Genomic DNA, 57671 nt, shown 5'->3' with positions numbered 1-57671 from the left:
CAAGCGATTCGATATGCCCCTCTATCACGTCAGCAGCGTGGTGATAGGGCGAACGACCGAAGCCTGGGAGATCGACCAGGCAGACGGAAGACTCAGGGAATTGCTCGGCCAGCGGGAGCAAGCAATCAGCTCCGCTTAGAGTGCCGTGAACGAACAAGATCGGAGGCTTCCCTTTGTCTGATCCCACCCGTTCCAGTGTGGCCAAAGGCCCTCTTTTACCCCGTATATAGCCATCTGCCTGAGGGTGGGAATGAACGAGACGAAAGTCAAGATCCGAGATGGTATAGGGCATAATCGAGGAGTTTACCACGTGCTCCAATCCGTACTTTCGCTGCATGTCTTGTGCGGCAGTTAGGGGATAGGCCTGATTGACATCCACGATGAAATCGAGGGATTCCTTAGGAATTCCGATTTTTTGTCCAAGTGGACTCCCCAGAACCTTCGACAACAATTTAGGCGAGATCGCTCCCAATGGTTTACTAACACGAAGTTCCTTGGCTATGCCCGACACGAGCTCCATGATCGAGGGACTTTGCTTCTTTTCATTAAGTAAGTAATAGGTTTGACTAACTGGATTCGATTCCTTTGCCAGAGCGCTAATGAACTCAGCGGCGTGATTGATGTGAAATAGGGGCAACCAATGGGAGTTACCGCCGGGTGTGATACTCATCAACCTACGCGCGGTGGCCTGTACGAGAATACCGAGTCCGCCGGTTTGTGGGGTATCCCCGTGCTCTGAGTTGCCAATCAGAACGCTTGGATGGACGACAGATAGTGGAAAACTTAGCTGCATCGCTCCTTGGCGAATGCGCAAATCAGCTAGGAATTTCATGCGCTCATAAGGAGATTCCTGCTCTAAACTAGCGATAATAGGTGCTGGATTGTGGAAATTATCATCGGTAAAGGGGCTTTTGAAGCCGACAATATGGATGAAATGCTGCAAACCTTTGCTCGTTTGAATTTGCGAAGCCAAATTTAGCAATTCCTCGGCGGCTTGCAGGAAAACCGCACGGGCTTCGGACTCCCCGATCCGAATATCCATCGGTCCACCCGCGTGAATGATGACATCTGCCGTCAGCACTGACGCCATGTCTGTTTTGCTTAATCCAAAGCCCGGCAAGCTTAAATCTCCTATAACCGGGGAAAATCGCTCAATTCCCACGCTAGTTTCCCTCTGACTATCACCGCTGAGCCAACCTAATTGCTTGCGGATCTGCTCCCATCGAGCTTTGGAACGAACGAGCACCGAAACGGTATGATCCTCACGGGATAGCTGCTCTAATGTTTGTGTTCCTATGAACCCTGTACCGCCTGTGATGAAAATATGTGTCATCTAGATTACCTGCCCTTCATTATTTTTTAGTACTTAACAGTACTAATGGTGGTTAAAAAAATTACTTTAGCAACAAGGCTAAAGTAGAAAGTGTTTGACCCAACATGGCTGGATCTTGGTTTGCATGCTGCAGGAACAGCCCACCTTCAATCGTCGAAACGATCAATTGTGCCGTGGCTTTTGTCGGCAGGGTGGATGAAAACTCCTTGTTATGAACACCCTCGATGAGCAGGGCTTCCACTGTGAGTATTTGATCCCGGAAAAAAACGCTCACTTTATCCCGCAGTACATCTGCATCAAGCGGCATCTGTGTGTAGAGCGTGAGAAACGGGCATCCGCCTAAGGAAGTCCATTCAAGTCCTGTCAGCACTTGTAGGAGAGCAGAGAAGCGCTCCTGCACACTTAATTCCGTACGTGAGACGGTCTGCTGGATCATCTCGTTATAGGTGTGTATAAGTTGTTCGAGAATTGCGGCCAGCAGGTCTTCTTTACGTTTGAAATAATAATAAATATTCGTTTTGGACACTTTGCTCACTGCAACGATTTCGTCCATGCTGGTTGCTAAGTAGCCTTTTGTCAGGAATAAGTCCGTTGCCACTTGTAGCACAAGATCACGGTTGGTTAATTTCTTTTGCTTTTTCATAAATAGTACTATACGGTACTAAAAATCAATTGTCAAATCCGAAATGTATATCTTACATTCGAAAGAAGATAATAGCATTATTGGAAACTGATTCATAAGGATGCTGCACATGAGAACCAGGCCACGCCGTCAAATTGCTTTTGTCAGTGTATTAGGCATTACTCAATTACATTTACGCAATCCATTCATTATTGTATGGTGGGCCGCGGCCTTTCCGGGCTTTGGTCATTTACTGCTTTCCAAGTACTTTCGCGGCTTTATCCTCATTGGATGGGAAATGTTGATTAATACCCAGATGCATTTGAACGAAGCGATCGTATACACCTTCACTGGTCAATTCGAGCAAGCCAATCAAGTGCTTAATATTCGGTGGATGTCACTTTATGCGCCTGTTTATTTATTTGCGATCTACGACAGCTATCGAACTTCCGTGGATTTGAATCATCAATTTATTTTAGCTAAAAGGGAGAATGCCCCGATTGATTCTTTTAAAATGTCCAGTATGGAAATTAACTATTTAGATAAGCGCTCGCCATGGCTAGCGATGGTCTGGTCCTTGTTAATGCCGGGAATGGGACAGCTTTACTCCCATCGGACTATCAATGCTTTTTTTATACTTGTGACCTGGATTTCACTTTCCTATTTGTCTCATTTTCTCGAAGGAATTCACTATTTACTCATGTGGGACTTAACACAGTCGGCTCGTATAGTGGAAATGCACTGGCTTATATTTTTACCTTCTATTTATGGTTTTTCCGTCTACGATGCTTATGTAAATACAGTAGAATATAACAAGCTGTTTGATCACGAGCAGGTTTGCATGCTCCAAGAGGACTATCAGCATCCCCAATTTCCATTTCCTAAATCTTTGCTTCGAAAATGAGGTTACACCATGCATGTAATAGCATCATTTGAACATTCGATCTATTTGGAGCTGGCGATTACTGCTCTTGAAGAGGCGGGTATTCCCAAGGAACATATCTATGCTGTTTCTTTGCAGGCGAGACCCAACAAACCGAAGTTGTTCGACACGATCCATCGCTCCGATGGCGTTAGTCTATTTGATGCTGGGACAGCCCTGGCAACAGCGCTCACGGTGGTTGGCTCTACCTATGGCTTTATTTTAAAAGGAGGGGCCATTCTTTGGGGCCTTATTGGCGCAGCTGTGGGTTTCACCATTGGAGTCTTAATTGATATTGCTCATAAAAAAAAGAAGAAAGCCAATCTCCCATCTCGAGACAAAATAACGGAAGTTATTGTGCTTGTCGCCTGCGTCAAAGAGGAAACCAAGCAAATTCAGGCTATCTTCTGGGAGCATCATGCCTTTGGTGTAGCCATATGTGATTGATTTTTTGCTGCGCAAAAACCACGATAGACCGGTGGTTAACGCCTTCTCAACGCGCGCGATATAGCATTGCCGCATGGCGGTGGTCAACCCCGAACGGGTTATTATTGAAATGGTTGGGTCAGAGGGGAGGCGATGGCTTACCTCTATTTAGCATGTTTAGTTATGCATTTTGCTGAGTTGAGTGGGATTGTGGATACGTGCGTAATCAATAAGTAAGTAGCTATACGTTCTGGGGTGTTAGTAGTGTGTTTGGTTGTCTTGTCTCGTTTGTTTATTTTTTCTGGTTTGATTGGTTTCTCCTCTTGTTTGTTTGGTTTTTCTTGTTTATTGTTTGTGTTTGTTAAATGGAATGTGGGATTTAAGAAGGTGAGTTGCACAACGTACAACAATTTCCCTGATTTCTTCTGTAAAAGCTAAAGATGTTGTATGTTGTACAACAATTTTGCCGATTTACAGGCATTTGAGCTGCTTTTAGCTAAAATTGTTGTATTTTCTGCAATATTAGCGTGGAAAACGTGAATTAACTTGCAAAATGTTGTATGGCGTACAACATTACCCCTACGTAACAAATGAATACTTAAGCAAATAGACCTTAGTCGGCATAATGTGTTTAACATCAACCTTTGCAGCACTCGCTTTCTCAACGCGCGAGAATCCTGGGCGCCGTTGTAGCACCGCCGCATTAGTAGGCTAAAGCATTTGGGTACTATTGGTAAATAGTACTATCTGGGAGGGGAGTTATCTCCTATACTAAGAACAAGAGCAAGATACTAAAGCGTTGCGGTAGCAACCACAGGGGGCTTTCTGAGATGATGGATAATCGGAGACGGAATACGACAGCATTTACTTTTATGGCATGGGCATCTTTCATTGGGGCGTTCCTAGCGATGTTCATCGGGATTTATACATTGGAAGAATCACTGAGTGTCAAAGGTTACTTCGCCGTATGCGCGTTATTCCTCACGATGTCGGCTTTTGTCTTACAGAAGGTCATTCGTGATAATTTGGAAGATGGCTACGGTTCACGCAAACGTAATACAGCGGCTTTCACCTTCTTGGCATGGAGCTCTTTCGCTCTAGCGCTTCTGGGTATGTTTATCGGCATTATTAATCTGGAGCAGCTGCTTTCTGTCAAAGGCTATTACGCTGTTACGGCCTTGTTCCTGACGATGTCTTCCTTTGTTCTCCAAAAAACGGTACGTGACAACAACGATGATGAGCTCCTACAACCGGTTGAAAATAAATTCGAAAATAAATTCGAAGAGCTGTAGCACATAGCACTTTGCCAAGAAGTTTAGTTCATGATCGATGAACTAAGCTTTTTTCAATTTCTTCCTATATGTCAAAAAGGATAGCAGGAATACGAATGATGTTGCTATAATGTCGTCAAGGGATTGGTCAATATTAAGATATAGGGGTAAATGAGATGAGATCATGGAGTCGTCTTTTACTAAGCATTAACCGCAGCTTCAGGGTAAAACTGATTCTCAGCCTATCCGTCATCATTTTGCTGGCCTTTGGTGTAACGGGCTATTTAACTTATCGCTATAACTTGTCACTGTTTGAAGAAGAAATTAGTAAGCAGTTTTCGAGTACGAACGAAGAGGCACTTGCGAAGATGGACCTGAAAGTGCAGGAGGTTGTACGGATCTCACAAACGGTCGTATTTAATCCTGAAATCGAAAAGGTCATAACATGGATTAATTCGAGCGAAGATTCCGATCCATTTAATCTGTATTACAATAAAAAGCAAATCGAAGAACAGATTTTCCAGATAAAATCGGATGCGCCCTACATTACGGGGATGTACTTATATGACCTCAAAGGGAATCCTTCTTATTTCAGCTATACCACCTCTTCCATAAATATGCTGAATGAGAGCGTATTCAGCGCAATTCGTTCCAAAATTAACGACTCCTATGGGGATCTCGTATGGATTAACATGCCATTGTCATCCTCCGTGGAACCAAGCGGGTACAGAAACACAATCATTGTGGCCCGATGGATGAAAAATAGCGCTTTGAACACATATGGCGTGCTCGTGATGGCTTTTGACGAATCGTTCTTCTCAGGTTCTCTCAAGGAACTGACGAAGAATGGAGAAGGCGAAGTCTATTTGTTCAACAAGAATAATGAGCTGTTATTTAGCAATTCGCCGGAGAGCTCGATCGATAAACGGGAACGCCTGAAAAATTTGAATCAAACTCAGGTTATGGATCAGCATTTGTTCGTTCAAGGACAGTCGAAAGTGACTTCCTTCAAGCTGGTCAGCGGAACTTCGCTTACGGCTATTCAAAGCAAGAATCGAGATTTATTTCAGAAAATCGTATACTCTGGCCTGATCAGCATTCTTCTCACCAGTGTGTTGATTGTACTCTCCACGGGCAATCTGCTGCGGCCGCTCAAGGATTTGCTGCAGGGTCTGCGCAAAGTAAGATCTGGCGATTTCGATACGCGCATTGAGATTCGAACCAAAGATGAGCTGGCTTATATCGGAGAGAGCTTCAACGCAATGGCCGAACAAGTTGGAAGGCTGATCAAGGAAGTGTATCTGACGCAGTTAAGTGAGAAGGAAGCAGAGCTTAAAGCGCTGCAGGCCCAACTGAATCCACATTTTCTGCATAATATGTTTAACGAAATTTATTGGAAGCTTTATCTGCAAGACGAGATCGAAACGGCGGCCTTGATCGCGGCCATATCGGAGATGCTCAAGTATTCGTTGATGCCTGTACGGACCCTAACCACTGTGAGGGAAGAACTTCAGCAGATCCGTAACTATTTGAAGGTACAGAAGGAGCTCTTTGAAACGGATTTGGAGACGATTATTCAAGCGGATGATGACGTCCTGGACGGTCAGGTTATGCGTTCTCTTCTCCAGCCATTAGTAGAAAATGTGTTTATGCACGCCTTTCGCAACAAAGTGTCGCATAAAGTGCTGTTGATTAAAGCGAGCAGTCGCGATGAATTTCTTGAGATTGAAGTTACGGATAATGGCTGCGGTATGGACGAAGTGGCCATTTTGCAAATACTGGGCTACCAAGGCTCCTCTTTGCCGCAGCGTTCAGATGGGCGAGAAAGTCTCGGGGTTCGCAGTGTTGTTAGGAGAATCGAGCTGGTGTATGGCTCGCCTTATCGTTTGGAAATCAATAGCGTGATCGAAAGTGGTACCACCATGCGTCTTGTTTTGCCTTTTGTAAACAACGTCGAGACAGGAGGTTCAGTAGCATGAGAATCGGGAGAGTATTAATTGTGGAAGATCAGCCGAATTTTCGAAAAGGGCTGATGAAGATGTTAGAAGGCAGAGAATTAGGCTGGGAAGTGGTTGGCGAAGCTGGCAACGGGCAGGATGCATTAGTGATGCTGGATGAGCTTAAGCCTGACTTGGTGTTGACCGATATCCGAATGCCCATCATGGACGGGATCGAATTCGTGGGGCATTTGCGGCAGAACCATCCCGACATGCTTGTCATCATTTTGACGGGCTACAAAAATTTTGAGTATGCACAAGCGGCCGTTCGACATGGTGCGTTGGATTTTCTGACCAAACCATGCACGGAGCAGGATGTTCGTCAAGTGATGAATAAGGCATCCGAGCGGTTCTATGTTACATATGCGCAGCAGCAGAAGCAGCAAGTGCAGCTGCGGCTCCAGCAAGATCAGGAACTTCGAGCGGCTTTACTGGACTTGCCTTATGAGAAGAGCATAGCAGCAAGGCTAACCGATGGTCTGGCTGGCAAGGAGCTGTGGCTTCTGCAAATGAACAGTGAGGATTTGGCAAATAAAGCATATGGGAAAAGCGACATGAGTCTGGTGCAATTTGCGTTCTCTAATATCGCCCTTGAGCTGCTGAATGGAGCGGGGGTGGAGGCGCAGCTTCTATTGGTTGAGCATGACAGCTTTATACTGGTTTCGGCACAACAGGGTGTCGAGGAGAGCTTGCAAGAAGCCATTCAAAATGCTTCCTTCGAGTATTTGAAAATTCGCTTGCATATGATTTCCATGGGGATCGGCCCTTCTGCTAATGAGTTAGCGGATTTGTATAACTTGACCAAAGGGATTGTCTACGTACCTGTTAACAGCCTTCCTGAGAGTGGTGGAGAGACAGGATCCGGGATCATGTTGTCGCTGAACCAAGCGAGGGTTAGAGAGATGGAAGTTCAACTGATGTCTGCCATTCTAGTTGGTCAGGAGGACAGCCTTCAGCTTCTTTTGGATCGGGTGCTGGCCGAGCTGCCTCTTTCATCACCAGAGGAAATGCGGATAGGGGCGTTATCACTCTCCATTGCTTTGCTTGGAACGATACAGAAGCAATTTGATCCCGACGACAACAATGCGCTAGCCAGGATTCCTAACGAAATGCCGCAAACGCACTGGACCTCTGAAGAAGTCCTTCATTGGGCAGCCGAGCAAGTGAAGAACTTCCTGCAGCAATTTAACAACTGGCAGGCGGCCAAAAGTGACAATTTGATTGAGAGAGCCGTTAAGTACATTGAGGAGCACTACAATGAAGAATGCCGCTTGACCGATGTGGCATCGCATATTCATTTAAACCCAAGCTATTTCAGCGTCGTATTTAAGAAAGCTACAGGGGAAAGCTTTACACGCTTCGTTACTCGATTCCGTATGGATAAAGCGGCTTTGCTGCTCCGAAATACGGATATGAAAATATTCGAGATCGCTTCTGCCATCGGGTTTGATGAGCCGAATTATTTTACGAATGTCTTTAAACAGCAGTTCCAAATGTCACCCAAGGAATACAGGAATGGCAGAGCGACATCATAAGGTTATGAGCTATAGGATGACACTTTGCCATTGCCATTTCTTCGTCTTTGAGTTTTTTTTGTAAAAGGCATTGCGGTCGAAATAAATATGTTGTACTATCGGATTAAGCGCTTAACCTCGACAGATTAAGCGCTTAACCTTTATCATGAAAGGAAGATGGTCATGAGTACGATTCGACTAACGATGGCACAAGCGCTGCTTCGTTTTCTGGACCAACAGTACGTGTCAGTGGATGGACAAGAGACCAAGTTTGTACGTGGTGTCATGGGGATTTTCGGTCATGGCAATGTGACAGGACTTGGAGAAGCCTTGGAACGGAGCGCAGGAGACCTTACTTATATACAAGGCAAGAATGAACAAGGGATGGTACATGCCGCTGCGGCTTATGCCAAGCAGCAAAACCGTCGGCAAATCTATGCCTGCACCACATCGATTGGACCAGGTGCTCTGAATATGGTGACCGCCGCGGCAACGGCGACAGTCAACCGGATTCCGGTGCTGCTGCTGCCAGGAGACAATTTTGCCTCGAGACAGCCGGATCCAGTGCTCCAGCAGCTAGAGGTTGTGGGTGATTATACCGTGTCGGCAACTGATCCTTTCAAATCAGTCAGTAAATATTGGGACCGGATTGTTCGCCCAGAGCAGTTGATAAGCGCGGCAATTCAGGCGATGCGAGTCTTGACAGACCCAGCAGAAACGGGAGCGGTTACTCTCGCTTTACCCCAAGATGTGCAAGCTGAGGCGTACGATTATCCGGAAGCCTTTTTCGATAAGAAAGTCCATTATCTAGATAGACGTCCACCAGCAAGAGAAGCGGTGAATCGCGCTGTGGCCAGCATGGTTGGCAAACAGCGTCCGTTGATTATTGCAGGCGGCGGAGTCCTTTATGCAGATGCGACGAAGGAATTAATGGAATTTGCAGCTGCCTTTGGGATTCCTGTAGCAGAAACACAAGCAGGTAAAAGCTCGTTGCCATGGAACCATCCGCTGAATGTTGGCGCTATTGGTGTTACGGGCGCGCTCGCAGCGAATGTGCTGGCGAAGCAAGCGGACCTGATTATCGGCGTAGGTACGCGGTATTCCGACTTTACAACGGCATCTAAATCGGCTTTTGCGAATCCGAAGGTGCAGTTTATTAATATAAATGTCAGTGGATTTGATTCTTCGAAAATGAGCGGGATCAGCATTACTGCTGATGCGAAGGAAGCGTTAAGTGCACTGAAAGATGCTTTGACGGCACAGCACTATGTTAGCGGTTACGAGACCGGTTACATAGGTTCTTTGAAGGCGGAGTGGGATGGCGAGGTTGACCGTTTGTACAATGCGGAATGTGAAGAGGGTTTTGCCCAAACTCGCGCGCTTGGGGTTATTAATCAAACGATTGATCCTTCAGCTGTCATTGTGTGTGCAGCGGGGAGCCTGCCGGGGGATTTACACCGCTTATGGCGATCAACGGAGCCTAAAACCTATCATATGGAATACGGCTTCTCCTGCATGGGCTATGAAGTTAGCGGTGCTTTCGGGGCAGCGTTGGCTGAGCCAAATCGCGAGGTCTATGCCGTGGTCGGTGATGGAAGCTACCTGATGCTGCACTCCGAGATGGTTACAAGCCTACAAGAGGGCCGGAAATTCACTGTGCTGCTGTTCGATAATCATGGCTTTCAATGCATCCATAATCTGCAAAGAGGTCACGGCAGCGACGGGTTTGGCAATGAGTTTCGATATCGTGAAGCCGCCACAGGCAAGTTGACAGGCGAATATATGCCTATCGATTTCGCAGCGCATGCACGCAGTTTAGGCGTGAAGGCGTACAAAGCAAACACACCTGAAGAACTAAAGGAAGCGCTGCTGAAAGCGAAGGAAGAAACAGTCACGACGCTGATCGAGATTCCTGTTGTTCCGGGAACGAACACACAGGGTTATGAATCCTGGTGGCAGGTAGGTGTTCCTGAAGTTTCCGAGAGCGAGAAAGTGATTGCAGCGCATGAAGAAATGAAGAAAAACATACAAATGGCGAAGCCCATTTAACGATAAAGGGGAGGGAACATATCCATGAAAGACCTGCCATTTAAGCTAGGTGTTCATCCAATTAATTGGGTGGGAGAAGACGTCAAAGAACATGGCGCGGATACCACATATGAACAAATTTTAGATGATATTCAGGCTTTGGGGCTGAAAGGTACCGAGATGGGCCGCAAATATCCGACGGATATTGAGGTGCTGAAGCAGGAGCTGGATAAGCGAGGGATAAGCCTCGTGTCACAATGGAAATCCGTGCTATTCTCTGATCCAGATTACAGGGACGAGGAGCTGAAAGCCTACAGGAAGCATGTCCAGTTTCTCAAGGAAATGGGAAGTACGGTCATCAGCACAGCGGAAGTTGGGGGCTCACTCCACTTCGACCCGCGTCGCTCCCCGAACGAGAAAGAAGTACTGCGTCTAGACGAAGCCGGCTGGCAAAGCTTGGCTGAAGGACTGAACCTTGCGGGAGCAATCGCGCAGGAGTACGGTCTGAAGCTGACGTATCATCACCATGGTGGAACGGTTGTTGAAAGTCCTGAGGAAATCGATAAGCTGATGGAGCTTACGGATCCTTCGCTCGTATACCTGCTCTTCGATACTGGTCATGCCTATTATGGCGGGGCGGACCCTCTCACTGTGCTGCGCAAGCACGAGAAGCGGATTGCTTATATCCACTTGAAGGATATTCGGCAAGCTGTGTTAGATGAAGCGCGCGCCGAGAAGGTCGACTTCGTAACTTGTATCCGTAAAGGGGTGTTCACCGTTCCTGGTGACGGCTGTATCGACTTCGCTCCTATATTTGAGGAGCTGTTATCTCAAGGATATGCGGGATGGGCGATGCTGGAAGGCGAGCAGGATCCGGCTGCACACAACCCTTATGAATACGCTAAGCAAGCACTTCAACATATAGAATCCCTCATTCCACAAGAAAGAAGGTAATGATCCTATGACCTATGTTTCCTTTCCACAGTCGAAGCCGCTGGATTTTGTAGCCATTGGCAGACTATGTATAGATTTGAATGCGAATGAAATTAATCGTCCCATGGAAGAGACCATGACCTTTACCAAATATGTAGGGGGTTCACCCGCTAACATTACGATTGGCATGGCAAGATTGGGTATGAAAACAGCCTTTATTGGCAAAATCGCCAACGATCAAATGGGACGTTTCATCGCTGATTATTTAGAGCGGAACAACATCGAAACAACGAATGTTGTGACAGATCATACCGGCGCAGTTACGGGACTAGCCTTTACAGAAATTAAAAGTCCAACGGAATGCAGCATTCTTATGTACCGTGACAATGTGGCTGACCTGCTGCTGACACCAGCCGAAGTACAAGAATCATTGATTGCTGAAGCGAAGGTATTGCTTATCTCTGGTACAGCACTTGCACAAAGCCCGTCCCGCGAAGCCGTCTTTCAGGCATTGGATTACGCGAAGAAGCATGGGGTTGTCATCATTTTTGATCTAGATTACCGTCCATACACATGGAAAACATCAGAAGAGACAGCCGTTTACTACAATCTGGCGGCCGAGAAATGTGACATTATTCTGGGTACCCGTGAAGAATTCGATATGATGGAACGCTTTGAGAACAATCCTGAGAAAAATGATCAGATCACAGCTGCTAAATGGTTCGACTATTCGGCGAAGATTGTCATTATCAAGCATGGCAAGGAAGGTTCTATCGCTTATACCCCAGATGGTATTGGTCATCGTGCCAAGAGCTTCCCAGCGAAGGTGGTCAAGACGTTTGGTGCCGGGGATTCCTATGCAGCTGGCTTTATTTACGGCATTATGCAAGGTTGGACGATTGAGAAAAGTATGGAATATGGCAGTGCCGCAGCATGTATCGTAATCTCCAGTCACAGCTGCTCTGATGCGATGCCGACAACCGATCAAGTAAATGACTATATCGAGCGCTGCAACCGCGGTGAAATTACAGCATCTTAACATATTCGAACCATTAAAGGAGAGTCCACATATGACAACAACTTTGAAAAACTGGATCGGCGGCGAATGGGTCGCTTCAACATCCACACAAACAGAACCGGTGTATAACCCTGCAACAGAAGAAGTTCTAGCTAATATTCCAATTTCGACGAAGGCAGATGTGGATCACGCTGTTCGTACGGCTCAAGAAGCATTCCAGACCTGGAGCCGCACACCTGTACCACGTAGAGCACGTGTATTATTCAAATACCAACAGCTTCTGGTGGAGCATTGGGAAGAGCTAGCTCGGATCGTTACGCAAGAAAACGGCAAAAGCTACAATGAAGCTTACGGAGAAGTACTTCGGGGCATTGAGTGTGTAGAATTCGCAGCTGGAGCGCCATCGCTCATGATGGGCAAACAGCTTCCAGACATCGCATCCAATCTTGAATCCGGTATGTACCGTTATCCAATCGGTGTTATCGGTGGTATCACACCATTCAACTTCCCAATGATGGTGCCTTGCTGGATGTTCCCGCTTGCGATTGCTTGCGGAAATACCTTCGTCCTGAAGCCGTCTGAACGCACACCTCATCTTGCAAACCGTTTGGCTGAGCTGTTCCATGAAGCGGGCTTACCAGCTGGCGTTCTCAATATCGTTCATGGCGCGCATGACGTGGTCAATGGCCTTCTTGAACATAAGGAAGTTAAAGCCATTTCGTTCGTTGGCTCCCAACCAGTTGCTGAATATATTTACAAAACAGCTTCTGCCAATGGGAAACGCGTTCAAGCGCTTGCAGGCGCTAAAAACCACTCGATCGTTATGCCGGATGCCGATTTGGACATTGCCGTGAAGGAAATCGTCAATGCAGCTTTTGGTTCTGCTGGCGAGCGCTGTATGGCTTGTTCTGTCGTGGTGGCGGTTGGAGAAGTGGGCGATACGCTTGTGGGCAAGCTGCTTGAAGCCGCTGATCGGATTACGATTGGTAATGGATTGGAAGAGGGCATTTTCTTAGGGCCTGTTATCCGTGGTCAGCATAAAGAAAGAACGCTTAAATATATTGAAATCGGCGAAACTGAAGGAGCGCTTCTGGTCCGTGACGGCCGTAAGGACGCTGCTTCTGAGGGGCAAGGTTATTTCGTGGGACCTACGATCTTTGACCAAGTTGAGTGCGGTATGAAAATTTGGGAGGACGAGATTTTTGCACCTGTTCTCTCTATCGTGAGAGTGGCTACTCTTGAGGAAGCGATCGAGCTCTCCAATCGCTCCGATTTTGCCAATGGCGCATGCCTCTTTACTAAGGATGGCAGTAATGTACGTCAATTCCGTGAGAATATCGATGCTGGTATGCTTGGTGTTAACCTAGGCGTTCCCGCACCGATGGCTTTCTTCCCTTTCTCTGGCTGGAAAAAATCGTTCTACGGCGATTTGCATGCGAACGGGACGGACGGCGTGGAGTTCTATACGCGTAAGAAAATGGTCACAGCTCGCTGGTAACAGCGGGTTAGACCTTATCGACAGGAGAGGTGAACTTCATGACGCTCGTTTCAATGAAAGAGATGCTGCAGCAGGCTTTGGAAGAAAAATATGCTGTCGGGCAGTTTAATTTGAATAACTTAGAGTTTACACAAGCGATCTTACAAGCTGCTCAACAGGAACAAGCGCCTGTTATTCTAGGCGTTAGTGAAGCTTATATCCCTTATATGGGCGGACTGCCCTGTATTGTAGGAATGGTGAAATCGTTGATTGAGCACTATGGGGTAACCGTCCCAGTAGCTCTTCATCTAGACCACGGTACCAGCTATGACCTATGTATCCGTGCCATCCATGCCGGTTTTACTTCTGTCATGATCGATGCTTCTCATCATTCGCTGGAGCATAATATCGAGGTTACGCGTCAGGTGACACAAGCCGCGCATGTGCTGGGTGTTTCGGTAGAGTCGGAGCTGGGCCGGATAACTGGACGCGAGGATGACTTAGTCGTAGACGAAGCCGAAGGCATGTACGCTGTTGCCGAGGACTGCGTTCGTTTAGTGAGGGAAACGGGAATCGATTGTTTAGCTCCTGCTCTTGGATCGGTTCACGGCCCTTATCGGGGACAGCCAAAGCTCGGTTTCGATCGAATGGCGGAAATTAGAACGCTGACTGGATTGCCGCTTGTACTTCATGGCGGAAGCGGTCTGCCAGATGAAGAGATCCGTCAAGCGATCGCTTGCGGAACGGCCAAAATCAATGTGAATACAGATAATCAAATTGCTTGTACAGCCGCTATTCGTTCGTTCTTGAATGAGCATCCGGAAGCATACGATCCAAGGAACTATTTAGTGCCTGCACGGGAAGCGATTATCGCCTCCGTTAGAGCAAAAATTCAATTGTTCGGTTCTACAGGTAAAGCGGGAGGGAACGCATGATGAATAAAATTAAAATCGGTATTATTGGTGCTGGCAGAATTGGTAAAATCCACGCAGACAATTTGCTTCGAATACCGGGGGTTGAAATCATTGCTGTGAGTGATTTATTTGCAGGTCCTGAGTTAGAAGCATGGGCTGCTTCACGTCAAATTCAGACGGTTACTAAAGACAGCCATGAGCTTATTGATAACCCGGATATCGATGCCATCTTTATTTGCTCATCCACGGATACGCATGTCCCGCTCATTCAACTGGCTGCACTGGCTGGTAAACATATTTTCTGCGAGAAGCCAATCAGCATGGATATCACTCAAACCGAAGCGGCTATTGCTACGGTTAATCAAGCTGGTGTGAAGCTGCAAATCGGCTTCAACCGCAGATTTGACCACAACTTCAAGCGCGTTCGCGAGGTTGTTCAAGGAGGAACAATTGGCGATCCGCATATCGTGAAAATCACCTCCCGTGATCCGAATCCACCTCACGCTGATTACATCAAGGTGTCGGGCGGCATTTTCATGGATATGATGATCCATGACTTCGACATGGCTCGCTATGTAGCGGGAAGCGAGGTTGAGGAAGTATATGCGCAGGGCAATGTGCTCATTAACCCGGTTTTCGCAGAGCACGGCGATGTCGATACCGCAATTGTAACGCTGAAGTTCCAGAACGGTGCTCTCGGTGTCATCGATAACAGCCGTCAAGCGGTATACGGCTATGACCAACGGGTTGAAGTGTTTGGCTCCAAAGGCAGTGTAGCGGTAGCCAACGATCACCCTAATACAGCCGTAGTTAGTACGGCGGATGCTATTATTAGCGAAAAGCCGCTGCATTTCTTCCTAGAACGCTATCAAGCTGCCTATATGGAAGAAACGCAAATTTTCATCGATTGTCTATTGAATGATAAACCTGTACCTGTGAGTGGCTATGACGGTATGCAGGCGGAGCGGATCGCTTTAGCTGCTAAGCTGTCATCCCGTTTGGGCCGGCCGGTGAAAGTAAGTGAGGCGTTAGATTTGCTTAAACAGACCTCGGTATCTCAATAAGGGAGGGAGACGTTAACATGAACAGGTCCAAACTGATCGTAACGCCTGCCTCCTCCCCGAACGAGGAAGGCAGCCTTTTAACAGTGACTCCGGAATCAGCAGGATGGAAGTATGTTGGTTTCGAAGTTGTACAGCTTGCGGAGGGGCAATCTTTGAGCCGCGAGACAGCTGGGCTGGAGGTTTGTCTTGTCCTGCTCACTGGTAAAGCCGATGTGGTTACTAAGCAAGCGGAGTGGAAAAATATTGGGCAGCGGATGAGCGTATTTGAGAAAATACCGCCATATTCCGTCTATGTGCCTAACGATGATCGCTACGAGGTTATTGCACTGACAGCGGTTGAGCTTGCTATTTGCTCCGCTCCTGGTGCTGGCAACCATAAGGCACGTCTGATTGCATCTGATCAGGTAGGGGTAGAAACGCGTGGTTATGGTAATATAGAGCGCCAAATTCATAACATTTTGCCAGAGCAGGAGCCAGCGGATAGCTTGCTTGTGGTTGAAGTCTTCACACCGAATGGGCACTGGTCGAGCTACCCGCCTCATAAGCATGATCGCGATGCGCTTCCAGACGAATCGTTTCTGGAAGAAACGTATTATTATCGCGTCGATCCGGGGCATGGCTTTGCGGTCCAACGTGTGTACACGGACGACCGGTCGCTTGATGAGACGCTGATTGTTAAGAATGGAGAAACCGTGCTCGTTCCGCGTGGCTATCACCCTGTTTCGGCGCCTCCAGGCTATGATGTGTACTACCTGAATGTTATGGCGGGACCTACCCGAACATGGAAGTTTCATAATGATCCGGAACATGCTTGGATCATGACGAAGCCGCGCGAAGCGTAAACCGGTTTGCAAGTTCCCGTCAGCCCCTTCATAATGGAAGAAAAAAAGTATCCTTCAAGAAAAATGGGGTAGTAGGATGAAGGCAACCATCTATGATGTGGCAAGAGAGGCCGGTGTGTCCATTGCGGCGGTCTCGCAGGTCATGAACGGCAAAGGAAAAATAAGCGAAGAACGACGCGGTGAAATCATAAAAATTATGGAGCGGCTCAATTATCAGCCTAGCGTTATCGCGTCAGCGCTGACTGGGAAAAAGACCTATACATTAGGTCTGCTTGTGCCCGATATCTCCAATCCCTTTTTTGCGGAAATTGCTCGAGCTGTAGAGGATCAAGGCCATCATATGGGCTATAGTCTGGTCATTTGCAGCAGCGACAATAAAGATGAACGGGTGGAGCGATATCTTAATTTGCTTCAGCAAAAAAGTGTGGATGCCATGATCATTGGTACGGGGATGGATAATAAAGACATGCTGACTCCATTGATGGAGAGAGCGATTCCCATTGCTATGATTGCTAGGGAAATGCCTGATATCGACGTTCATACTGTCGTGGTGGATGACTTTGTCGGAGGTGCGTTGTCAGCAACGCATCTACTCGATTTGGGGCATCGGCGCATGGCCATACTGGCTGAGCACTCGAAAGTAAGCAGCAGCCGTGAAAGGGTACGCGGCTTCAAGAGCAAGCTGGAAGAAGCAGGGGCTCAGCTGCCGGAAAACAGCGTACGCAACTGCCACTACGTTGTAGCGGATGGAAAGCGTGAAGCGCTTGAACTGTTGGATCAATCGAACCCAGATCGGCCGACCGCGCTGTTTTGTTGTAACGATTTGCTCGCAATTGGTGCGCTTCAGGCCGCTAAACAACTTGGCCTGCGCGTGCCAGAGGATCTGTCTGTGATCGGTTTCGATAACACGATTCTTGCTTCAGTGACAGATCCGCCGCTTACGACTGTCGCTCAACCAATCGAGCCGATGGGGAAAATGGTCGTGGATCTGCTGATTCAGGAATTGAAGAAAGAATCGAAAGCCAAGCAACGTGTTGTGATGCGTCCCGAGCTGATTGTTAGGCAATCAACTGCGGCTCCAACGGAATGTGATTAAATTGTTTGTAGCTCAACGGCTGCTTCCCTTTGTGGGGGGCAGCTTTTTTTGACAGATAAGAATTTATATGCTTTGGGGTAAGCGAAGCTTAACCCTTATGTATTTGAGTTGGGAGAAAGGTCGAAATACATGAACTTGAAGGATATTTGATTGGATTATATCCAATGATGTCTCATGATATCGGCGGTTGGGGTTAGTTTCATTGGATTTATACAGTGGAATATGTGGAAAATAGCTCAGAAGAGCTGGTTTTAGAGCATTCTGTTGGATTAACTCCAATGAAAGCGGCAAATAAGGTGATTGAGCCTGATTTGATTGTATTTTATCCAATGGGGCAAATGAGGGGAGATTGTCGGTTATGTGTTATGAAGGAGAATAATCAGCTGGCCTTCGTGATCTGCGACTTGCTGGAGCTATCGAGCGAGCTGCCACAACAGCTGATATGGTTGGTGTTGATGCGGCAGGTTTATCGCGTGATGCGGTTAAATCGCGGGGAAACTTACCATAAGTAAGGCTAATTGGACCGTCAGGATGATCTCTCCTGACGGTTTTTCTTTATTGGATTAGGGGAGAGGCAAGTTTACCCCTATATGGCGCATGGGTGGGGTTAAGTATGGATTTTGCTGAGCTGAGTGAGATGGCGCATATATGCATTTGGTAAGTACTCTGGATGTTTTTGTGACTCAACACGCGCGAATCCTGGGCCCCCGTTGTTGTTTGAGTGAGAGTGTGGATATATGCATAATCATTCGATTTAGTAAGTGCTATGTTTTTTGATGTTTAGTTTTTGTGGTTATTTAGTTTTCTAATGTTTTTGATCTAAGTGTTTCGTTTCCTAGCTTTTGTTTTCTGGTGTTTTGTTTGCTGGTTTTTGGAAGAAATGGAGATTTAGCGAGTCAATCGGGCCCAGGATTCGTGATGTTGTACAACGTACAACAATTTCCTCGATTTCTTCTGTGAAAGCTCGAGATGTTGTATGCTGTACAACAATTTAGCCTATTTCCATGCTTTTGAGCTACTTTTGGCTGGGATTGTTGTATTTTTTACAACAATAGCGAGGAAAACGCAGATTAGCTCGCCTATTGTTGCACGAAATACAACATTACAGAGATCAGCAAGCGAATGCGTCTTGCCTGTAGCCTGCGCGGATCATGAGACTCGTTGTCTCGTCCCATGGCGATGGTCAAACCGACGCGCGCAAATCCTTGGGCACGCGCTACGTCGCCGCATGGCGATGGTCAAGCCCACTCGCCCAAGGACGGCGGAAACAGCTTTTTCGTATTACCAGGCAACCAGATATATCTACTTGGCTGCCACTTACATGCAATAACCGCATTCCAGCAGGCAGAGTTACAGATTTCATCAGCACTTCCTAAATAAACTTCTGATTTAATTTTTAAAAAATATATTTAAATTAGATATACTATATTGTAATATATATTTCAAAAGATATATCATTATGTATGTGGCACTTATAAAATGACTAAGGGAGTGGGCACAACGATGACGAATGTTTTTTCGTTAGATAGCACTACAATCACGAGAATCGAAGAAAAGATGCGATTCAAGCGGGGGTTGGCACAAGCCAGGGAGAAAGAGCTTTTTGACATTTTTGAGAAGCCAATGAGTGAAGAAGAAGCATGGGCTCTTAAATTTTTATATGCGTACATGCCGCTGAACGATTTGGCGGATTATGAGGGATGTCTCTTTTTAAGCCATGTGCGAACTACTCTTGAAATCCGTGAAGACGTACAATGGGGAAGTAGTGTACCCGATCATGAGTTTTTGCATTTTGTGCTTCCATACCGAGTAAACAATGAAAACATCGAAGACAGCAGGGGATGGTTCTTCGGACAATTAGTTGATCGGGTCAAGAACCTTTCGATGGAACAGGCCATATTGGAAATCAATCACTGGTGCCATGAGAAAGCGACCTATGTCGGATGCGACCCGCGAACGGTTTCCCCGCTGACGATGGTCCGCAATACGCTGGGAAGGTGTGGAGAACAGTCGACTCTATTGGTGGCAGCACTAAGGAGTTTGTGTATTCCTGCCCGCCAGTGTTATACACCGCGATGGGCGCATTGCGATTCCAATCATGCTTGGGTGGAAGCGTGGGCCGACGGGAAATGGTATTTCCTTGGCGCGTGCGAGCCGGAGCCTCGGCTGAATGAAGGGTGGTTTCGGGGGCCGGCGAAGCGAGCTATGCTCGTCAATACTCGCGTTGCAGCCAACTATCCAGGTCCGGAGGAACTTACATTAGCACATCCTTGGTACTCTGAAATCAATTTATTGAGCCCTTACGCCCCTAGCAAAAAGATTACAATCAGGGTCAGAGACGAAAAGGGAAACCCGATACCTGGGGCCACTGTCATTTTCCAAGTGTATAACTATGCTGATTTTTCTCCTATTGCTACTATACCAGCAGACGAGCGAGGGGAAGCCTTTTTAACCGCAGGACTTGGTGATTTGTTGATTCATTCCGTCTCCGGTCAACTTTGGGGGACCATTAAGATTAGTGTCAAGGATGCCGATGTTTTCGACATTCAATTGTCGGATAAACTGCCGCAGGATGGGATCAGCGTCTTCGACATGGTTCCTCCGCAGGAACTGGCAGATGCAACGGAAGACGCTATCACCGAAGCCGAAAAACAAGAGAACAACCGTCGTATTCAAGAGGGCGCGAGCATCAGGAAAAAATATGAAGCTTCTTTCGTTGATACCCTTCAGGCAGAAGAATTGGCGAAAAAGTTATCTTTGCCCGCGAGCAGGGTCAAGGACATATTGGAGAAGGCGCGTGGTAATAGTCACGAAATCGCTGCTTTTTTACAAGATTATACGCCGGAATTCGGCGAATGGACTTTGAAGCTGCTAGAGAGTTTGAACGTTAAAGATTTGACGGATACAATCGGGTCGACGCTTGCCGACCATCTTACCCAATCCGCTGTGTTTAAAGAAAAATGTGATGAAGAAACGTTTATGCGTTACATTCTTTGCCCAAGAGTTCATTTTGAAATGATAAGGCCGTATAGGAAATTCTTTCTGGAACAATTCACAGATTCGGAGCAACGAAGCTTACGGGACGATCCAGTCAAGTTGGTTGGTTGGCTTTCGGAGCACTTTGAGATTGTGGAAGACTTGAATTATTATCAGGGGATGGCTACACCTATAGGGAGCTTTCAATTGCAAAAAGGCGACCGTTTGAGCCGAGATATTCTTTTCGTAGCGTTGGCACGAAGCTTAGGGATCCCAGCACGTCTTGAACCGAGCGAACGGAGTCCTCAATTTCGGGTTGGCGAGTCTTGGAATGACGTTGTATTTTTACAGCAGGGCGACCCAGAACGGATGGACTTGTCAGATAACAAGGAAATAGGGAGCATCAGGTTCATGGCAAATGCTGCAGCCGATAATGACTTGGAATATTTCCGTAATTTTTCATTAGCGCGCTTTGAAAATGGCCAGTACAAGACGCTTCAATTTACCGCTGGCAAAAAGGACTTCTATGAGGAGTCGCTTGTTGTGAAGCCTGGCTGTTACCGGTTAACGACAGGTACGCGATTGCCGGATGGGACAGCTAGAGTGCAATTCGCGACGTTTACTGTATCAACAGATAGAACTACGGAAATTATACCTGCTTTTACCAAGGAATCCGTTCAAGCACCTGTACTGGGATCGGTCGATCTAGATTTGTCTTTGTCATTTTTCAACGGAAAAAGAAGTGCGCTAGGCGAATTGACTGAACGTCGTGGTCTACTCATGGCTTGGATCGATCCGGATAGGGAACCTACGAAGCATTTGATTCGAGAGCTCAGAGAGCTTTCTAAGGAGTATGACGATTGGGGTGGCTCCATTTGTCTAGTGGTAGAGAATGATAAAGTGACTGCTGCGTTTCAGCCGAACGCTTACGAAGGCTTACCTGCTGCAACGGATTTTGCAAAAGACGTCTCCAGTGTAGGCCTGCAATCAGTGCTGTCTGGTATCCAGTCGGAGCTTCAATTGGGCCTTCCGCTTGTTTTTGTGGTGGACCGCGAGGGCCGCATCCGGTATCTGTCTGCCGGTTATAAGCTGGGTATCGGTAAAGAGGCGCTGCAAGTTGTAAGGCAGTTGGATGAATAGTTCTTTGGGCCCAATAAGCACGCTTGATAATTTGGTATATTTAATTTACAATGTTGGTATATATTTTTATATCAAATTGTCTAAGAGATGCATGGACAACTGGAAGTGATGTGTTGGAATTGGATAGTAAACCACTTTATATGAAGATTTTGAGCGATTTGAAAGAAAAGATTAAATCCGGGGAGTATGTGCCTGAGCAGCAGCTTCCGACCGAAGTAGAGCTTGCGATGCAGTACGGCGTCAGCCGGATTACATCCAAACGTGCCTTGATCGAGTTGGAGCGGGAAGGCATGATCTACCGCAAGCGCGGCAGCGGAAGCTATGTGAAATATCCGGAAGATGCCGTTGATACGGCTATTCCAAACGCAACGCACCCCATCATCGCCATGATTTTGCCTTATATGGCTACAAGTGAGCTTGACTATATCAAAGGAGCCCACGATTACTTGGACTCCAAAGGCTATTATTTGAGCATACACAACAGCAACTGGAAAAAAGAAAAAGAAAAAGAGATACTTGCAAAGGTGCCGAAAAGCGGCCTGAGCGGTATCATCGTGTATCCAATTAGCACGATCAGCAACATCGATGTGATCAATGCACTCTATTGGAACGATTATCCGATTGTGACGATCGATCAATATTTCGATAGCTTGCCTATCAGCAGTGTCGTATCCGACAACTTTGAAGGTGGGTATATGACTGCCAAAAGATTGATTGAACTCGGGCACGAACGGATTGCTTTTGTTTCCAGCGTCAGCATTGAATACCGCAGTTCTGTAAGAGACAGGTATCTCGGCTATTGCAAAGCGCTAAAAGACCATAAGATGTCAATCGATTCGGATCTCGTGCTGACGGATTTCTATCGTGAGTTGAGCGGGGCAAACGCTCAAGGATTTTACAAGTCGTTGATAGCGAAATTGAGGCATATGAAGGTTACTGCTCTTCAGGTTGAGCATGATCATCTTGCTGTCGACCTGCTCAAAACCGCTTTGGAAATGGGGATTGGCGTTCCGGAGCAGCTATCCATAGCGGGCTTTGACGACCATGAAATAGCCAGGCATGTCGAAGTTCCATTATCTTCGGTCGGCCAAGATTATTACTCGATTGGGCGCCAAGCGGCGGAAATCATCATTCGGAGGATTGAGAACGCCGATACCGAACAATACAAAATTAAGACTCCGGTACGATGGGTTGAACGCGAATCCACGGGGCCACGCCCGAATCCGTATACGACTGATCTGCCAGCCGTACAACTATAAACAGCGAACCTTCCCAGGTGTCATGCCTTCCTTCGGGAAGGTTTTATATTTACAGGCTATGATTTTTTAGGGGTAGGGAGTAAGGTGATGAAGCTTACCTTATTTAGGATAGTTAGCTACGGACTTTTGCAGCGCAAAAGGCAAGGCATGCTCAACACCCGGACGGCTATCGTCCAAGCGCTTCTGGAGCATCATGTAACGTAAGTGAGATCCAAGAGCTTCGGAGCATCATGGAGCGTAAGTGAGATTGTGGAAATGCATAAGCATCGGTATGTGAGTATGGTTTCCTGGAGTTATGTTTGTTTTTGTTGAAGAAATGGAAAATTAGCAAGGCGGGATAGCCTAAGATTCGCGAAGTTGTACAGCGTACAACAATTTCCTTGATTTCTTCTTGGTAAGCTTAGGATTGTTGTATGTTGTACAACAATTTGTCTGTTTTAGAGGCTAATGAGCTATTTTTGGCTGAAATTGTTGTATTTTTTGCAACAATCGCGTGGGAAACGCGGATTAGCTGGTAAAAAGTTGTACGAAGTACAACTCCACACGCTCAAGTAGGCATTTCGTCACTAGGACGCAGATGCCTTGCCTAAATTTATACAAAGTACAACTCCATAAGTTCAAGTAAGCAGTACGCCAATTAGGCGAAACTGCTTTGCATCAACCTATATAAACACGCTCAACCAAGGACGGCGTAAGCCCTTTATTGTGCAACGGACAAATTGAGTATAACCAAATTTATATATTTTAACAAAAGATATATTAACTATTTACAAAGATAGGTCATTTCGCTATAATCTTATTAAAGAACGAGGTTAAAGATATATCTAATTGTGTCGATTTTCCTGAATTAGGAGAATGAAACATCCGTGGAACTATTTTAGTTGGCATACATAACTCGGTGTTACACAATGGGATTCAACTTGTTCTTGTAAAGAGATCGTTTTGTAAGCGTTTTAATTTTTTCAAATCCAAAGGATAGTGAGGGGTTCGAATGAAAGCGTTTAAATTACTTGCAATTCCAGTAGCTCTTACGATGGTCGCGGGTGTAGTTGGTTGTTCTCAAGGTACAGCTAACAAGACATCGCCGACCCCACAGCCAACTGCACAAGCAGCAGCGACGCCGCAGCAAAGTACGAAACCGGAAGAAAAGAAAGTTGATTTGAAAGGTCAAAGCATTAAAATTGGTGCCTGGTATGACGGAGCCGACCCAAGAACAGTGAAAGAAAAAGGCCCAGCAGAAGAAGCACAAATCAAATTAATTGAAGCTGCTGAGAAGAAATACAACTGTAAAATCGAGTTTGTTAAATTCGGGGATTACGACAAATACGTGGAGAATTTCACGACCACTTCGCTTTCTGGACAGCCGTTCGCGGATATCGTGCGAATGGAATTATTCTGGTCGTTCCCACAGCTTGTGAACAAGGGATTTGTTCAGCCGATCGACCAATGGATCAAAGCATCCGATCCGAAATATATCGATTGGATGAGAGTAGGCGGCAGCTACAATGGCCATCAATATGGCTTGGTTGATTCCTCTCCGTCCCCGTACGGTATCTTCTATAATAAAACGTTAGTGCAGAAGCTTGGTTTGGAAGATCCGTATGAGCTGCAGCAAAAAGGTCAATGGACTTGGGAGAAATTCCGTGAGTTCTCCAAAAAAGCGACACAGGACACGAATGGTGACGGTAAAACAGACGTATGGGGCATCACAGGAGCTTATGGCAAAGTGAAAGCTTTCACGGAGCAATTGGTTTACACGAACAAAGGGGCCGTGGATAAAGATGCAAGCGGAGCTATCAAGTTCTCTTTGAACAGTGAAAACGCCATCCAAGCGCTGCAATACGCGTCTGATTTGTTCAACGTGGACAAATCAATTGAACAGCCGATTCCAGAAGATGCAAGCAAAGAGTTCGTAGCGGGCAAAGGCGTTATGTACGCGGGCTTCAGTTGGGAACTCGGTGGTTTGAAGGATAACATGAAGGGCCAAGAGCTCGGTTATGTTTTCTTCCCGAAAGGTCCGAAAGCCGACAAATATGTGTCCTACACGCCTTTCGGCAACATGTGGATGGTATCCAAATATTCGAAGAATGCGGAAGTTGCTCTACATATTATGGACGAAATCAGCTTGAACGAAGAAGGCAGAAAGCTTTCTGAGCAATCTTGGCAGCAGTCCTACCCGAACAAAGAGTCCATGGATACACGTAAGCAAATGGGTAATAACATTAATTACATTTCTTACTATGGAATTCCTGATGGAGAGAAACTGTTCGAGGGTATTGTGAAGGAAATCACCGAGGGTAAAGTATCTCCTGCAACGGCGGTAGACAAAGTGAAGCCGCAATTCGAAGCTAAAATTAGCAAACTGCTCGAAGATAGCAAATAAACACGCATGATGCCATGCCCCTAATCCCATGCGAGTGGCGATTAGGGGCAAAGTTAAGAAAAGGGGGAAAACCCATGCGCCGAGCATTCGCCAAAGTGTTCCTCATATTCCTTTTGTTTTTTGCAACCGGGTTCGTACCGTACCAGTGGCTCGGCGGAGGTTCCCGCCAAATCGCTTCAGCGGAAGAGCGTCCAATAAGCGGCACAGCGCTATCGGCTTTGGCAGATACATATAAAAAAGGCAGCTATGCGGAATATTTGGCCAGGTATAAACAATCGACACGCCCGAGCGCTGAAACCGTCATCCCCACCGAACAATTCAGTTCTGCCCAAGGCATGAATGTTTCTGTTCTAGACAATTATCAAGGGGAAAACGGGAAGTCCATTCTGACTTCGGATACGGGGTCCATTGAATGGCAATTTACTGTCGAGCAAGAGGGCATGTACAACATTGGCATCCATTACTACACAGTAAGCGGGAAAGATTCGGATATAGAAAGAGAATTGCGCATTGATGGTTCGGTCCCTTTTGCCGAGGCCAAAAGTATAACGTTTCAACGAATATGGAAAAACGATAAAAATGAGTTCGAGCGTGACGAGCAGGGCAACGATTTGGTTCCTTCTCAAGTGGAAGAGCCGATGTGGCAGGCATCGTTATTAAAAGATGCGACCGGATCTAATGAAGATCCTTATCTGTTTTATTTTTCAAAAGGCAAGCACTCCATCATGTTTACTTCGGTAAGAGAACCGCTCATTATTCATTCACTTAATCTCACAAACTCGGCAACAGCGCCCTCGTATGATACGTTGGCGAGCACATATACGCAAAAAGGTTACCAGCTTGCGAAAGATGTGATGCTGCAAGTTCAAGGCGAACGCGCCTTATATAAATCGTCTCCAACACTTTTACCTTATAATGATCGTTCCAGTCCCGCGATAGAGCCGTATCACGTATCTAAATTACGGAATAATGCAATGGGCGGGTGGGCATGGCGGCTGCCTGGCCAATGGATCGAATGGGAAGTGGATGTGCCAGGCGACGGATTGTATCAAATAGCGGTGAAAAATCATCAAAATTATTTGCGCGGGATGGCTTCGCTTCGGACGATGTATATCGACGGCAAAATGCCCTTTCAGGAGCTTCAGCATGTCGGCTTTCCTTTCAATAGTGACTGGCAGACGACGGTGATCGGCCAAGATGCTGAGCATCCGTACTTGTTTTATTTCACGAAGGGCAAACACAAAGTCCGGCTCGAGGTGACATTAGGGGATTTGGCCCCGATTCTGAATGCGGTAGAAACGAGCATTTTGGACTTAAATGCGCTGTATCGTAAAATTATTAGCTTTACGGGGACGGTGCCCGATTCGTTCCGGGACTATCAGCTCGAGCAAAGAATTCCCGAGATGGCTGGGGAGTTTCGTAAACAAAGCGACCTGCTCTATAAAATTACGAGGTTGATTCAAGGACAGAATGGCAAGAACGATGAGCGTACCGCGATGTTGAATACGCTGGCTTACCAGCTCAGCGATATGGCAGACAGACCGGATACGGTGCCATCTCGGATTGATCAGTTCAAAACCAATGTAGGGGGACTCGGGGCGTGGTTGCTTTCGGTGAATGAACAACCACTAGCTGTTGATTATTTGACGCTAAGCTCGCCGCAAGCTAAGCTGCCGAATCCGGAAGCAACTGTGTGGCAGAAATTCAAAAGCAGCTCAGCAGCTTTCATCGCTTCCTTCTTTGAGAATTACGATCAGTTATCGAACACAAAAGAGGGAGCGGATTCGGTTTCGGTATGGGTAACCTCAGCACGTGACCAAGCGCAGACCATCAAGAAATTAATTGATGAAACCTTCACACCAAAGACAGGAATAAAAATTAATTTAAAGTTGGTATCAGCAGACATTTTGCTGCCTTCTACGGTAGCAGGTAAAGGGCCGGACGTAGCGCTGCAAGCTCCCAACGATTTGCCTGTTAATTATGCCAGCCGCAACGCGATGCAGGATCTATCGGTGTTTCCAGATTTCAACAGCGTGAAATCACGCTTTAGCGAAAGCTCGATGGTTCCGTATGAGTATTCAGGAAGCTATTACGCGCTGCCGGAAACGCAAACCTTTCCAGTCCTCTTCTATAGGAAAGATATTTTGGAGGATGAGCTGAAGATGAAGCCTCCGCAATCTTGGGAAGACGTGTACGATATGTTGCCTAACCTACAGAAGCACAACTTGCAATTCGGGTTGCCGCAAAAACCGTTGAACACGTTTGGTAACGATTTGGAAACGACCAATATCATTACGCTTCCGCCGAACCCGGCCTTAGCCATGTTTTTATACCAGCATGATGGACAGTTTTATAAAAACGACGGAACCTCCAGTGGTCTTGATTCGGAAACGGCGATCAAGGAGTTCAAGCAGTGGACTGATTTTTATGTGAATTATAAAATTCCGATCGCAGCTGATTTCGCCAACCGTTTCCGTACAGGCGAAATGCCTATTGGCATCGCCGACTACACGATGTACAACAAGTTGTCCGTTTTTGCCCCGGAAATTAAAGGATTGTGGGAATTTGCACCCGTTCCTGGTACGGAAAAACCGGACGGATCCCTTCGTCGCGATGTCGGCAGCGGGGGATCGGGCGTTGTCATGTTCAAACGCACGAAAAATAAAGACGCTGCATGGAAATTTATGGAGTGGTGGACGAGCAAAGAGACGCAAATCGCGTTTGGACGTCAAATGGAAATTCGCATGGGATCTTCGGCTAGGTATCCGACGGCCAACATGGAAGCTTTAGCCGCTCTGCCTTGGCCTTCCAGAGATTTCGATAGGTTGAAGGAGCAGATGAAGTGGGTGAAAGGGATACCCGAGGTTCCGGGCGGATATTTGACGGGACGCAACATTGATAATGCATTTCGTAGAGTCGTCGTGCAAGGCGACGATCCACGCGAAACGATGGATTATTACGTTCGTTATATCAACGACGAAATTGCTTTAAAACGGAAAGAGTTTAATCTTCCCTACGAGAAATGAGGGGGCGCCATGAAACAACAGCCTGCAGTGAACCCTAGCATGCCACGTGATACTGAAAAATCCGTGATGAAATCCAGCTCGGCGTTCCGAGGTAAGTTCGGCCGACTGGGTATTGAATTCAAAAAGCATAAGCATGCTTATATGTTAATAGCGCCATATTTTCTTATTTTCCTTACATTTACGGTATTTCCCGTATTAATGTCCGTTTGTTTAAGCTTCACGAGCTTCAATATGCTTGAACCGCCCAAATGGGTGGGCTGGCAAAATTACGCCAGATTGTTCGTACAGGATGACATCTTTTTGATCGCACTCAAAAATACACTGCTGTTTGCGTTAATTACCGGGCCGATCAGCTACATGGCTTGCTTCTTATTCGCTTGGCTGATCAATGAGCTGCGGCCTAAGCTGCGCGCTGTGCTCACGCTAATCCTGTATGCGCCTTCGATATCGGGTAATACGTATCTGATCTGGCAAACCTTGTTTGCTAGCGATTCTTACGGGTATGCTAATTCATTCCTGATCAAATGGGGGATGATCCTGGAGCCGATCCAGTGGCTGCAGGATCCGAGGTTCGTTCTCGCGATTCTAATCCTCGTACAGCTGTGGCTCAGTTTGGGAACATCCTTTCTAGCCTTTATAGCTGGTCTGCAAAATGTAGATCGCACGCTGTACGAAGCCGGTGCCATCGATGGCGTGCGCAACCGTTGGCAGGAGCTATGGTTTATCACACTGCCGGCCATGCGGCCACAGCTGCTGTTCGGCGCTGTTATTCAAATCACGCTCGCCTTCTCCGTGGCTGAAATTTCTATCTACATGATTGGCTTCCCGAGTGTAGATTACGCAGCACATACAATTGTGACCCACTTAGTCGACTATGGTTCGATCCGTTTCGAGATGGGGTACGCCTCCGCGATCGCGACCGTCTTGTTTACTATCATGTTTGCAACAAACTTCTTGACGCGTAAGCTGCTAGGAAAAGTGGGTGAGTGACCAGAATGAAGCTGACATTAAAGATGCCAAAGCGTTTGAACCGTTCTTGGGCGGTTGATATTTTACTGTTCCTGCTGCTTGGCGGCATAGCCTTCTTTATGGCACTGCCGCTGGTTTTTACCATTAGCAATGCGTTTAAACCGATCGATGAAATATTCGTATTTCCACCAAAGCTATTAGTGCGTAATCCTACGTTCAAAAACTTTACAGATCTGGTGAACATTTTTTCCGATTCATGGGTGCCGTTCTCTCGCTATGTGTTTAATACGTTCTTTATTGCCATCGTAGGCACCGTGGGCCATGTCATCATCGCATCCGCTGCTGCTTATCCGTTGGCTAAAATCAAGTTCCCAGGCAGGAATATCCTGTTCAATCTGGTCGTTATGTCGCTTATGTTTACGGCTTATGTCACACAGGTACCCAATTACATGACCATTTCTTGGCTTCATCTAATTAATACCTATTGGGCGATTATCTTGCCGTCCTTCGGCATGACACTGGGATTGTATCTGATGAAACAGTTTATGGAGCAAGTTCCAGACTCTCTTCTGGAAGCAGCAAAAATCGATGGTGCCAGCGAATATCGGATTTTTTGGCAGATCGTCATGCCGATCGTTAAGCCTGCGTGGCTGACGCTGGTCATTTTTTCGCTGCAAAATTTGTGGACGAATGGTTCCGTGACGAGCCATAAATATATTTACAGTGAGCAGTTGAAGACCGTTGATTATGTGTTCGGGCAAATCGCTAGCGGTGGATTGGTGCGGACGGGACCGGTGTCAGCCGTTACCCTGCTTATGATGGCCGTGCCGATTACCGTGTTTATCGTGACGCAAAGCAACATCATCCAAACCATGTCCACTTCTGGTCTGAAAGAGTAAACAGGGGGGAGCCACTTGAAAAGAATACTTATCATGATGTTCGCCGTTGTGCTTTTCATCGGTATGGCCGCTCCTGTATATGCCGCACCTAACAACGATACGTACAATTACAATTTTTGGGGACAGAGCGTCCCGGCGCCGAGTCCTTATGAGCTGGGGCAGGTCATGTATGGAACAGACTGGAAAACGGGCAATCTGTCGTCACCCCAGGATCTATTCATCGGCAGTGATCGCCGAATCTACATGGCAGATACCGGAAACGATCGAATCGTCGTATTGAATGATCAGTTTCGGGAAGTTCAGGTTATTTCCGGGTTCGAAAATAACGGAAGCAAGGAAACGTTCAACAAGCCGGAAGGCGTGTTCTATAACGGAACCGACGGTCATCTTCTTATCGCGGATACGCAAAACAAAAGACTGGTGGAATTGAACGGTCAGGGAGCGTTGGTACGTGTAATGGGGGAGCCGAAGTCAACACTACTGCGAGAAGGATTCCAATACATGCCAACTAAGCTGGTTGTCGACAAGGCGCAGCGGATCTATGTTATCAGTCGCGGATCCTACGAAGGAATTATGGAATTTGATACCGATGGCGAATTCAATGGGTTTATCGGTACGAATCACGTGAAGTTCAATCCCGTGGATTTGTTCTGGAAACGGATTTCGACCAAAGCGCAGCGTGAGCAAATGCAGCTGTTCATTCCGCTTGAATTTAATAACTTGGACATTGATGAAGACGGTTTTATTTATACGACCACTTCAGAGGAAAAATCGGATCGCCCGATCAAACGGCTGAACCCGTCTGGTGTGGACATTTTAAGGGATAAAGGGTATTTCCCGCCTAAAGGGGATATCCAAACGTTGGAAGTCGGCAGCGCGCCTGGAAGCTCCATTTTCATCGATATTGCTAAGGATGAAGGCGGCATGTACAGCGCAATGGATTTGAAAAGGGGCCGCATTTTCACTTATGACAAAGACGGCAATCTGCTGTACGAATTCGGCGGACTTGGCAGCGAACAGGGGAAATTCCGCACGCCTTCGGCGATTGCGATGCTCGGGGATAAGGTACTGGTGCTCGATAAAGACAACAACCGTTTGTCCGTATTCCAGCCCACACGTTACGGAAGCCTAATACGCGAAGCAGTAAAATCGCTCTATAACGGAAAAACAGATGTCTCTACCGCTTCATGGCGGGAAGTGCTTCAAATGAATGGTAACTTTGAGGTGGCTTACATCGGGATCGGTAAATCGTTATTGAAAAATGGCGATAACCGCGGGGCAATGAGCTATTTCAAATTGGGAAATAACCGTGACTATTATTCTGAAGCTTTTAAACGGTACCGGAAGGAAGTCGTGTTCGCGCATTTTGGCACCATCGTACTAGGCTTTGTGCTTGTCTTCGGTCTAGGTTATACAGCTGTGAAGCTTGCTGGCAGAAGAATGCGTGGTAAGCATTACACGGAAATCGGTGTGTTGAAAAATCCTTTTTATACGATGGTACATCCGTTCAATGGATTTTGGGAGATGAAGTACGAACAAAAGGGCAGGTTGAAGGTTGTGGTCATCAGCTTACTCCTCCTCGTGCTCTTCACCATTTTGAAACGACAGTACAGCGGGTTTGTTGTCAATATGAACAATCCTCTTGAGCTGAACAGTCTCAATGAGCTGAAATTCATCGTTCTTCCGTTTCTGCTCTGGTGTATTGCAAATTGGTCTTTGACCACTTTGATGGATGGGGAAGGCAAGTTTAAAGAAATCGTAATGGCAACAGGCTATGCACTGATGCCGCTCATCCTGATTTACCTCCCGCAGACGCTTTACAGCAATGTGATTACTGGAAGTGAAAGCACGTTTTATTATTTGCTCGATGCGATTGCGTACATCTGGTTCATCTGGCTGCTGTTTGTTGGCACCATGACGGTTCATCAATATTCAGCTTCCAAGACGTTGGTCACCATGATTCTGACGCTTGTTGTCATTGGTATCATCATCTTCCTTGGGGTATTGTTCTTCAGCATGCTGCAGCAAATGATCAATTTTATCACATCCATTTACCGCGAACTCTCATTCAGATTTTAGCGGAACACGATAGGTTTACTAAGATTATGTTTACGAAGAAAGTTTTCCTTCGGAAAACGCTAAGGAGGGATGAAGGTGTCCAGCAAGATGAAAATATCCCTTGGCATCCTGAGCGCCGGTTTGGTGGCCTGCAGTCTGATCGTGATCTATTCGCATCAATCCGTAAGCATGGCGGAAGCTCAATCCCAGGTCAAATCAGTTCTTCCAGATAAATCAGGTAAGGGGAATCCCGTAACTGCTGCAAGCACGGAGGTTCGTGCTGCAAGTGGAATGGTTGCTGTATCATCGAATACAGCCGAGGAGCAGAGGGCTCTTCAAGCCATGGAGCTAATAACCCAGAACGAAATTCTGATGCTCTACGTCAAACGCGAGACGGCCGAGGTTGCTGTCAAGGATAAAAGAGACGGCTATATCTGGTTTTCCAATCCAGTGGATCGAGAGAAAGATCCCAAAGCTTCTCCTTTGTATAAATCAGAACTATCGTCCCAACTGTTAGTAACCTATTACAACGAAAAAGGGCAGCTTAATACATTAAACAGCTACGACGATAGCGTAAAAAAGAAACAATTTAAAATCAGCAGCGTGGACAAAGGCATTAAAATCGTATACCAGCTGGGAAATATTCCGAAAGATTACGGCAATATTCCTAAGGTAATCGGTAAACAGCGGTTTGAGGAACGTATTCTGGGGAAGCTGACGGATAAGGACACTCGTGAGGATGTCGCTTTCAAATTCCGATTGGACGAACAGAAGCAAGTATATGAAGTTCGCAAGTTGCAGGATTTTGTAGCGGAGGAGCTGTCCAAAAAACTAGAGGCAATCGGTTATACAAACGAAGAAGCCGCCAAGGACAATAAGGACAATGGGGCGGGAAGCAGCGCCCAAGAGGAAGGTCCGAGGTTTACGGTTCCGCTTGAGTACACTTTGGACGGAGAGCATCTTGTTGTGAAGACAGCTGGCAAGGAGCTTCAATATACGAATGCTTATCCGATTGCCATGCTGCAGCTGCTCAAATATTTCGGGGCTGCCGATGATAAAAAGGACGGTTACATACTCGTCCCTGACGGGTCTGGCGCCTTGATTCATCTGAATAACAACAAAAAGAATGCGGAAGCCTACAACCTTCCGGTCTACGGTTCCGATGGCACTTACGACGTCAAAGAAAAGATTCAAACGAACGAGATCACGAGACTGCCCGTCTTCGGCATCAAGCAGAACGATCACGCTATGCTTGGCATGATTGAAGGTGGAGACGCGATGGCCACTATCACGGCAGACATTTCCGGCAGAAACGATTCTTACAACACAGTTGGCGGGAAGTTTAGAGTCATGGATATGGACTTCTATACGTTAACGTCAGGAACCAAAAAGAGCTCCGTACCGATGTTCGGGCAGAAGCCGTTTCAAGGGGATTATCAGATTCGATATGACTTTTTGTCAGGACCTTCATCCAACTACACGGCTATGGCAGGCAAGTATAGGGAGTATTTGGTGAATAAATACGCTCTGAAGAAGCTGGAGCCTGCTAAGGCAAGTCCTTTCCTGCTTGAGGTGGAGGGAGCGTTCCAGAAACAAGCATCTTTTGTCGGTGTTCCGTATCAATCAACGGAAGCGCTGACCACCTTTGATGAAACGCAGTCGATGTTAACAGCTTTGAAAGAAAAAGGAGTCAAGGATATCGGGCTCCGCTATGTCGGTTGGTTTAATGACGGAATTCGGCATACGTCTCCATCGAACGTTGAAGTGGTCGGTGAGTTAGGCGGTAAGAAGGGATTCCGCAAGCTGGCCGATTATATGTCAAAGGAGAACATCCCTCTATTCCCGGATGTAGCTTTTCTTGAAAAATATAAAGGAGCTTCAGACGCAGCTTCCTTTTTAGACAGACAGAAAGCCAAAATTTACAAGTATGACCCCGTGATGTATGTCAAAGATACATCGAAGTTTTCACATTACTTATTATCGCCGTCTGCGCTGGCAAAAACAGTGGACGGATTTGTCTCCGACTACGCGAAGCTTGGCCTTACCGGCTTGTCTCTTAGGGATTTAGGAAATGAAGTGAACTCAGACTTTAGCCCAGATCATCCGATTAACCGGCAGGATGCGCTAAACATTGCCGTTGGCGGTACCGACATGCTGAAGCGGCAAGCCAACAAGCTAATGGTGAATGGCGGCAATGCCTACAGCCTGCCGTACGCCAACATTATTGTGAATGCTCCGACCAAAAGCAGTCGCCTGAATCTGACCGACGAAGACGTACCCTTTTATCAAATCGCGCTTCATGGTTTTTATGATCTCGCCGGAGAGCCGTTTAATATGCAGAGCGTAACCGATTCACGCGATTCCCTGCTGAAAGCGCTAGAGACGGGATCGAACATTTATTACCAGTGGTACTACAGCGATTCGTCAGCGGTTAAAGATTCGGATTATAACGAACTATATGCGCTGCACTACGGAGATTGGCTGGATCAAGCGGCCGGTTTCTACAAAGAGGCGGGCACTGTGCTGAATGAGGTTCGGTCATATGTGATTACCGATCATCGTAAATTGGCAGAAGGTGTGGTTCAAACGACCTTTGAGAATGGGAAGAAGATTATTATCAATTACAACAGCGCTGCGGTACAGGTGAACGATAAACAACTAGAGGCCAAGAGCTACTGGGTAGGAGGTGAGTGATTTGCGGAAAAAAAGATTATCGTTGGAACAGACGAAAGCGTGGTACGGCGTTTTGTTCGTATCTCCCCTCATCTTGGGGATGGTCATGCTTTTTCTGCTGCCGCTCATTCAATCATTCCGATTCAGCTTAAGTTCCATACAAATGGTTGAGGGCGGCTTTGCCGTACTGCCTAAAGGAATTAGCAACTACACCAGCTTATTTACCTCCAATCCGGATTATCCCCGATTATTGGCGGAAGGTGTTGTCAATATGGTTGTGAATGTGCCGATCATCATTATTTTCAGCCTGTTCGCAGCGGTGTTATTGAATCAAAAATTTAAAGGGCGCGCCCTTGCGCGCGCGATCTTCTTTTTGCCGGTCATTCTGGCATCGAGCGCCCTTGCTAATCTAGATATCAGCAGCTTCGTAGGAGGTTCGGCTCTCAGTGGGAGCGGAGAAGGTTCTAATATGCTACAGAGTTTTGAACTGAAAAAAATGCTGCTGGATTCGGGTATTGCTCCTATCATAGTCAATTACATCACTGGAGCGGTAGATCGAATTTATGAAATTATCAGTTCTTCTGGTGTACAAATTTTGATTTTCTTGGCAGGGCTTCAATCGATCTCCCCTTCCTTGTACGAGGCATCCAAAATCGAAGGAGCAACGGGATACGAGATTTTTTGGAAAGTGACGTTTCCGATGATGTCCCCGCTCATATTAACGAACTTGGTCTATTCCATTATTGATTCCTTCAGCAGAAATAAAATCAATACGCTTATTTCACAAACGGCGTTCAAAACCTTCGATTTCGGTTTAAGTGCGGCAATGTCCTGGGTGTACTTCATTGTTGTGGCTATCATCCTTGTCATCTCCACTGCGCTTGTCTCAAGAAAAGTATTCTATTACGACTGACGGAGGGATAGGACTATGAAATCGCAGGCTGTACGTATGGACGGATGGATTAGCAGGCGTAATCCGCTGGAAAAGGCGAAAAATTGGACATGGCAGATCATACGCGCCGTCTTGGTGCTCGGCTTTTGTTATATTATTTTGTTTCCCATATTTTTAAGACTATCGGTTGCCTTTCGTGACAGAATCGACATTTATGATCCAACTGTGCTGTGGATTCCCCGGCATTTTACACTCGAAAATTTAGAGATAGCAATCTCAGCAACAAACTATTTGTCAGCTTTATGGAATACGTTCCTTATCTCGTCTACGACAACGTTGATTCAGGTTTGTTCTTGCGCGTTGGCGGGATACGCTTTTGCGCGATTGAAATTTAAAGGCAGCGGGCTGTTGTTTGGTCTGGTCATTTTCACCATCGTCGTGCCGCCTCAAACGATCATGATTCCGCTCTATTTAACATACCGGTATTTTGATCTTTTCGGATTAGTCGGGCTATTTTCAGGGAAGAGCAGTATCAATCTGATTGACACGTTTTGGCCGTTTCTTATCTCTTCTGCTACAGCGATGGGGCTGAAAAACGGGCTTTATATTTATATTTTCCGTCAGTTTTTCCGGGGTATTCCCAAAGAAATCGAAGAAGCCGCCCTCGCGGACGGAGCGGGAATTTTCAAAACCTTTTACAGGATAATGCTGCCTAACGCCATTCCCGCCGTTGTCACAGTCGTTTTGTTCTCGTTTGTATGGCAGTGGAACGATAGCTATTATGTATCCCTGTTTTTGAGTAAAGTGAAGGTGCTTTCCACACAGCTGACGGATATGGGGCCAGCTCTGGGCAAAGAGCCGGATCCGGTGTACCAGTCTATGCTGCTCAACACGGGCGTACTGCTGATGATGGGACCTTTGATTGCGTTGTATTTGTTCGTTCAGCGTTATTTCGTGGAAAGTGTGGAGCGTACCGGTTTAGTAGGTTAATAAAGATAAAGACAGGGTGGAGGAGAAACAGTGAACAAAGATGGATGGCAGTTGAAAGGATTCCATATGCGCTTCGGATCGCATGAGGATGTTAGTAATTTAAAGCGAGTGATTGAGGAAGCGTTGGCGCCTATGGGCGTAAATGTTTTGATACTGGAATGCAACACTTCATTTCAGTTCCAATCTCATCCGGAAGTATCGGGTGGCACTTTGACGAAGGAAGATGCGAGGGAGCTGTCCGCCTTATGTAAGCGGCACGGTATACGTTTGATCCCTTTGTTTGATTGTTTGGGGCACCAAGGTTGGGGCGGAGCGAGGAATTCGCTTCTGCGGGCGCATCCGGAGTTTGACGAAACCCCGCATGTGCCGACGGATGCCAAGTGGCCAGATTTTTATTGCCCAAGCTGGTGTCCATCCCATCCGGACATTAATCCGCTCGTGTTCGAACTGATGGATGAGCTGATCGATGCTTTCGAAGCGGATGCCCTGCATGTCGGCATGGACGAAGTGTTCGCCATCGCGGATGATGGGTGCCCACGGTGCCGAGGGAAAAACAAGGCAGAATTGTTTGCGAAAGCGACGAACGATTACTACGAGCATTTGGTCCGTAATCGGAAGGTGCAGATGCTCATGTGGGCAGACCGGTTGATTGACGCCAAAGGCATGGGGTATACAGAGTGGGACGGCGACATTTACGGCATTTGGCCAGCCGTGGATCTTATTCCGAAGGATATTATATTGTGCGATTGGCACTACGATAAATTGGACGCTTATCCATCCGTCGGGCATTTGCTGGGTAAAGGATTTGAAGTATGGCCCAGCTGTTGGAAAACACCGGAAGCGGCCCTTGATCTGCTGGAGCAATCCATCCGCCAAGCGGAAGAGCGGGGGGCGATTGATCGCATGCCCGGCATGTTGGTGACTGGCTGGAATGCCGACGGCGCCAAGCTGGTGACCGCACTGCTGAGAGATGGTGACTTAGGCGAAGATACGGGCGATATTAAGGGCATTGCAGCTACGCTGAAAACGGTCATGGAGGCGCTCCGACTACGGACATAGCATCTTGAAGCAAAGAGCTGATATTACATAGAAATGGAGACAACGCCATGACACAGTCCAAAACCGTACATATCATTTCGCATACACATTGGGACAGGGAATGGTATTTGCCCTATGAAAAGCATCACGTATTGTTGATCAAGTTAATGGATACGCTGATTCAAACCCTCAGGCAGGATGACGGATACCGCAGCTTTCATCTGGACGGTCAAACGATCATACTAGAGGATTATTTGCAGATACGCCCGGAAATGAAGGAGACGCTGGAGCAATTGATTCGCAGCGGACGCATTCATATCGGCCCGTGGTATATCCTGCAGGATGAATTTCTAACGAGCAGTGAAGCGAATGTGCGCAATCTGTTAATTGGCCACCGCGATGCGAAAACGTATGGCGTCATTTCGAAGCTGGGCTATTTCCCGGATTCCTTCGGCAACATGGGGCAGGCGCCGCAGCTGTTGCGGCAAGCAGACATTGAGAACGCCGTGTTCGGACGCGGTGTGAAGCCGACGGGATTTAACAACGAGGTATCAGAAGTTCAGGCTTACGAATCTCCATATTCGGAGATGTTTTGGGAAGCGCCTGACGGCTCCAAGGTGCTGGGTATTCTATTTGCCAATTGGTACAGCAACGGGAATGAGATTCCTGTGAATCCAGAAGCGGCATCCAAGTATTGGGATCAAAAATTAGTAGAAGCAGCCCGATATGCATCTACGCCGCATTGGTTGTTCATGAACGGGTGCGATCATCAGCCTGTACAGACCGATCTCACGGATGCGATCAGCACAGCCGAGAAGCTGTACCCGGACATTCGATTCATCCATTCCAATTTTGAAGATTATTTGAGTGATGTGAACCGGACGATCCCGAGTGATCTGTCCATCATTCGCGGAGAGCTGAGAAGCCAGCATACCGACGGCTGGTCTACGCTCGTAAATACGGCATCTTCCCGCGTTTATATCAAGCAGAAGAATCAAGAAGGCCAGACACTATTGGAAAAAGTGGCGGAGCCTTTGGCAGCCTTTGCTTACCAAGCAGGATGCCCATATCCCCATCATCTGTTTACCTATGCTTGGAAAACATTGATGCAGAACCATCCGCATGACAGTATTTGCGGGTGCAGTGTCGACGAAGTACATGCCGAAATGATGACGCGTTTTGAGAAAAGCAAGCATGTGGCCGAATCTATTGCGGCGGATAGCCTGACTTGGTTGGCAGAGCGAGTGGATACGTCTGTATTTTCCGGTTACGGCAAAGAAGCGGTGCCGTTTCTATTAACGAATACGACCGGGTGGGAACGTAGTGGTACCGTGACCGTGCAGCTGGAATTAAACAGGATTTACTTCCGTGATGGCAGGGACTTCCGGGATATGAGACAGGACTTGAAGGATAAGAGCTTGGACGATTATGTGTTGGTTGATGTGGATGGGAAACCTATTCCTTGTGGATTAGAGGATATGGGGATTCACTTTGGGTACGATTTACCTGATGACAAGTTCAGACAGCCGTATTTCGCACGTGCCGTCCGTGTGACCTTCGAAGCGGCTAATGTGCCGGCTTTAGGATACAAAACGTATGCGTTGACTCGTGATGCCTCATTAAAGCTGCTTCTTTCGCAGACTTCTTTAATCGTTGGTACATACGCGATGGAAAACGAATATTTGAGTGTCCAAGTCGCTGATGACGGCTCGCTAACGGTAACGGAGAAGCTTGAAGGAACGGTCTACAAAGGCTTAGGCGTTTATGAAAATACGGGAGACATCGGTAATGAGTATATGTACCGCCAAGCTTGCGGAGACACGGCTGTGACTACGCGCGGTGTACCGGCATCCATTCGTATTCAGGAAGATACGCCTTTTCGAGCTAGCATAGAGATCGTTCACGAGTTGGAAATACCGGCATCTGCTGAGGATTTATTGGATACGGAACGCAAGGAACTGGTCTGGTTTACGCAGCGGAAGTCGGCTCGATCTGACACAAAGATAACTTTGAAAATCACGACGGTTGTATCCTTGGATAAAAACGGAAAGCGCGTTGACATTGCGTCAACTTTTAACAATCACGCCAAAGATCACCGTTTGCGCATGCTGTTTCCTACGGGATTGGATGCGGCAACCCACTACGCCGATTCCATCTTTGAAGTGCCGGAGCGGATCAATACAACGACAGCCGAATGGAAAAATCCGAGCAACTGCCAGCACCAGCAAGCATTCGTAATGGTGGCGGGTGCGCGGCAAGGGCTTACTATCGCCAACCGCGGTTTGAACGAATACGAGATCGTTCGAGAAGATAGCGGCCAAACCATTGCGATTACATTGCTTCGAGCCGTAGGGGAATTAGGCGACTGGGGATACTTCCCAACGCCAGAAGCGCAATGTATCGGCGAGCACACTGTGCACCTATCCGTTATCCCTTATGCGGTGCCTGTAGAAACAAATGAGGTAGACCCGCGAGTTCATGGCTCCGGTGCCATACAGGCTGCCCATCAATATCAAATTCCTTGGTCAGTAAAGCAAACCGAGGTTCATCCCGGAGAATTGCCGCCGATTTACGCTTTTGGGAGCTGGGAAGGTCAAGCTATGGTCTTCTCCGCCATGAAGGTTTCCGAGGAGACAGGGGATATGATTACGCGTTGGTATAACATTTCTGCACAAGAGCGAGCTCTGAAAATAGAACTCCCTGAGAAGTTCCATCATGCTTATAAGAGCGATATTATGGAACGGCGTTTGGATCGTCTGCAGCAGGAGGGATCGGAGCGATTGTCCGTATCCGTTCGTCCAGCAGAAATCGTTACGATTAGTTTTGAACAACTATGAAAAATGTACGAAAAAAGACTGTTTCAGAAGCGGATGCCAAGTCCGTACATGAAATAGTCTTTTTTTACTTTATATGAAAGTTTTTTGGGTTACGTGGTGAGGGGGAAGCTTCCCCTAGCTTTCGTGCGAGCAGATGGGCTATAGTGTTTACCATTGTTGTATTTTCTACAACAATGCACACTCCCAAAGTCTATTTCGCAACTTGAAGTTGCATTTCGTACAACATTTCGAGCCCATTTGTTGCAAAATCGCCTGTTTTGGGCTCAACCGCGAATAAGGATTCATTCATCCAGCAACCTCATTTGAGCATATATGACGATTGATTCCGATTTAAGACGAAGGATGGCGTAAGCTGTCTTTTTTTATTTAAACACACACCCAATGAAATTATAGATTCTTCTATAATTTTTTAAGGGTTTTTTTGATCAAAACTTTTATTATAGGTATATTACATTGAAGTAAGGAGTGAAGCAGCCTTGAACGGAAATATCAATGAAGCTCCTAGACTCCCCCTAACGACAAGTGAGCAAAAAGCTTTGCAGCTGAGACGAAGAAGAAGATTGAAGCAAAACATTCCGCTTTTTATCATGCTTATCCCTGTCATTGCTTACTACATATTGTTCAAATATTGGCCTATGGGCGGTCTTGTTATCGCTTTCAAAAACTACAATTTTGCGGATGGGATTTTGGGTAGCCCTTGGGTGGGACTGAAGTATTTTAAACTTTTGTTTTCTAGCTCCAATACGCTCCAAATCATTTGGAACACGTTTTGGCTCAGTCTTTTGAGTTTAATTTTCGGCTTTCCGATTCCAATCTTTTTGGCCATTTTGCTTAATGAAGTAAGAAGGTCGTGGTTTAAAAGATGGGTACAAACGATTATTTATTTGCCGCATTTTTTCTCTTGGGTCATTGTTTCTGGTATCGTATTGTCATTATTTGCAACAGACTACGGTTCAATTAATAAGGTACTCAAGATGTTTAATATTGAACCGATTACCTTCCTATACGAGTCGAAATCTTGGGTTAGTATATTTATCGGATCAGGCGTTTGGAAAGAAATGGGCTTCAGCACCATTATTTACTTGGCCGCATTGACGACCATTGATCCTTCCCTTTATGAATCTGCGGGTATGGATGGGGCAACGAAGTGGAGACAAATGTGGCACGTAACGCTCCCAGGTATTCGTCACACCATTATTCTATTGCTTATCTTAGCGATGGGTAAGGTGATGGAGGTTGGCTTTGACCAAGTGTATAACTTGCAGAACGCCGCGGTATCGGACGTATCGGAAGTTATTAGTACCTACATTTATAAAATAGGCCTAGGTAGTTCACAATTTAGCTTAACTACTGCAATGGGATTCTTCGAATCCATTATTAGTTGTAGTCTCGTGCTGATAGCTAACAGGATAGCTAAAAAGTTTGACCAAGCTTTGTTCTAGAGAAAGGAGGGACCCTCATGAAAGCGACAAAAGGCGAAAAGATTTTCTACGCTACGAACTATGTGGTGCTCGGATTAATTGCCTTAACGTGCATTCTGCCGTTTATTCATATTGTGGCGCTATCGCTCAGCGATCGGTCGTCGGTAGACTCAGGTCATGTTTTCTTCTGGCCGGTAGGACTGCAGTTTACAGCGTATAAAATTTTCTTCATCGCTAGCCCAGCTTTTAATGCTTTTAAAAATAGCATCATAATTACACTTGTCGGTGTCGTACTTAGTTTGTTAGGTACCATATTAGCTGCATACCCATTGTCCAGATCGTATCTGATTGGCCGTCGCTATCTTGTTCTAGCTATGGTGTTTACGATGCTGTTCTCGGGGGGGTTAATTCCAACCTATCTGGTTATTAAGAACATGCATCTGATCGACTCCTATTGGGCATTATGGCTTAGCGGATTCATTAGTACCTATAATATGTTACTAATGCGAAGCTACTTTGAGAATATTCCTTATGAAGTGCAGGAAGCAGCGCGAATTGACGGATGTAACGATACCTCGCTTCTCATCCGTATCATACTTCCACTATCACTTCCCATGTTGGCTACGTTGGCACTGTTCTACGGGATTGGCTTTTGGAATTCTTTTATGAACGTCCTGATGTACATCAACAAGAGCGATATGCAAAATTTGACCGTCATCGTCCAGGCGATGCTGCAACAAAACGATCTTTTGAATTCTCCTTCTCTCAATAATGAGGAGCAGGCGGCAGTCGCTACGGAGATGGTTAAAGCAGTTGGGGTCGTTGTAATGGTAGTTCCCATGCTGGTGGTTTATCCCTTCCTGCAAAAATACTTTGTGAAGGGCGTTATGCTTGGGTCTGTTAAGGGTTGATGAGAATGGTGTTCCCGTTTAACAAAACTTCACAATAAAATTATTGGGGGAAAATGCGCATGATGAACAAGAAACTGTGGGTTGGTATGACAGTAAGTGTTGTAGCATTAGGGGCAACGTTGGTTGGTTGCAGCAGCGACAAGAAGGAAACGGCAACACCGGCAGCAACGACCAAAGCGGGTGAGAAAGCAGCAGTTAAACGTAGCGATGTAACCGTGACCATGTATGATCGCGGTGCAGTTCCTGCATCGGAAGGGTCGTATGAAGAAAATCGCTGGACCAAGTGGATTAACCAGAACGGACCGGAAAATGCGAAATTCGTACCCATCCTCCGCAGCGATTCAACTAAAAAATTAAACGTATTGTTTGCTTCCGGTTCCGCTCCGGATATTGTTAGCGAGTATAATACACCGTTTCGTGGCAGTCTGTATGATCAAAAGCAGCTGCTGCCCATCGATGACATTTTAAAATACATGCCTGAATATCAAAAATTACTGACCCAATATCCGCAGTTGAAGAAAGCGGGTACAAAACCAGACGGGAAGTTGTATGAAATCGGTAAAGTGAAAGAAGCTACACCTCAACATATTTTGCTAATTCGTACAGATTGGTTGAAAAAGCTGAATCTATCGATGCCTACAACAACCGAGGAATTATTGGCCGTGGCTAAGGCATTTGCAGAGAAAGATCCTGATGGCAACGGAAAGAAAGATACCTATGGGCTTAACATGAGTACCTATTCGGAACAAGCGATCAATGAGATGTTCGGCGAAGGCTCTTCGAAAGACTTGTTGGCCTGGGGAGTTAAAGATGGCAAAATTATTCGTCAATGGGATAACGAGCTTGCTTCCCTAACCTTCAAAAAGAAGCTCTACGATGAGGGTATTATTGACAAAGATTATATCAATGACAAAGATGGTGCTAAGGCAAAGCAAGACTTTCTAAATGGCAAAATCGGAGTTTATGTGAAGTTTTCAGGTGGTTGGTATGACTTTGCAATGAACGACCTTCCTACGTTAAAGAAAAATGTGGCTGATGCGGATGTGGCTCCGTTAGGCTATCCGAAGTCACCACTCGGGACATTCACAGGGGCAATCGATAATCCTGTTCAAATGACGACAGTCATTAACGCCAAGGCGAAAGATCCCGAAGCTGTTGGCCGTTATCTTGACTTTATGATGAAACCGGAAACGGCTTTGAAAGTGATTAATGGTGACGAAGGCACTCACTGGAAGAAAGCGGCGAATGGATGCCCGCAGGCTGTAGACCCGGCAAAGAACAAAAATGAGGTAGGCTACGCATTGGATTACGAAATGTTCTATTCATCGGGACAAGATAAGTGCAGTTTTGTTTTGAGCGGCTTTAATCCGGAAGTGCCTGCGCAGAAGGCCGCCATGGACATGTATAAAGAAGTTCAGAAGCAGTATTTCGATACGCAAAGAGAATACCCTGGGCTCACGGTAGGGGAACATATGCCGGTGTATAGTGCTGATCTTCAAATGATTAATACAACGATTCTTAAAGAAAAAGGCGACCTCTTTGTTAAGGCCATTATTAGCGGAAGCAAGTACACCCCTGAACAAGCAATTAAAGACTCACAAGCGGCTTGGGAAAAAGCAGGCGGTAAGCAGCTCGAAGATTTCATGAACAAATGGTATCAAGAAAATAAAGATAAAGCGTTCCTTGCTAAGGATGTTATGGCAATCGCGAAACAACAAATGGAAACAGTAAAGTAATTCATTCTTGATGAAGGAGCTGGACATGGATATGCGTTTGCCTGCCATGCAGACAACGCTGAGATGTCCAGCTTCATTCATTTTCAATTGGCAATACCATCGGATTGCTAATCACATCATGGGGGGAAATAGAAATGAACAAGGTGAAAGTCGCCATCATTGGCTGCGGCGGTATAGCAACAGGTAAGCACTTACCCAGTCTAGCAAAAATAGAGCAGGTCGAAATTGTTGGTTTTTTTGATATCGTGCTTGAACGCGCTCAGCAAGCGTCAGAGAAGTTTGGTGCTCCCGGAGCGAAGGTGTTTGAGAACTATTATGAGCTTCTTGCTGATGCTTCGATTGACGTCGTTCATGTCTGTACCCCAAATGATTCGCATGCGGAGATTTCGATCGCAGCTATGGAAGCAGGCAAGCACGTCATGTGTGAAAAACCGATGGCCAAAACAGCCGCCGATGCTCGGCGTATGGTTGAAGCTGCCAAGCGTACAGGTAAGAAGCTGACCATTGGCTACAATAATCGCTTCCGAGCGGATAGTCAGTATTTGAAGAAAGTGGTTGAAGACGGTGATCTAGGCGACATTTATTTTGCCAAAGCGCATGCCATTCGCAGGCGTGGGGTTCCAACTTGGGGCGTATTTCTGGATGAAGACAAACAAGGCGGAGGCCCGCTGATCGACATCGGTACACATGCTCTCGATTTAACGCTGTGGATGATGAATAACTACGAACCTAAGGTGGTGCTTGGCACCGCTTATCATAAGCTGTCACGGAAAGAAAATGCCGCTAATTCCTGGGGGCCTTGGGATCCTGAGAAATTCAAAGTGGAGGACTCCGCATTTGCCATGATCGTGATGAAAAACGGTGCGACTGTGATGGTGGAGGCGAGTTGGGCCTTAAATACATTGGATACGAAGGAAGCAAAGTGTACGCTTTGCGGTACAGAAGGCGGAGCCGACATGCAGGATGGCTTACGCATAAATGGTGAAAACCACAGTCGTTTATACGTCAATCAATTGCAATTCGATGCCAAAGGTGCAGACTTCTACGAGGGTAAAAAAGAGAGCATGTCGGATAAAGAAATCCGTACATGGATTGATGCTGTAATGAACGATAAGGAGCCTATTGTAACGCCAGAGCAATCGTGTGTCGTTTCTGAAATTCTTGAAGCCATTTACGAATCCAATAGAACGGGAAAAGCGGTCTATTTTGACTAAAATAACCGGAAATGAGGCCATTCTTTCATGATTAGAGTAGCGATGTTGAGCTTTTGGCATGTTCATGCAAAAGATTATGCACGTCTAGCCGCCGAGCACCCGGGTACCGAAATCGTGGCTGTATGGGATGAAGTTCCCGAACGAGGAAGGCAAAAGGCAGAGGAGCACGGTGTTAGCTTTTATGCCGATTTGCATGCGCTTTTGGCCAATCCGAATATCGATGCCGTTATTGTGGATACGCCGACGAATCGGCACCGGGATGTCATCATCGCAGCTGCCAAAGCGGGTAAGCATATCTTTACAGAAAAAGTTATAGCTACCACGACGAAGGAATGTAATGAGATATTGGCTGCGGTTGATGCGGCTGGGGTCAAGCTAACGGTTTCTCTACCAAGACTATATACCTGGTTTACACAGGCTGCACATAACTTCATTCGGGAGGGTCAGCTTGGCAATGTAACGACGGTTCGCATACGGCTTGCTCACAACGGCGCATTACGAACAGAGAAAAATCCGAATGGTTCACTCCCATCCCATTTCTTCAACTTAGAGGAGTGCGGGGGAGGGGCATTGATGGATCTTGGCTGCCATCCGATGTACTTGACGCGCCTATTCCTAGGTTTACCGGAAAGTGTTAGTGCCAGCTTCGGTTACATAACGGATCGAGAGGTAGAGGATAGTGCGGTAGCGACTTTACGTTATCCAAATGGGGCAATAGGCATTGTTGAAGCGGGATTCGTGAATAACTACTCACAATTTGATATTGAGGTGCAAGGAACGGAAGGCAGCCTCATGTATACGAGAATTGATGACAAGCTGTTAGTACGAAGCCACAAGTTGGAAGGTGGAGCAGCAACAGGGTGGCAAGAGGTCACGAATCTGCCTGAGAATCTCCCTTCTCCATTTGAACAATGGGTGTCACATATTCGAAATGGAACGACAGCTTCTGAAAATATACAAATTGCACTTGATTTGACCCGTTTAATGGAAGCTTCGACTTTATCGGCACGCTCAGGTGCTGTATGTAGGCTGAGTGACCTGGCGGAATAAAGAGGCTTCCTTGTGGAAAGGCCAGATCATTCCCTGCAATGAAATAAGGGTAATCTGGCCTTTCTTCATTTGAGGGAAATGATGACAACAAAGCTCTAAGGAGGAACAGACATGCTGGACAAAGGGGAATACTCATTTTCTACCTGTTGGAATATTAAAAAGCATACGATTGGAAGGAACATGATAGAGGAGATCAAGGAGCTCGGTTTTCGTCAGGTGGAATTGAACTATAACGTGACGGAAGAGATGATGAAGTCAATTGAGCCGATGATCGAAAAAGGGGAAATTGGTGTATCCAGTGTACACAATGTGTTCCCTTTCATCGACGATAAAGATTACGATACAGATTCTGTCATGCTTGGTTTCGATGATGAGGTGAAGCGCAAGCGATCCGTGGAGCTGTTGATCCGGTCTATGGAATATGCGAATCGCTATGGAGCGAAGGCCGTTGTCGTACATCCAGGCGAAGTGCCTTTTGAATATAACATTGATTTGGATTTGAAAAAGCTTTACAGGGATCACGGGAAGGATTCACCGGAATATCAAACGCTGTGGAAGGACATGTCCGAAAGACGGGAGCGGTTGAGTCCGCTCTATACCAAGCGGATCCAAGATAGTTTGGAGGAAGTGAGCGAGCATGCAGCCAAACAAGGATGGTCAGTTGCCATTGGCATCGAGACACGCTCAAGATCGTATCAGATGCCGACCTTAATGGAGGCGAAGACCATTTGCGAGAACCTGAAGGGCGGCCCGGTTTACTTGTGGTACGATATCGGCCATGCCATGATGATGGATCGAATGGGCTTGTACGATAATCTCAAGGAGCTGCAAGAGGTTAAGCGCTACATTTATGGCGTACACATCCATGAAACGCTAGAGCTGTCCGATCACTGGTGTCCTTATGTACACAGTAAGGATCTGCAATATTTTGATCATTTTCTTGAAGCGATTGATTTCGCCAAAGTCAAAGTATATGAGTTGAAGGCTGTATGCCAGCCGGACGAGATAGACGAAAGTCACAGGCTTATTACAAGTAAAATTGCAGCTATGAAAGGTTAAAAGGTGATCAGTATGGACGCTACTTATAAAGAGTTGGTACACATTTATGACGAACATACAGCAGCTATGCTGCAGCGGCAGGTGCTTGATCCTACATCGAAATATGTTGGCGGTATTATTGATGAAACGGGCATTGCTCGTGTCAATCATCTCAGCACGCCGAGCGTTTTGGCCGTATGGGCTTCCGCTATCGTTAATCCAGATTCACGTTACTATCACGATGAGACACTCTTAGCCGCTTTCGACAAAGCAGCGGATTTTATTTTGAACCGACAGCATGCCGACGGTACGATCTCGTTAGGTTCAACAAACTATAATTCTCCACCAGATACAGCCTTTGTTGTAGGCGGGATTACGCAAATGTATCAACTGCTTGAGGCACATGACTGGGCAGCTGTGAAGCCTGCCTCTGCAAAGCTGAAACTCTTCCTGGAGCGTACGATCCCTGCTATGCTGACAGGCGGATGTCATACACCGAACCATCGCTGGGTTATTACAGCGGCACTTTCGCTGCTGTATGAGATTTTTCAAATGCCTGAGCTGATAGCTAGAGCGGACGAATGGTTGGCAGAAGGTATGGATATCACACATGACGGCGAATGGACAGAGCGCAGCAACGGCATCTATAATGCCGTCAGTGATATCGCTTTATATCACACGGGTCGTGTGCTAAACCGTCCAGAATTATTAGAATGTGTGCGCCGCAATCTGCGCATGATGGTGTATTTGATCCATCCATCCGGTGAAGTGGTAACCGATTATTCAGGACGCCAGGATTTCGGACAGACGTTTGATATGGCGACTTACTTCCTAATTTATCGCTTAATGGCTGCGCATGATAAAGATCCTTTGTTCGCTGCGATGTCGGACTATGCAGGTACCTTTATTAAGCATACGGAAGCGGTAAATAACAATGCACTCTTGGGTTTATTGCTGTATCCCGAAGCAGATATTTCCGATTTGGAGCGTACTCCGCTTCCTGATCGTTATGTCCAAGTAATCAATGAGCACCATCCGATCAATGAGCATTTAACGCAGATCGATGGCGTGGGCCACCATATGAAAATAGAACACAGCAGCATGCACTTAGCCTTTGGCGCTCCGCTTGTACGTATTCGAGAGCTAGACCAGAGCGTCACGATTATGCCGCAAACGCCGTCATTCTTCTCCCTTCGCCATGGAAAAGTAAGGCTGCTGGGCATTAAGTTGTCTACATCTTTCTCACCTGGGATTGTGAAGTTCGCACATCTAACTGCGGAGGAAGGCGTTTATAAACTAGGAATCGTATTGGAAAAAGGATATAACGGGCCGATTCCACGTCAATTTCTGCCGGAGTCTGCGGAGAGATCGACACTCAGTCCTTGGTACTTGCTTCCGCATCAGCATCGTCCGATGACACATCTGCAAACTCTAGAGTTTCAAGCGGAAATTACACAAGGAGACGGGGGATGGACGATTCGTATCCTTTCCGATGAGCGAGAAGATGTATTCACGCAGTTATCCTTTATTCTAGGAGATGAGGGTACGGTTAGCGGCAGTGATCTCGACCAAGACGAAGCAGGGAAATATTTCTTGAAAAATGGATCCATGAAATATGCGGTGGATGAAGATGCGATTGAGATTTCAACAGGCGCCTACGAGCATCTGCTGCCTGTGCTTCGTGAAGATCAACATCCGACCGGTTGCAAATACGTCCATGTGAACATGGTGACGCCGTTCGACCGGACATTTACAGTACGCCTACTGTAGAAAGGAAGGCCGATATGACGACTTATTTTAATGAACAAGAGAGTATAAAGTCTCGGTTAGGAGACGACGATAACCGGACATTGAAGGTGCTTGCGGACCGGTACATTGGGGCTAATCCGCCCGTCCCATTTGCTTTCCGAGCCTTTTACCGATCTGGCGTTTTGCAAAACGAGGATGGGATGTTTGATTTGAATTTGGGGCGGAAATTTCCCGAAGCAAGACCCGGTCAATTTTCATATGCCTATGGTTTAGTATGGAGTGATGGTGAACGAAACCTGGATGTGTTGTTCCGCTGTTTGGGGCCAATTGAGTTCTATTTCAATGATGAACGTGCCTATCGTTCCAACGTAATAGATGAAATTAAGCCAGATGCCAGCGTTAAGCTTAATCTGAACTTTGTGAAAGGCTGGAACCGACTTTTTATCAAAGCTAAGCATACGGCTGCGGGTTTTGGCTGCTTGTTCGGATCTGATGAAGCCAAGGTACGGATTCTGAATGTGCTTACTCCGTTTGCCGAAAGGCAAGGACAGGCGGGATGGGTGTACTCTGAACCGACTGACACTGATGTATTCGAGGGTAGTCCACTGCCAAATGGTTTGGCGTCAGAGAAAGCGTACGGGCTGCGCTGGCTGCCGACCTGTGAGTGGAGTGAGAGTGAGTTTGTGAAGCTTGTTTGCGAGCGTTTATTCGGCTTACAGCCTGGTAAGCAAGCGTACGCGTGGACGAAACTGAACAAAGTAAGCTCAGGTGAAGAATCTTGTCTGCTGAAGGGCCATACGGCAGGTCCGTTGACCGTTTGGCTGGATGGGAAGCAAGTATTGGAGCTCGCGGAAGAAGGCAGCTTTCAGGTGGAAGTGCCGCTATCTTTTGGCAAACATGATCTGTTGATCCGCAGTATTTGTGGAAGTCATGCTTGGGGTTTCACGCTGCATGCCTATGTTAGGGGAGAGGTTGTCCCGTTAAGCGCTCCTCAGAAGGTTCACGGTTCAGCTGAGCCGTGGTTCTATGTGGGGCCACTGGATTCCAGCATTGAGTTAGCGTATGAGGAATTAATAAGAACCGATCGCATTTATGCTAAAGGTTCAGAGTCAGACGCTGCAGGTGACAAGACCTACTGGCAGTTAGACCGTCCAGACGCTTGGATACGTCCTTATTATGAGAATGCCATGCTGAGCAATAAGTGGACCGTCGGCAACGTCACGAATTATGCTCGTTGGGATTATCCGCTCGGCGTTACCATTTATGGGCTGCTGCAAGCAGGTCGGTTGTTGGAGCGGTCTGATATTATTGGGTATGCCCTCGATCATGTTCAAAGCTGCACAGACATGTTCGAATACTCTTTATGGGATCGAGAGAAATACGGGTTCCCGGCGATCAATCAACAGTTAGTCATGATGAAAATGCTGGATAACTGCGGCTCCTTTGGTTCCGCGATGTTAGAAGCCTATCAGGAAGACAAGGATCCGGGCTTCTTGCCGATTGCGCAGCGAATTGCCGACTTCATACTCGTGCGGTTGGAGCGTAAGGGAGATGGTGCCTTCTATCGGATATGTCAGGATGAATATTCGGAAAACACGATGTGGGCCGATGACCTCTACATGAGCACGCCGTTTCTCTGCCGCTATGCGGGGATAACCGGCAGCAGCGAGGCACTGGATGAAGCAGCGAAGCAATTTCTGTTATTCCGCAAGTATTTATATATGCCGGATCAGCGCATCATGTCGCATGTCTTTGATTTCAAATACGGCATGGCTACCGGCATTCCTTGGGGGCGTGGGAATGGATGGACACTCTTCTCGCTGACAGAGGTGCTGGAGGTTCTACCCGAAGAGCATGAAGCTCGTCCGGAGTTAGTGCATTTCTTTAACGAACTGTGCGCGGGATATGCCGATCTGCAAGCTGAAAGCGGGCTGTGGCATCAGGTGTTGAACGATCCCGACGCCTATCAGGAAGCATCGTGCACGGCAATGTTCGCCTATGCCTTTGCGAGAGGCGTGCGATTCGGCTGGCTGGAGCAGCCTGATCGGTTCATCAACGCTTCGCTGAAAGCATGGGACGGTTTGACCCGTCTGGCCATCGACGCTCAGGGCAACGTGCATGGCGTTTGCAGCGGCTCGCGGTATGCTTTTACCGCTGATTATTATAAAAAAGACCTGCTCACCGTAACCAATGACAACCACGGGGTTGGCATTATGATGCTGGCTGGTTCAGAAGTAGTGAAGTTGAAACGATGGCTGTCGCATCCGCTTGAAGTGATGCATAAATGACGACTGTAGGCAGCGTGTGGCAAATTAGTCATTTGGATTTGATTGTAAGAATGGTATTGGCGGTCGTTCTGGGTGGTTTGATTGGTCTTGAACGGGAATTGAACAATCATGCAGCGGGCTTTCGTACTCACATCTTAGTTTGTTTAGGCTCCGCCACCATCATGCTGCTGTCGGAGTACGGATTCTCTGACTTTGTAAATGAACCCAACGTCCGCATAGACCCATCCCGCTTGGCTGCACAGGTTGTCAGCGGCATCGGCTTTCTTGGCGCAGGCGCGATATTGCGAAACGGCAGTGTTATTAAAGGGTTGACTACCGCTGCTTCCGTTTGGTTGGTAGCGGCTATCGGTTTGAGCGTAGGTGCAGGCTTTATTACGGGGGCGTTGGTATGCACCTTCTTAGTACTCATCAGTTTGTATCTCCTGAATAAGTGGGAGAAGCATTTCCTAAGGCACCGCCGAACTCACGAAATTGAGATCATGATCAATGAACATCCCGGTTTTCTCAGCTTGGTTACCTCCCGTTTTGGGGAACAGGGTATCCAAGTCACCAATCTAAAGATGATGCCAGGAAGCGAATCTTCCCTCGTATCAGGGAATACCGAAAATACCCCAATGATGCACTTGATCTTCAGCTTAAGATGTCCGAAGCACGAGAAGCTGCTTGCCGCATACGAACAAATTGCCGCTCTGGACATTGTCGTTAGGATGGAAGCTGCGAACTTCATTTTTCATAAAAAGGTGGCCTAAGAAAAGGTAGGTTTGTGATTCTAGCAGTATGGGTCTCTGATCTCTTCGATCAGAGATCTTTTCCATTTTTACGAGGGATAATCTGAGGTTAGCGGTTACCAATGTTGTAAATTCTACAACAATTCACGCGCTTAAAGGCTATTTTGCGAGTTGAAGTTGCAGATTGTACAACATTTTGAGCCCATTTGTTACGAAATGGCCTGAATAGGACTAAATTGTTGTACATGATACAACAACGAAGGGACAAAGGTGAGATTTAGGCTGCAATTGTTGCACTTTTTACAACAGTCCCCGGCGTATTGGCCTGTGCGGGCATTTTGCAAATTAAGATGAGAGTTCCTGTCACCGATTGCTCATTCCCCTCGATGTTAAGCATGTTTTATAACGCTAAGGAGGCAAATTTCTGTGTTGCCCATCTGTTAGCGATGGAAAACATTGTTAAAGTGAGAAGCTAGGAGTAAAATGTTCATACTCCTCGACTATAAGCGTGTTTTAAAGCGTTAAGGAGGCAAGTTTCAGCGTTGCCCATCCGTTAGCGATGGAAAACATCGTTGCAGCAAGCAGCTAAGAGTGAAATGGTCATACTCCTCGACTATAAGCGTGTTTTAAAGCGCTAAGGAGGCAATTTTCTGTGTTTCCTATAACGTTAGCGATGGAAAACATCGCTACAGAGAGAAAACTAGAGTGAAATGGTCATTCCCCTTGACTTTAAGCATGTTTTATAACGCTAAGGAGGCAAATTTCTGTGTTGCCCATCTGTTAGCGATGGAAAACATCGTTACAGAGAGAAGATGTGTTATCTGCACAAGCCAACAGACAAACAAAAAAATCCCGCTCACGCCTAACGGCTGGAGCGGGATTTTCGACAATTAGGAGTTAATCAGGTATTGGTTAACCGTCGCCTTAATCAATTCCAAACGGCCGGATTGATTCACGATGGTGCTGTTGTTCTCAAGCGCATAAGCTTCAAGCGTCTTGAAATCTGCTTTACCGGACACGATATCGGCGCCGATGCCGGATTTGAAGGAAGCATAGCGCGTGTCGAGGATGTTATCGAATACGCGGTCTTCGATCAATTTGGCAGCGACTTCTAAGCCGCGAGCGAAGGCATCCATACCTGCGATGTGGGAGTAGACGACATCGATAGGCTCGAAGGAAGTACGGCGAACCTTGGCGTCGAAGTTCACGCCGCCGCGGCCGATGCCGCCTTCGTTCAAGAGGATTTCGTACATCGCGAGTGTCGTCGAGTACAGGTCAGTCGGGAACTCGTCGGTATCCCATCCGAGCAGCAGATCGCCTTGGTTCGCATCGATGGAACCAAGAACACCGTTGATGCGCGCGACGCGAAGCTCGTGCTCAAAGGTATGACCGGCAAGCGTGGCATGGTTTGCTTCCAGGTTTAATTTGAAATACGGCAGCAAGTCGTATTTTTGCAAGAAAGATAGCGTCGTCGCCGCATCGAAGTCGTATTGGTGTTTGGATGGCTCTTTGGGCTTAGGCTCGATCAGGAATTGACCGTCGTAGCCGATTTCTTTGGCATAATCAACCGCCATGTGAAGGAAGCGAGCAAGGTTATCAAGCTCCAGGCCGAGGTCCGTGTTAAGCAGAGTCTCGTAGCCTTCGCGTCCGCCCCAGAAAACGTAATTTTCCGAGCCAAGCTCTTTGGCATGATCTAAGGCTTTTTTCACTTGGGCAGCAGCGTAAGCAAATACGTCCGCATTATTCGTCGTAGCAGCACCGTGAACGAAGCGCGGGTTAGTGAACATATTAGCTGTATTCCAGAGCAGCTTTTTGCCGCTGGATTTCATTTTATCTTTGATCAGGGCAACAATCTCGTCGAGGTTCTTGTTCGTTTCTTGCAGCGTGCTGCCCTCAGGCGCGATATCGCGGTCATGGAAAGCGAAGTAGTCGACATCTAGAATGTTCAGCAGCTCGAAGCAAGCGTCAACGCGAGCTTTGGCCAGTTCAAGGCCGGAGTATTGATCCCAAGCGCGGATTGCTGTGCCACTGCCGAATGGGTCGGAGCCATTAGCGGAAAAAGAGTGCCAGTAAGCGATTGCAAAACGCATATGCTCGCGCATTGTTTTGCCTAAAATAACTTGATCAGGATTATAAAATTTAAAAGAAAGCGGGTTCGTCGATGTGCGGCCTTCGTACTTAATCGGTTGAATGTTGTCAAAGTAGCTCATGAATTCAGCCTCCATAAATTAAGGAATAAATGCTTATGCAGTCATCATAGCACCAAATGAATAGTTTGTAAATTCATTAAACAAACTTAGTTAATGCATGAAAATGTCTTTCATGTTAAAATCAGTTCATTAGAAAAGAGCGACAAGCAATTAGAGCAGTGTGGGGGCAAACATGAAGCAAACAGGCGATTTGAATCTCGTTAAAAAAATAAATAAATCCATCGTACTACACCATATTCGCACGAATTCTCCAATATCCCGCGCACGGATTGCAGAAATTACAGGGCTGACAAAGGCGACAGTGTCGAGTCTTGTTAACGAATTGATCGAGAGCAGTGTCGTCGAAGAGATTGGCGTTGGTGAATCAAGCGGCGGGCGTAAGCCGATGATGCTGCTTTTTAATGGGACGGCTGGTTATGCCATCGGGGTAGACTTAGGGGTTACTGATATTCTTGCGGTGCTGACAGATTTAAGCGGTAAGATCATCCGTGAGGTAAGAGTGCAGCATGACAATGCTTCAGTCGAAAAGGTCGTCCAGCTGTTGAAAACGACCATCCGCGGACTGATCGAAAGCGCGCCGGAGAGCGTCTACGGGATTATAGGAATCGGCATCGGTGTGCCGGGTATTTGTGATGAGAGCGGCAATCTGCTGTTCGCGCCGAATCTTGGCTGGGAGAACGTGCCTTTGCAGCAGCAAATCGAGGAAACGTTCAACATTCCCGTTGTTATTGATAACGAAGCGAACGCAGGAGCTGTGGGGGAGAAACAGTTCGGAGCCGGTAAGGACACGGCGAATCTGGTGTATGTGTCGATCGGCATCGGGATCGGTGCCGGGATCATCATTAAGGGCGAGCTGTACCGCGGGGCGACCGGCTTCTCTGGTGAGATCGGGCACATCTCGATCCAGCACGACGGGCCCAAGTGCAGCTGCGGCAGCTTGGGCTGCTGGGAGTTGTATGCGTCGGAGCACGCGCTCCTCACGCAGGCGCGTCGCGAGCTTAACGATGACACTGTGGATCTGGAGGCTTTGCTGAGCAAAGCCGAAGCCGGAGATCTGGCAGTGATCGCACTTTTTGAGCGCCTTGGTTATTATCTCGGTGTAGGCGTAGTTAATATTATCAACGCGTACAATCCCGAATATATTATTCTCGGCGGCCGCTTAGCAAGTGCCGAGAGATGGCTGATGAAACCGCTGCTGGCCCTGCTCGAGAAGCGTTCCCTGCCGCATCCGCGCAAGCAGCTGAAAGTAGCGTTCAGCGAGCTGAGCGATCGGTCGACAGTGCTCGGGGCAGCATCTTTTGCAGTTGCCACATTTTTCGTGGAGACAACGGTTTCGATTGATCGAAACTAAGCTAGTAGTAATTCCTTCCATTTGGTTGACCGAAGGAAGTTCACTTTTGTACAATGAGAAAAGTGCCAAAAATTCGAGAACAAAGGACTGGAACCAACGATGCTTCTACGTTCACTAGTGATGTGCTGCTATCTCATGGGAGCTTACTGGGCTTCCTACCATTTCCCATCAATGAAGATGGTGTTTTATCCAACGCTTGGGGCATTCAGCTTTCTTTTTATGCACCGTGTGGACCAAATTAAGGACATTGGACGCATCACGATGGGTGCTATCATAGCAGTGACTCTCGGCAGCAGCATGTATGCGATAAGCCACGGCGCCATATCATTTTTCATAACAGCTATCCTTACCATCTTTCTTATTCAGTGGTTCAAATGGAACGCGGCACCGATTCTGTCCGTTTCGTTCATTCCCTATTTTGCACATTCAGTCTCATTCTGGGCACTGCCTGCAGCCGTCTTCGTTTCTCTCCTGGGGCTGGTGGGATCGATTTGGCTCATCGGCAAGTTGGAGCAGTTGAATTGGGTTGCCAGATTGACACTGGCACTTTCGCCGCTTCGCACGAAGCTGGAGCCGCTAAAAAAAGAGATGTAGCTGGTTAGCAGCTAGCAATCATAAACAAAAAAGCGATCAGCAGATGAATGCTGTCGCTTTTTTTCATAATGAAGGAGAATGGAAATGAAACTGCACAAAGGAGAAATCCTATTCCGCCAAGGAGACACGGGGCCACTGTACAGGCTCCAAACCGGTCTGTTGAAAATTGTCCGTGCCCATGAGGACGGAAATACGACACTCGTGAATATCATTGTGCCAGGCGAAACGATCCCACATCATTCGCTCATTAGCCCGAGCCCTTACTACGGTACTGCGATAGCACTTGTCACTTGTGACATAGAAGTGATTCCTGCTGCGCAGTGGTACGAGGAGCTAGAGCGCAGCCCGGAGCATTTCCGAACGATCGCGCGCCAATTACAGGATAAACTGCGCATGATGCAGCAGCGAATTGATCAACTGACAGCAGTGACTCCCGCGGCCAAGCTGATGAAGCTCGAAAGCTGGTTTGGGCACTACCTGGGAACGTTGAAGCTGACAGATGTGCTAACACAGGAGGAAATCGGTCAGTTCATCGGGCTTCGCCGGGAGACCGTGAATCGTCTACTGAGGGAGAGTCAGATGAAAATAGAGTCTTAGACTGACGTCGTCATTAACGGGCAGGATAGTTCAATCGATTCGTGAGTAACTTCAAGCATATAATTTCACGAATGCAGGAAGGTCAAGAACCATGTGGAATAAATATACAACTTTACCGTATTAGGAGGTCGTGAAATGGCGTTTCCGACACATATTGTATCGGCAGGCGGAATTGTAGAAGATGGAA

The 57671-nt window shown here is 46.9% G+C and carries 42 protein-coding genes and 1 pseudogene (1 of these 43 running past the window's edge); 40 read left to right on the top strand and 3 right to left on the bottom strand.

The features are described from left to right. Both GC102_RS36875 and GC102_RS36870 read right to left on the bottom strand, forming a co-directional pair. Positions 1 to 1333, bottom strand: the 5' portion of a protein-coding gene (locus tag GC102_RS36875) for an alpha/beta fold hydrolase (RefSeq protein ID WP_171693912.1). The gene continues 539 nt to the left of window position 1, outside the view; 1333 of the gene's 1872 nt are visible here — the first part of the coding sequence; it begins with the start codon at positions 1331 to 1333; its stop codon lies off the left edge, out of view. 61 nt (positions 1334 to 1394) lie between these two features. After that, positions 1395 to 1976, bottom strand: coding sequence for a TetR/AcrR family transcriptional regulator (locus GC102_RS36870; protein WP_171693911.1), 582 nt, complete (start codon positions 1974 to 1976; stop codon positions 1395 to 1397). 109 nt (positions 1977 to 2085) lie between these two features. Between GC102_RS36870 and GC102_RS36865 the strand changes: the two genes are divergently transcribed. The 37 genes and pseudogenes from GC102_RS36865 (at position 2086) to GC102_RS36690 (ending at position 52753) form a co-directional block, all read left to right on the top strand. Next, positions 2086 to 2859: a hypothetical protein gene (locus GC102_RS36865; protein ID WP_246321335.1), complete on the top strand. Its 774-nt coding sequence runs from the start codon at positions 2086 to 2088 to the stop codon at positions 2857 to 2859. Between the two features lie 9 nt (positions 2860 to 2868). Beyond that, positions 2869 to 3324 (top strand): hypothetical protein, encoded by a 456-nt coding sequence (locus tag GC102_RS36860; protein ID WP_171693909.1) that lies wholly within the window; start codon positions 2869 to 2871, stop codon positions 3322 to 3324. An 812-nt stretch (positions 3325 to 4136) separates the two neighbouring features. Further along, positions 4137 to 4337 (top strand): annotated as a pseudogene (locus GC102_RS40215) (YiaA/YiaB family inner membrane protein); the annotation flags it as partial. After that, positions 4329 to 4595, top strand: a complete 267-nt coding sequence (locus tag GC102_RS36855) for a YiaA/YiaB family inner membrane protein (RefSeq protein WP_281367747.1) — start codon at positions 4329 to 4331, stop codon at positions 4593 to 4595. The pseudogene GC102_RS40215 and the gene GC102_RS36855, both read left to right, overlap by 9 nt. A gap of 155 nt (positions 4596 to 4750) precedes the next feature. Next, positions 4751 to 6553, top strand: a complete 1803-nt coding sequence (locus tag GC102_RS36850; protein WP_171693908.1) for a sensor histidine kinase — start codon at positions 4751 to 4753, stop codon at positions 6551 to 6553. Then, positions 6550 to 8106: a response regulator transcription factor gene (locus tag GC102_RS36845; RefSeq protein ID WP_171693907.1), complete on the top strand. Its 1557-nt coding sequence runs from the start codon at positions 6550 to 6552 to the stop codon at positions 8104 to 8106. The genes GC102_RS36850 and GC102_RS36845 overlap by 4 nt, the downstream gene beginning before the upstream one ends. Positions 8107 to 8268: 162 nt before the next feature. Further along, entirely contained in the window at positions 8269 to 10134 is a 1866-nt protein-coding gene (gene iolD, locus GC102_RS36840) for a 3D-(3,5/4)-trihydroxycyclohexane-1,2-dione acylhydrolase (decyclizing) (protein WP_171693906.1), read from the top strand. Between the two features lie 24 nt (positions 10135 to 10158). Continuing rightward, positions 10159 to 11067, top strand: coding sequence for a myo-inosose-2 dehydratase (gene iolE, locus GC102_RS36835; protein WP_171693905.1), 909 nt, complete (start codon positions 10159 to 10161; stop codon positions 11065 to 11067). Positions 11068 to 11074: 7 nt separating this feature from the next. After that, a complete protein-coding gene (iolC, locus tag GC102_RS36830) occupies positions 11075 to 12085 on the top strand; it encodes a 5-dehydro-2-deoxygluconokinase (protein WP_171693904.1) in 1011 nt (336 codons plus the stop codon). A gap of 31 nt (positions 12086 to 12116) precedes the next feature. Then, on the top strand, positions 12117 to 13562 hold the full coding sequence (locus GC102_RS36825) for a CoA-acylating methylmalonate-semialdehyde dehydrogenase (protein ID WP_171693903.1): 1446 nt from the start codon (positions 12117 to 12119) through the stop codon (positions 13560 to 13562). Positions 13563 to 13600: 38 nt separating this feature from the next. Continuing rightward, positions 13601 to 14476 carry a class II fructose-1,6-bisphosphate aldolase gene (gene fba, locus GC102_RS36820; protein ID WP_171693902.1) on the top strand — a complete coding sequence of 292 codons (876 nt, stop codon included), beginning with the start codon at positions 13601 to 13603 and terminating at the stop codon, positions 14474 to 14476. Continuing rightward, positions 14476 to 15519 (top strand): inositol 2-dehydrogenase, encoded by a 1044-nt coding sequence (gene iolG, locus GC102_RS36815; protein ID WP_171693918.1) that lies wholly within the window; start codon positions 14476 to 14478, stop codon positions 15517 to 15519. The genes fba and iolG overlap by 1 nt, the downstream gene beginning before the upstream one ends. A 17-nt stretch (positions 15520 to 15536) precedes the next feature. Next, entirely contained in the window at positions 15537 to 16361 is an 825-nt protein-coding gene (gene iolB / locus GC102_RS36810) for a 5-deoxy-glucuronate isomerase (protein WP_171693901.1), read from the top strand. Between the two features lie 76 nt (positions 16362 to 16437). Continuing rightward, complete coding sequence (locus tag GC102_RS36805; protein ID WP_171693900.1) at positions 16438 to 17457, top strand: LacI family DNA-binding transcriptional regulator; 1020 nt, start codon at positions 16438 to 16440, stop codon at positions 17455 to 17457. Positions 17458 to 17672: 215 nt separating this feature from the next. Beyond that, positions 17673 to 17969, top strand: a complete 297-nt coding sequence (locus GC102_RS36800; RefSeq protein WP_246321334.1) for a hypothetical protein — start codon at positions 17673 to 17675, stop codon at positions 17967 to 17969. 649 nt (positions 17970 to 18618) lie between these two features. Continuing rightward, positions 18619 to 18837 (top strand): hypothetical protein, encoded by a 219-nt coding sequence (locus tag GC102_RS36795; protein WP_171693899.1) that lies wholly within the window; start codon positions 18619 to 18621, stop codon positions 18835 to 18837. A gap of 123 nt (positions 18838 to 18960) precedes the next feature. Further along, positions 18961 to 21573: a transglutaminase domain-containing protein gene (locus GC102_RS36790; RefSeq protein WP_171693898.1), complete on the top strand. Its 2613-nt coding sequence runs from the start codon at positions 18961 to 18963 to the stop codon at positions 21571 to 21573. A gap of 110 nt (positions 21574 to 21683) precedes the next feature. Beyond that, on the top strand, positions 21684 to 22832 hold the full coding sequence (locus GC102_RS36785) for a GntR family transcriptional regulator (RefSeq protein ID WP_312883491.1): 1149 nt from the start codon (positions 21684 to 21686) through the stop codon (positions 22830 to 22832). A gap of 991 nt (positions 22833 to 23823) precedes the next feature. After that, positions 23824 to 25215 carry an ABC transporter substrate-binding protein gene (locus GC102_RS36780; RefSeq protein ID WP_171693896.1) on the top strand — a complete coding sequence of 464 codons (1392 nt, stop codon included), beginning with the start codon at positions 23824 to 23826 and terminating at the stop codon, positions 25213 to 25215. A 74-nt stretch (positions 25216 to 25289) separates the two neighbouring features. Beyond that, positions 25290 to 28241 carry an extracellular solute-binding protein gene (locus tag GC102_RS36775; protein WP_171693895.1) on the top strand — a complete coding sequence of 984 codons (2952 nt, stop codon included), beginning with the start codon at positions 25290 to 25292 and terminating at the stop codon, positions 28239 to 28241. 66 nt (positions 28242 to 28307) lie between these two features. Beyond that, complete coding sequence (locus GC102_RS36770; protein WP_246321338.1) at positions 28308 to 29231, top strand: carbohydrate ABC transporter permease; 924 nt, start codon at positions 28308 to 28310, stop codon at positions 29229 to 29231. A 5-nt stretch (positions 29232 to 29236) separates the two neighbouring features. Further along, a complete protein-coding gene (locus GC102_RS36765; RefSeq protein WP_171639828.1) occupies positions 29237 to 30109 on the top strand; it encodes a carbohydrate ABC transporter permease in 873 nt (290 codons plus the stop codon). A gap of 15 nt (positions 30110 to 30124) precedes the next feature. After that, positions 30125 to 32188 (top strand): YIP1 family protein, encoded by a 2064-nt coding sequence (locus GC102_RS36760; protein ID WP_171693894.1) that lies wholly within the window; start codon positions 30125 to 30127, stop codon positions 32186 to 32188. A 75-nt stretch (positions 32189 to 32263) separates the two neighbouring features. Then, a complete protein-coding gene (locus tag GC102_RS36755; protein ID WP_171693893.1) occupies positions 32264 to 34861 on the top strand; it encodes a DUF5696 domain-containing protein in 2598 nt (865 codons plus the stop codon). A 1-nt stretch (position 34862) separates the two neighbouring features. Continuing rightward, a complete protein-coding gene (locus tag GC102_RS36750; protein WP_171693892.1) occupies positions 34863 to 35753 on the top strand; it encodes a carbohydrate ABC transporter permease in 891 nt (296 codons plus the stop codon). A 15-nt stretch (positions 35754 to 35768) separates the two neighbouring features. Continuing rightward, on the top strand, positions 35769 to 36722 hold the full coding sequence (locus tag GC102_RS36745; RefSeq protein ID WP_171693891.1) for a carbohydrate ABC transporter permease: 954 nt from the start codon (positions 35769 to 35771) through the stop codon (positions 36720 to 36722). A 30-nt stretch (positions 36723 to 36752) separates the two neighbouring features. Then, entirely contained in the window at positions 36753 to 37781 is a 1029-nt protein-coding gene (locus tag GC102_RS36740; RefSeq protein ID WP_171693890.1) for a family 20 glycosylhydrolase, read from the top strand. A 47-nt stretch (positions 37782 to 37828) separates the two neighbouring features. Further along, positions 37829 to 40597 carry an alpha-mannosidase gene (locus GC102_RS36735; protein WP_171693889.1) on the top strand — a complete coding sequence of 923 codons (2769 nt, stop codon included), beginning with the start codon at positions 37829 to 37831 and terminating at the stop codon, positions 40595 to 40597. 587 nt (positions 40598 to 41184) lie between these two features. Continuing rightward, on the top strand, positions 41185 to 42039 hold the full coding sequence (locus tag GC102_RS36730; protein ID WP_171693915.1) for an ABC transporter permease: 855 nt from the start codon (positions 41185 to 41187) through the stop codon (positions 42037 to 42039). A 17-nt stretch (positions 42040 to 42056) separates the two neighbouring features. Beyond that, a complete protein-coding gene (locus tag GC102_RS36725; RefSeq protein ID WP_171693888.1) occupies positions 42057 to 42929 on the top strand; it encodes a carbohydrate ABC transporter permease in 873 nt (290 codons plus the stop codon). 59 nt (positions 42930 to 42988) lie between these two features. Next, positions 42989 to 44665 (top strand): type 2 periplasmic-binding domain-containing protein, encoded by a 1677-nt coding sequence (locus tag GC102_RS36720; protein ID WP_246321332.1) that lies wholly within the window; start codon positions 42989 to 42991, stop codon positions 44663 to 44665. 134 nt (positions 44666 to 44799) lie between these two features. Further along, on the top strand, positions 44800 to 45879 hold the full coding sequence (locus GC102_RS36715; RefSeq protein WP_171693886.1) for a Gfo/Idh/MocA family protein: 1080 nt from the start codon (positions 44800 to 44802) through the stop codon (positions 45877 to 45879). Positions 45880 to 45906: 27 nt separating this feature from the next. Next, the gene (locus tag GC102_RS36710; protein ID WP_171693885.1) at positions 45907 to 46929 is read left to right on the top strand and encodes a Gfo/Idh/MocA family protein; all 1023 of its coding nucleotides are present in this window, start codon (positions 45907 to 45909) and stop codon (positions 46927 to 46929) included. Positions 46930 to 47040: 111 nt separating this feature from the next. Further along, on the top strand, positions 47041 to 47988 hold the full coding sequence (locus GC102_RS36705; protein ID WP_171693884.1) for a sugar phosphate isomerase/epimerase family protein: 948 nt from the start codon (positions 47041 to 47043) through the stop codon (positions 47986 to 47988). 12 nt (positions 47989 to 48000) lie between these two features. Then, positions 48001 to 49737, top strand: coding sequence for a hypothetical protein (locus tag GC102_RS36700; protein WP_171693883.1), 1737 nt, complete (start codon positions 48001 to 48003; stop codon positions 49735 to 49737). A gap of 14 nt (positions 49738 to 49751) precedes the next feature. Next, on the top strand, positions 49752 to 52004 hold the full coding sequence (locus GC102_RS36695; RefSeq protein ID WP_171693882.1) for a glycoside hydrolase family 88/105 protein: 2253 nt from the start codon (positions 49752 to 49754) through the stop codon (positions 52002 to 52004). Further along, positions 52001 to 52753: an MgtC/SapB family protein gene (locus GC102_RS36690; RefSeq protein WP_171693881.1), complete on the top strand. Its 753-nt coding sequence runs from the start codon at positions 52001 to 52003 to the stop codon at positions 52751 to 52753. The genes GC102_RS36695 and GC102_RS36690 overlap by 4 nt, the downstream gene beginning before the upstream one ends. An 869-nt stretch (positions 52754 to 53622) precedes the next feature. Here the strand turns inward: GC102_RS36690 and xylA are convergent. Then, the gene (gene xylA / locus GC102_RS36685) at positions 53623 to 54942 is read right to left on the bottom strand and encodes a xylose isomerase (RefSeq protein WP_171693880.1); all 1320 of its coding nucleotides are present in this window, start codon (positions 54940 to 54942) and stop codon (positions 53623 to 53625) included. A 172-nt stretch (positions 54943 to 55114) separates the two neighbouring features. Between xylA and GC102_RS36680 the strand changes: the two genes are divergently transcribed. From GC102_RS36680 to GC102_RS36670, 3 genes are all read left to right on the top strand, one after another. Then, the gene (locus GC102_RS36680; protein ID WP_171693879.1) at positions 55115 to 56293 is read left to right on the top strand and encodes an ROK family transcriptional regulator; all 1179 of its coding nucleotides are present in this window, start codon (positions 55115 to 55117) and stop codon (positions 56291 to 56293) included. A 99-nt stretch (positions 56294 to 56392) separates the two neighbouring features. After that, entirely contained in the window at positions 56393 to 56887 is a 495-nt protein-coding gene (locus GC102_RS36675; RefSeq protein ID WP_171693878.1) for a hypothetical protein, read from the top strand. A gap of 84 nt (positions 56888 to 56971) precedes the next feature. Next, on the top strand, positions 56972 to 57484 hold the full coding sequence (locus tag GC102_RS36670; protein ID WP_171693877.1) for a Crp/Fnr family transcriptional regulator: 513 nt from the start codon (positions 56972 to 56974) through the stop codon (positions 57482 to 57484). The last annotated feature ends 187 nt before the right edge of the window (positions 57485 to 57671 follow it).

Origin of the sequence: Paenibacillus germinis, from assembly GCF_013141785.1 — a bacterium.
Classification (GTDB): domain Bacteria; phylum Bacillota; class Bacilli; order Paenibacillales; family NBRC-103111; genus Paenibacillus_E; species Paenibacillus_E phytorum.
Note: the sequence above shows the minus strand (reverse complement) of the source record. Positions and strands in the feature narration are given on the sequence as shown.

What these genes read in the sequence shown, in the direction of transcription:
- GC102_RS36870 (WP_171693911.1), bottom strand. Translation starts at nt 1,976, where the DNA reads ATGAAAAAGCAAAAGAAATTAACCAACCGTGATCTTGTGCTACAAGTG.
- GC102_RS36865 (WP_246321335.1), top strand. Translation starts at nt 2,086, where the DNA reads ATGAGAACCAGGCCACGCCGTCAAATTGCTTTTGTCAGTGTATTAGGC.
- GC102_RS36860 (WP_171693909.1), top strand. Translation starts at nt 2,869, where the DNA reads ATGCATGTAATAGCATCATTTGAACATTCGATCTATTTGGAGCTGGCG.
- GC102_RS36850 (WP_171693908.1), top strand. Translation starts at nt 4,751, where the DNA reads ATGAGATCATGGAGTCGTCTTTTACTAAGCATTAACCGCAGCTTCAGG.
- GC102_RS36845 (WP_171693907.1), top strand. Translation starts at nt 6,550, where the DNA reads ATGAGAATCGGGAGAGTATTAATTGTGGAAGATCAGCCGAATTTTCGA.
- iolD (WP_171693906.1), top strand. Translation starts at nt 8,269, where the DNA reads ATGAGTACGATTCGACTAACGATGGCACAAGCGCTGCTTCGTTTTCTG.
- iolE (WP_171693905.1), top strand. Translation starts at nt 10,159, where the DNA reads ATGAAAGACCTGCCATTTAAGCTAGGTGTTCATCCAATTAATTGGGTG.
- iolC (WP_171693904.1), top strand. Translation starts at nt 11,075, where the DNA reads ATGACCTATGTTTCCTTTCCACAGTCGAAGCCGCTGGATTTTGTAGCC.
- GC102_RS36825 (WP_171693903.1), top strand. Translation starts at nt 12,117, where the DNA reads ATGACAACAACTTTGAAAAACTGGATCGGCGGCGAATGGGTCGCTTCA.
- fba (WP_171693902.1), top strand. Translation starts at nt 13,601, where the DNA reads ATGACGCTCGTTTCAATGAAAGAGATGCTGCAGCAGGCTTTGGAAGAA.
- iolG (WP_171693918.1), top strand. Translation starts at nt 14,476, where the DNA reads ATGAATAAAATTAAAATCGGTATTATTGGTGCTGGCAGAATTGGTAAA.
- iolB (WP_171693901.1), top strand. Translation starts at nt 15,537, where the DNA reads ATGAACAGGTCCAAACTGATCGTAACGCCTGCCTCCTCCCCGAACGAG.
- GC102_RS36805 (WP_171693900.1), top strand. Translation starts at nt 16,438, where the DNA reads ATGAAGGCAACCATCTATGATGTGGCAAGAGAGGCCGGTGTGTCCATT.
- GC102_RS36790 (WP_171693898.1), top strand. Translation starts at nt 18,961, where the DNA reads ATGACGAATGTTTTTTCGTTAGATAGCACTACAATCACGAGAATCGAA.
- GC102_RS36780 (WP_171693896.1), top strand. Translation starts at nt 23,824, where the DNA reads ATGAAAGCGTTTAAATTACTTGCAATTCCAGTAGCTCTTACGATGGTC.
- GC102_RS36775 (WP_171693895.1), top strand. Translation starts at nt 25,290, where the DNA reads ATGCGCCGAGCATTCGCCAAAGTGTTCCTCATATTCCTTTTGTTTTTT.
- GC102_RS36770 (WP_246321338.1), top strand. Translation starts at nt 28,308, where the DNA reads ATGAAATCCAGCTCGGCGTTCCGAGGTAAGTTCGGCCGACTGGGTATT.
- GC102_RS36765 (WP_171639828.1), top strand. Translation starts at nt 29,237, where the DNA reads ATGAAGCTGACATTAAAGATGCCAAAGCGTTTGAACCGTTCTTGGGCG.
- GC102_RS36745 (WP_171693891.1), top strand. Translation starts at nt 35,769, where the DNA reads ATGAAATCGCAGGCTGTACGTATGGACGGATGGATTAGCAGGCGTAAT.
- GC102_RS36735 (WP_171693889.1), top strand. Translation starts at nt 37,829, where the DNA reads ATGACACAGTCCAAAACCGTACATATCATTTCGCATACACATTGGGAC.
- GC102_RS36730 (WP_171693915.1), top strand. Translation starts at nt 41,185, where the DNA reads ATGCTTATCCCTGTCATTGCTTACTACATATTGTTCAAATATTGGCCT.
- GC102_RS36725 (WP_171693888.1), top strand. Translation starts at nt 42,057, where the DNA reads ATGAAAGCGACAAAAGGCGAAAAGATTTTCTACGCTACGAACTATGTG.
- GC102_RS36720 (WP_246321332.1), top strand. Translation starts at nt 42,989, where the DNA reads ATGATGAACAAGAAACTGTGGGTTGGTATGACAGTAAGTGTTGTAGCA.
- GC102_RS36715 (WP_171693886.1), top strand. Translation starts at nt 44,800, where the DNA reads ATGAACAAGGTGAAAGTCGCCATCATTGGCTGCGGCGGTATAGCAACA.
- GC102_RS36710 (WP_171693885.1), top strand. Translation starts at nt 45,907, where the DNA reads ATGATTAGAGTAGCGATGTTGAGCTTTTGGCATGTTCATGCAAAAGAT.
- GC102_RS36705 (WP_171693884.1), top strand. Translation starts at nt 47,041, where the DNA reads ATGCTGGACAAAGGGGAATACTCATTTTCTACCTGTTGGAATATTAAA.
- GC102_RS36700 (WP_171693883.1), top strand. Translation starts at nt 48,001, where the DNA reads ATGGACGCTACTTATAAAGAGTTGGTACACATTTATGACGAACATACA.
- GC102_RS36695 (WP_171693882.1), top strand. Translation starts at nt 49,752, where the DNA reads ATGACGACTTATTTTAATGAACAAGAGAGTATAAAGTCTCGGTTAGGA.
- GC102_RS36690 (WP_171693881.1), top strand. Translation starts at nt 52,001, where the DNA reads ATGACGACTGTAGGCAGCGTGTGGCAAATTAGTCATTTGGATTTGATT.
- xylA (WP_171693880.1), bottom strand. Translation starts at nt 54,942, where the DNA reads ATGAGCTACTTTGACAACATTCAACCGATTAAGTACGAAGGCCGCACA.
- GC102_RS36680 (WP_171693879.1), top strand. Translation starts at nt 55,115, where the DNA reads ATGAAGCAAACAGGCGATTTGAATCTCGTTAAAAAAATAAATAAATCC.
- GC102_RS36675 (WP_171693878.1), top strand. Translation starts at nt 56,393, where the DNA reads ATGCTTCTACGTTCACTAGTGATGTGCTGCTATCTCATGGGAGCTTAC.
- GC102_RS36670 (WP_171693877.1), top strand. Translation starts at nt 56,972, where the DNA reads ATGAAACTGCACAAAGGAGAAATCCTATTCCGCCAAGGAGACACGGGG.